Source organism: Kroppenstedtia sanguinis (genome assembly GCF_050433445.1).
In the GTDB taxonomy this organism is placed as follows: domain Bacteria; phylum Bacillota; class Bacilli; order Thermoactinomycetales; family DSM-45169; genus Kroppenstedtia; species Kroppenstedtia sanguinis.
Map to the genome: position 1 here is coordinate 1 of NZ_JBNPXF010000029.1, position 40,512 is coordinate 40,512.

General features: G+C 51.0%; 36 protein-coding genes and 3 pseudogenes. 8 read left to right on the forward strand and 31 right to left on the reverse strand.

The window, feature by feature from the left end:
• Positions 1 to 56: 56 nt before the first annotated feature.
• The gene (locus JOD24_RS14445) at positions 57 to 851 is read right to left on the reverse strand and encodes a hypothetical protein (protein ID WP_380167560.1); all 795 of its coding nucleotides are present in this window, start codon (positions 849 to 851) and stop codon (positions 57 to 59) included.
• Positions 852 to 856: 5 nt separating this feature from the next.
• Positions 857 to 3,172: a PrsW family intramembrane metalloprotease gene (locus JOD24_RS14450; RefSeq protein WP_429247171.1), complete on the reverse strand. Its 2,316-nt coding sequence runs from the start codon at positions 3,170 to 3,172 to the stop codon at positions 857 to 859.
• Positions 3,173 to 3,324: 152 nt separating this feature from the next.
• Here JOD24_RS14450 and JOD24_RS14455 point away from each other — a divergent pair, with 152 nt between their 5' ends.
• Together JOD24_RS14455 and JOD24_RS14460 are read left to right on the forward strand one after the other, a co-directional pair.
• Complete coding sequence (locus JOD24_RS14455; protein ID WP_429247172.1) at positions 3,325 to 4,899, forward strand: S9 family peptidase; 1,575 nt, start codon at positions 3,325 to 3,327, stop codon at positions 4,897 to 4,899.
• Positions 4,887 to 5,120, forward strand: a complete 234-nt coding sequence (locus tag JOD24_RS14460) for an alpha/beta hydrolase family protein (protein WP_429247188.1) — start codon at positions 4,887 to 4,889, stop codon at positions 5,118 to 5,120. The genes JOD24_RS14455 and JOD24_RS14460 overlap by 13 nt, the downstream gene beginning before the upstream one ends.
• Positions 5,121 to 5,221: 101 nt before the next feature.
• Here the strand turns inward: JOD24_RS14460 and JOD24_RS14465 are convergent, their stop codons facing one another.
• From JOD24_RS14465 to JOD24_RS14515, 11 genes and pseudogenes are all read right to left on the reverse strand, one after another.
• Positions 5,222 to 9,637 (reverse strand): coiled-coil domain-containing protein, encoded by a 4,416-nt coding sequence (locus JOD24_RS14465; protein WP_429247173.1) that lies wholly within the window; start codon positions 9,635 to 9,637, stop codon positions 5,222 to 5,224.
• Positions 9,637 to 10,380 (reverse strand): DUF6063 family protein, encoded by a 744-nt coding sequence (locus JOD24_RS14470; protein ID WP_429247174.1) that lies wholly within the window; start codon positions 10,378 to 10,380, stop codon positions 9,637 to 9,639. Before JOD24_RS14470 ends, JOD24_RS14465 begins: the two co-directional genes overlap by 1 nt.
• Positions 10,361 to 11,920, reverse strand: coding sequence for a hypothetical protein (locus JOD24_RS14475; protein WP_429247175.1), 1,560 nt, complete (start codon positions 11,918 to 11,920; stop codon positions 10,361 to 10,363). Before JOD24_RS14475 ends, JOD24_RS14470 begins: the two co-directional genes overlap by 20 nt.
• Positions 11,917 to 12,990, reverse strand: a complete 1,074-nt coding sequence (locus tag JOD24_RS14480; protein WP_429247176.1) for a Wadjet anti-phage system protein JetD domain-containing protein — start codon at positions 12,988 to 12,990, stop codon at positions 11,917 to 11,919. The genes JOD24_RS14475 and JOD24_RS14480 overlap by 4 nt, the downstream gene beginning before the upstream one ends.
• A gap of 835 nt (positions 12,991 to 13,825) precedes the next feature.
• Positions 13,826 to 14,134: a hypothetical protein gene (locus tag JOD24_RS14485; protein WP_380167240.1), complete on the reverse strand. Its 309-nt coding sequence runs from the start codon at positions 14,132 to 14,134 to the stop codon at positions 13,826 to 13,828.
• A 432-nt stretch (positions 14,135 to 14,566) separates the two neighbouring features.
• Positions 14,567 to 15,530 (reverse strand): annotated as a pseudogene (locus JOD24_RS14490) (DMT family transporter).
• Positions 15,531 to 15,842: 312 nt separating this feature from the next.
• A complete protein-coding gene (locus JOD24_RS14495; RefSeq protein ID WP_380167236.1) occupies positions 15,843 to 16,541 on the reverse strand; it encodes a hypothetical protein in 699 nt (232 codons plus the stop codon).
• 33 nt (positions 16,542 to 16,574) lie between these two features.
• A pseudogene (locus JOD24_RS14500) lies at positions 16,575 to 17,585 on the reverse strand (DEAD/DEAH box helicase family protein).
• A gap of 64 nt (positions 17,586 to 17,649) precedes the next feature.
• Complete coding sequence (locus tag JOD24_RS14505) at positions 17,650 to 17,868, reverse strand: hypothetical protein (protein ID WP_380167234.1); 219 nt, start codon at positions 17,866 to 17,868, stop codon at positions 17,650 to 17,652.
• A gap of 280 nt (positions 17,869 to 18,148) precedes the next feature.
• Positions 18,149 to 20,299 (reverse strand): 3'-5' exonuclease, encoded by a 2,151-nt coding sequence (locus JOD24_RS14510; RefSeq protein WP_380167232.1) that lies wholly within the window; start codon positions 20,297 to 20,299, stop codon positions 18,149 to 18,151.
• Between the two features lie 575 nt (positions 20,300 to 20,874).
• The gene (locus JOD24_RS14515) at positions 20,875 to 21,183 is read right to left on the reverse strand and encodes a hypothetical protein (protein WP_380167230.1); all 309 of its coding nucleotides are present in this window, start codon (positions 21,181 to 21,183) and stop codon (positions 20,875 to 20,877) included.
• Positions 21,184 to 22,069: 886 nt separating this feature from the next.
• Here JOD24_RS14515 and JOD24_RS14520 point away from each other — a divergent pair.
• Positions 22,070 to 23,245 carry a S8 family peptidase gene (locus JOD24_RS14520; RefSeq protein ID WP_380167228.1) on the forward strand — a complete coding sequence of 392 codons (1,176 nt, stop codon included), beginning with the start codon at positions 22,070 to 22,072 and terminating at the stop codon, positions 23,243 to 23,245.
• A 25-nt stretch (positions 23,246 to 23,270) separates the two neighbouring features.
• On the opposite strand, the gene JOD24_RS14525 is transcribed toward JOD24_RS14520, so the two are convergent.
• The 5 genes from JOD24_RS14525 to JOD24_RS14545 form a co-directional block, all read right to left on the reverse strand.
• Positions 23,271 to 23,420 carry a hypothetical protein gene (locus tag JOD24_RS14525; RefSeq protein WP_380167226.1) on the reverse strand — a complete coding sequence of 50 codons (150 nt, stop codon included), beginning with the start codon at positions 23,418 to 23,420 and terminating at the stop codon, positions 23,271 to 23,273.
• Between the two features lie 239 nt (positions 23,421 to 23,659).
• Positions 23,660 to 24,301 carry a DUF3179 domain-containing (seleno)protein gene (locus JOD24_RS14530; protein WP_380167250.1) on the reverse strand — a complete coding sequence of 214 codons (642 nt, stop codon included), beginning with the start codon at positions 24,299 to 24,301 and terminating at the stop codon, positions 23,660 to 23,662.
• A gap of 3 nt (positions 24,302 to 24,304) precedes the next feature.
• Complete coding sequence (locus JOD24_RS14535) at positions 24,305 to 24,535, reverse strand: hypothetical protein (protein ID WP_380167224.1); 231 nt, start codon at positions 24,533 to 24,535, stop codon at positions 24,305 to 24,307.
• Between the two features lie 181 nt (positions 24,536 to 24,716).
• Positions 24,717 to 25,319: a GNAT family N-acetyltransferase gene (locus JOD24_RS14540; protein ID WP_429247177.1), complete on the reverse strand. Its 603-nt coding sequence runs from the start codon at positions 25,317 to 25,319 to the stop codon at positions 24,717 to 24,719.
• The gene (locus JOD24_RS14545; protein ID WP_380167220.1) at positions 25,294 to 26,160 is read right to left on the reverse strand and encodes an inositol monophosphatase family protein; all 867 of its coding nucleotides are present in this window, start codon (positions 26,158 to 26,160) and stop codon (positions 25,294 to 25,296) included. The genes JOD24_RS14540 and JOD24_RS14545 overlap by 26 nt, the downstream gene beginning before the upstream one ends.
• A gap of 148 nt (positions 26,161 to 26,308) precedes the next feature.
• Here JOD24_RS14545 and JOD24_RS14550 point away from each other — a divergent pair, with 148 nt between their 5' ends.
• A complete protein-coding gene (locus JOD24_RS14550; protein WP_380167218.1) occupies positions 26,309 to 26,908 on the forward strand; it encodes a nitroreductase family protein in 600 nt (199 codons plus the stop codon).
• Positions 26,909 to 26,965: 57 nt separating this feature from the next.
• On the opposite strand, the gene JOD24_RS14555 is transcribed toward JOD24_RS14550, so the two are convergent.
• From JOD24_RS14555 to JOD24_RS14575, 5 genes are all read right to left on the reverse strand, one after another.
• Complete coding sequence (locus JOD24_RS14555; protein ID WP_380167216.1) at positions 26,966 to 27,436, reverse strand: TspO/MBR family protein; 471 nt, start codon at positions 27,434 to 27,436, stop codon at positions 26,966 to 26,968.
• Between the two features lie 169 nt (positions 27,437 to 27,605).
• On the reverse strand, positions 27,606 to 27,998 hold the full coding sequence (locus JOD24_RS14560; protein WP_429247178.1) for a VOC family protein: 393 nt from the start codon (positions 27,996 to 27,998) through the stop codon (positions 27,606 to 27,608).
• Positions 27,995 to 28,669 (reverse strand): HAD family hydrolase, encoded by a 675-nt coding sequence (locus JOD24_RS14565; protein ID WP_429247179.1) that lies wholly within the window; start codon positions 28,667 to 28,669, stop codon positions 27,995 to 27,997. The genes JOD24_RS14560 and JOD24_RS14565 overlap by 4 nt, the downstream gene beginning before the upstream one ends.
• Positions 28,670 to 28,832: 163 nt before the next feature.
• Entirely contained in the window at positions 28,833 to 29,666 is an 834-nt protein-coding gene (gene erm / locus JOD24_RS14570) for a 23S ribosomal RNA methyltransferase Erm (RefSeq protein WP_429247180.1), read from the reverse strand.
• A gap of 405 nt (positions 29,667 to 30,071) precedes the next feature.
• Entirely contained in the window at positions 30,072 to 30,764 is a 693-nt protein-coding gene (locus JOD24_RS14575; protein ID WP_380167208.1) for a DUF3891 family protein, read from the reverse strand.
• 226 nt (positions 30,765 to 30,990) lie between these two features.
• Here JOD24_RS14575 and JOD24_RS14580 point away from each other — a divergent pair, with 226 nt between their 5' ends.
• Positions 30,991 to 31,431 carry a hypothetical protein gene (locus JOD24_RS14580; RefSeq protein WP_380167206.1) on the forward strand — a complete coding sequence of 147 codons (441 nt, stop codon included), beginning with the start codon at positions 30,991 to 30,993 and terminating at the stop codon, positions 31,429 to 31,431.
• Positions 31,432 to 31,508: 77 nt separating this feature from the next.
• Here JOD24_RS14580 and JOD24_RS14585 read toward each other — a convergent pair whose 3' ends face one another.
• The 3 genes from JOD24_RS14585 to hmpA all read right to left on the reverse strand — a co-directional run bounded on the left by JOD24_RS14585 (position 31,509) and on the right by hmpA (position 34,527).
• Positions 31,509 to 32,111 (reverse strand): pyridoxamine 5'-phosphate oxidase family protein, encoded by a 603-nt coding sequence (locus tag JOD24_RS14585; protein ID WP_429247181.1) that lies wholly within the window; start codon positions 32,109 to 32,111, stop codon positions 31,509 to 31,511.
• A 345-nt stretch (positions 32,112 to 32,456) separates the two neighbouring features.
• Positions 32,457 to 33,149, reverse strand: coding sequence for a DUF421 domain-containing protein (locus tag JOD24_RS14590; protein ID WP_429247182.1), 693 nt, complete (start codon positions 33,147 to 33,149; stop codon positions 32,457 to 32,459).
• A gap of 127 nt (positions 33,150 to 33,276) precedes the next feature.
• Positions 33,277 to 34,527, reverse strand: a complete 1,251-nt coding sequence (hmpA, locus tag JOD24_RS14595; RefSeq protein ID WP_429247183.1) for an NO-inducible flavohemoprotein — start codon at positions 34,525 to 34,527, stop codon at positions 33,277 to 33,279.
• A gap of 118 nt (positions 34,528 to 34,645) precedes the next feature.
• Here hmpA and JOD24_RS14600 point away from each other — a divergent pair, with 118 nt between their 5' ends.
• Positions 34,646 to 35,146 carry a Crp/Fnr family transcriptional regulator gene (locus JOD24_RS14600; protein ID WP_380167198.1) on the forward strand — a complete coding sequence of 167 codons (501 nt, stop codon included), beginning with the start codon at positions 34,646 to 34,648 and terminating at the stop codon, positions 35,144 to 35,146.
• Between the two features lie 38 nt (positions 35,147 to 35,184).
• Here JOD24_RS14600 and JOD24_RS14605 read toward each other — a convergent pair whose 3' ends face one another.
• From JOD24_RS14605 to JOD24_RS14625, 5 genes are all read right to left on the reverse strand, one after another.
• Positions 35,185 to 36,177: a DinB family protein gene (locus JOD24_RS14605; RefSeq protein ID WP_429247184.1), complete on the reverse strand. Its 993-nt coding sequence runs from the start codon at positions 36,175 to 36,177 to the stop codon at positions 35,185 to 35,187.
• A 404-nt stretch (positions 36,178 to 36,581) separates the two neighbouring features.
• Entirely contained in the window at positions 36,582 to 36,998 is a 417-nt protein-coding gene (locus JOD24_RS14610; RefSeq protein WP_380167194.1) for a disulfide oxidoreductase, read from the reverse strand.
• A gap of 30 nt (positions 36,999 to 37,028) precedes the next feature.
• A complete protein-coding gene (locus tag JOD24_RS14615) occupies positions 37,029 to 37,742 on the reverse strand; it encodes a DsbA family protein (RefSeq protein ID WP_429247185.1) in 714 nt (237 codons plus the stop codon).
• 210 nt (positions 37,743 to 37,952) lie between these two features.
• Positions 37,953 to 39,134 carry an MFS transporter gene (locus tag JOD24_RS14620; RefSeq protein WP_429247186.1) on the reverse strand — a complete coding sequence of 394 codons (1,182 nt, stop codon included), beginning with the start codon at positions 39,132 to 39,134 and terminating at the stop codon, positions 37,953 to 37,955.
• A 13-nt stretch (positions 39,135 to 39,147) separates the two neighbouring features.
• Entirely contained in the window at positions 39,148 to 39,621 is a 474-nt protein-coding gene (locus JOD24_RS14625; protein WP_429247187.1) for a MarR family transcriptional regulator, read from the reverse strand.
• A gap of 207 nt (positions 39,622 to 39,828) precedes the next feature.
• Here JOD24_RS14625 and JOD24_RS14630 point away from each other — a divergent pair, with 207 nt between their 5' ends.
• Positions 39,829 to 40,257 (forward strand): MarR family winged helix-turn-helix transcriptional regulator, encoded by a 429-nt coding sequence (locus JOD24_RS14630; protein WP_380167186.1) that lies wholly within the window; start codon positions 39,829 to 39,831, stop codon positions 40,255 to 40,257.
• 11 nt (positions 40,258 to 40,268) lie between these two features.
• Positions 40,269 to 40,421: pseudogene (locus JOD24_RS14635) on the forward strand (MFS transporter); the annotation flags it as partial.
• Between the last annotated feature and the right edge of the window lie 91 nt (positions 40,422 to 40,512).

Here is a 40,512-nt window from a genome sequence, read left to right on the forward strand (position 1 = left end):
AGTCCTGCAAAAAAGGACGAACAGGAACCAACTGATTCCCCATTCGTCCCAAACTGTTATGACGCCTCACCCTTATACAACGTCACCCCTTTTTCCTGACAAAACCGATCCACATCTTTCTCAAAGGTGCACAGAAATTCCCGAGTGTTCACTTTGCTTCGAGTCAGTTCCCGGTCATAGAAGCGAACCCGGACCTTGCCATCCGCCATCTCCTGTACCGCATCCGCTCCTAGGCGATCCTGCAAATAATCGATCACCCATTCCGTCGGTACATGGGCTTCAAACTCCTCCACCAACCGGGCCACTTCGTCTTTGGTCTTCAGTGTATAAAGCGAATCCTCCACCCGTTCATACAGCGGACGGGGACGATACAGATAGGCGGGATGACCCATGAAGGCAGTTAAATTGCGATCCGGCATCCACAATTCTTCTATGGCGGGCAGACCAGCCACATCGGTGAATACTTCCATCAGCTCCTGGGTTCTCCGTTCATTTAGAACGGGATCGTTGGTTTGAAAATATTTCAAGTCATCGTATTCTTCGACTCTTAACATTCCATCATTAACATCCAAACGATTGACATAGATTTCTTCTGTCACATTAGGATTAAAGAACGTAACATCGAATAATTCGTAGCGCTCCCGATCACTTAAAACTTCTTTTCGAACGGTATCGAAGGAATCGACATCTTTCAACCCTTCATCATAGCTAAATAAAGCTCCCCTTAGCCATTCCACCTGACCCCAATGCTTCATCAGGATTTCTGTTACATTTAATCCTATATGCATATAATCTTGCTTCAGATAGGAACCCCAGTAGGAAAACATCAGCCACCTTTGGATCTCTTCCATAATCCTTACCCTCCCCAGTCGATTCGGCGATATTTCACTGTGATACGGAGCTGCTCTTCAAAAGCTTTCTTCATTTTCTCCAATGCTTCTTCAGATGCCCACTTCGGCACTTTCAGCATATACTCCACCTTCGCATCAGAATGAGTGATGCCCAACTCCTTGGCAGAGGAAATCTTGTCCAGATTGTCGAGGAGATAATTTATCGATGCCTGATGCTTCTTAAATTGAATATAGCGTATCTGCCTTGCATCAGTATTTGCCGGAATACCTTCTCTTGTGAATTTTTTTGGATTCTCCTTCGCCATTTCTGCTAATCGCTCAAAATCCTTTTTTGAATACATTTTCGCTTCTTCCACGATGGTAATCTTTCCATCTTTGACCACTATATCATCTGGAATCCCGAAGGTGGTTTTTCGTCCGGGATCCTCTTTATAAGCCTGATCCAAAACGCTTTTAAACAAACTCTTGGTTTTGCTTGTCCCTAAGCTTCCTGGCAGGGGATCTTCTTCTTCAAAACGTTCCCAGCCCGTCTTCTTTTTCTCGGGCTCTTTTCCTTCTCCTCCCGGTCCGTTGGAAGCTCCGCTCCCGCGGGCTTGCCTCACATCGGGCTCGTTCCAATCTACTCTCGCGCCGGTGCCCGCCTCTTGCATGGAGTGCCCTGGCATCCATCTCCGTGCCCAGCGCTGGAGGGTGGTTTTTCCTCGGTGGATCAGCTCATCCACCACCCGGAGGACTGGAACGCGACGGGCGAGTTGATCCGCTGCCACAGCCAACATGAGGACTCCGGCTTCCTGGGGTGGGCGCCGGAGCAGCTCCTTTCCCCACTGTTTCAAGGTTCCCACCGGATCTTTCAGGAAAGCCTTTGTCGGCTCCGGGTTTTGCAGGATGTCGTTGGCGGTGAGTGCGGCACCGAGAGCGGTGAATCCTCCGGCGAGGAAACCGCCTCCCGTCGCTACCGTCAGGATCCCGCCCAGTACGGTGACGGTGGTGATGACTCCTGCCTTTTCCCAACCCTTCAGCCCTTGCCACCAGTCTGCCAAGCGATCCAGCAATCCTGTGAAATAGGCTTCCGGGCCATCGGACAAGATCCACACATCGGCGGAGAGCCCGAGGAACAGGAGCCCCACCGCCAAGGCACTCCCCAGAATCAAGAAACGCCGGTGTAGGGTCTGATGCAGGGTTTCCTGTTCCATCCCTCGATGCGCCTCAGGGGGGGCCAGCAACGTGAAGCCGAGGCGCCTTCGTTCCCGGGTGAATAAGAGCATGTGGCCCCATACCTGGCGCCCCCGAGGAATCGTCTGCAAAATCGTCAACAGCTCGGTCAAGGGTTCCAAGCGGTGTTCACCAGGGAGGCGAGGAAGCCTTTCTCTCACCCGGTTCAACCTGCGGTAGTCCAGCCCGATGGCCAACAGAAAAGCCGCCACGAAGACCCATTTCAAGAAGTGCCCCTGTCCGGTCAGTCCATACAGCAACTCCGCCAGTAAAGGCATCCCGTCACTGTGAGCATTCCAAGCCCCATGGTCAAATACCGCCCAAGAAAAGATCGCCAAGGGGAGGAGGAAGGCCTTCTTTCCCCACCGCTTCTGCAAATGAATCCCCAGTCCGATCGCCAAGGTGACAAACCCGCTCCAGATCCCATGTCCGGAAGAGAAAGCGTGACTGCTTTCAAAGGAGCCGGGAAACAGGGTGAAGATTTCCCAATTTTGCTCGGTGTCGGACAATAACTCCGACAGAAAGCCCCAGAATCCGCTTCCGGAATCTGCCGTCACCCAACGCCGTAGCATCTCTTCCATAAAGTCGAACCCGACCCCAACCGCCGCGCCGGCCAGCAGATAGTCGGTGAGACTGAAGTGTTGCGTACGCCGGGTCCACAGGAAGAGGAGAAAGAAGGGGATCAGCTTCACCGTCTCCTCGATGAAGGGCCCCAACACTTCACTGCTCCAGTCCGCCCCCACGGAAAGAGCTCCCTGAGCGAACAGGCCGTGAATAAAGTAGAGGATCAAGGCTGATAAAGGGGCGGTCAGCCAAGCCCCCACCGCAAAAAAACGGGCGGTCCCCGTCCAGGTCATCGTCTTGCTGCGGGCGAGGAACCAAAATTGCCACAACAGGTAATAGCTCCATAAAAACTGAACCAAGGCCTGCCTCGCTTGCGGGATGAAGATCCAGGCGAGGAGGGCGAGGGGAATCAGGATCCAAGCCAACAGGATGTAGGCTTTTCTTCCCCAGTGAAGCAGTTGGTGATGGTCTTTTCTCCAGCGTTGCCAACGTTGCTCCCCATATTGCAGGCAAGTGGTTCCCCACTGCCGCATCGTTTCAAGCAAGTACACCCCTCCTGTTCTGAAATTGATTCTATCGGAAATGGGGGAATTTTTCTACAAAAAATGCCCTCCGGTTCGGGGTTGAGAAAAGACTGAAAGGAAGGTACGATTTTCTGGAAAGAGACTTGACGACTCCGCAGGAGGGGAAAGATTCAGTGACATCTGTTAAGAAATCGATCGACATCCGTAGGTATATGGAGATCCGTTCCGCTTTCAGTCCTTCTTTTGCCCCTGATGACCAGGGGATGTACTTTCTGTCCACGATGAGCGGCACTACCCAGGTATGGAAACAGGACGTGGAGCACCCGTGGCCAAGACAGATCACTTTTTTCCCAGATGGGGTGATGGGAGTCAGCACCTCTCCCCAGGAAGATCGCATCTTGGTCAGTGCAGACCAGGGCGGAAACGAGCGAGCCCAACTCTTTCTGATGGACGGGGACGGTTTGGAAATGAAGGATATATCCCAGGACCCGGACCACATCTATGCTTTTGGTGCCTGGTCTCCTGACGGAAACAGCCTCACATACGCTTCCAACCGGCGTAATGGAAAGAACTTCGACGTATACCTGTATGAGCTGAAGACAGACAGTCACCGGCTCCTACACCAGAGTGACCACACCAACTATGCTGGCCGCTTCAGTCCCGATGGGAAAAAAATTCTCTTTTCCCGGGTATACAACAATATGGACAACGACCTTTGTCTCCTGGACCTCGACACTGGAAACACCCGCTGGCTCACGCCTCACAAAGGGGAGGCTGTTTTTGCCGGAGCCCGTTTTTCCCCTGATGGGGATAGTCTGTTTCTCCTGTCCGACTGGGAGAGTGAATTTACGCGTGTGGTCCGAGTCGATCTGAACACTTTGGACTGGACCTGGTTGACAGAGGATCAATGGGATGCGGAAGGCCTCTCCCTGTCTCCCGACGGTGGCTTCCTCGCTTTCACTCAAAATGAAGGTGGTAACTCCCGTTTGAAGATCCTGGATCTGGACGCCTCTCGCTCTCTGAAGCTGCCGGAACTGCCCCAGGGGGTAATTCTGGGAACGACATGGAGCTGGCAGGGAAACCGGTTGGCCTTCACCTTGAACAGCCCCCGCCATGGAACGGAGATCTGGCAGATCCAGCTGGAGAAATCCAATCCCGAGCGAATCACTTATGCTTCCATCTCCGGGGTTCCCCAAAACACCTTGATCGCACCGCAGGAGATCACCTACCCCTCCTTTGACGGACTAAAGATTCCCGCCTTCTATTATCGCCCCCCGGATCAGAAGGGTCCCTATCCCGTCATCGTGTGGGTCCATGGGGGACCCGAGTCCCAGAGCCGAAACAACTTCAACCCATTGATCCAATTTTTCCTGCAACGGGGGATGGCCGTCTTGGTCCCCAATGTCCGGGGTAGCTCCGGATACGGCCGCACCTATGTCCATCTCGATGATGTTCGCAAGCGAATGGATTCCGTCACCGATCTGGCCCAGTGCGTCGATTGGCTGAAAAAACACGGCAATGCGCGGGAGGATGCCATCGCTGTCATGGGAGGAAGCTACGGCGGATTCATGGTGTTAGCGGCTTTGACCCATCATCCCGATCTGTGGGCCGCCGGGGTGGATATCGTGGGGATCGCCAACCTCCGCAAAACACCAGCCCCTACCGCCGCCACCTGCGAGAATCGGAGTACGGCACTATCGAGGATGACGGTGATTTCTTCGATCAGGTCTCCCCGATTCACCATGTAGACAACATCCGAGCCCCTCTCTTCGTCGTCCACGGCGCCAACGATCCCCGTGTCCCCATATCCGAAGCGGAACAGATCGTCGACGCCCTCAAAAAACGCAACCACCCGGTGGAGTACCTCCGCTACGAAGACGAAGGCCACGGCCTCGCCAAACTAGAAAACCGCGTCCACGCCTACAGCGCCATCGCGGAATCCTTGGAGAAGTGGTTGATGAAGAAGTGAATATAGAGTGATCAAAGGGCTGCCTAATTGGCAGCCCTTTGGCCAATCTCCACTTTAACCATTACCAACCCAGACGTTCAACCAAAAATAAGGGCTTCCTCTCATACTGAGGGATCCACATGATAAAACCCCTTCTCGATCTCCTCCGCCTTCATTACTTCTCTGCCAAAGGCCGGTTGTAATTGGAGGCTGTATATAATGGGAAAACGGGCCAGGATTTCTTCGTCTTTATGGGCGGTCAGACAGATGAGCTGGATCGCATTTTGTTCGGCAATCCGAAATACCGTCTCCAAAATGTGAGGAGATGAAGCTTTTCCAAAGGGATTATCAGCGATAATCGTTTTATGGGCGCGGGGATTTCCGGTGGTTTGCCGGCGAATATAACTGATCAACACCATAAACATGGTCATGTAAATGCTGTAGTTTTCTCCACCGGACCAGCGGGCCACTTCATCCCAGGGGGCGTATTCCGTTCGGGACCGACGGGCGATCGATTCTTTTCTCGGTTTATAAACGGTGACCTGGCAATTTTCCAAGGGTGTCAGCAGGTGAAGGAGGTTACGGGTCCGCAATTTTTCTTCCATCCGGAGGTTCAGTTGGTCATCCTCCATTCCCTCCGCACTCCATTGTTGCAGATCCTTCAATGCTTTTTCCAGGTAGAGGGACATCTTCTCCTGTCCTTCCTCTTCCTCCCAGGACGGCCAGTCAATCCGGATGACTTGCAAGGTCCGATCGTACATTTCCACCCGTGCACTTTTAGGTATTTCTAATATACTGTCATGGATAGTTTTGGCACGTTGTAGACAGAGCTGGACCAAATGGTGATGATTTTTCTCACTCTCTTCCAAAGTACGTTGAAATTCCTTTTCGTAATGATCCAAGGCCTCATAAATCCGCACAAAATGAGTCTCCACAAAATCAAAATCATAGAGTCGCCCATCCGCATGGATTTCGCGCATCACCCGGACAAACTGATGCAACTTGGGATTGTTCCGCTCCTGGAGCTGCTGAGTAAAGCGCTGAAATTCCTGTTCCAGAACACGCTTTTGCTCTTTTATTCTTTTTCCGTTCTCCTGCCACTCCTTCATTCCATTCTGCACTGATTCTCGTGGAGTCAGATGTAATGACTCCCATTCGGCATCCGTCAACGACAATATTTCTTCGCCTGTTTCATCTGCTGGCAGCTCTTCCAAGCGACTGGATCGTTGGTCACTGATGCGCTCCGCCAGTTCCCGATATTCGTTTTGCCGTCGCTGTTCCCCATCCAGAAGTTCCACCAGATCCGTCCGTTCCTTGTTCACATCTGTCAATTCTTTTTGGAAACCGCTGTATTGGTGATCATGACGTTCCGGTGAATAGTCCGGGAAAGGCTCCCGACCATGATCGTTCATGACGCGCTTCCGACACTCCTCACAGCCCCCGTGCCATCGGCTCACTCTCCTTTGCCATTGGTTCCAACGCTCAACGGCAACTTTCTCCGCTTCTTTAGCCTCGTGAACCCGTTGTTCCCCCTCTTCCAACTCATTCCGGGTGATTTCCCGCCGGTGTTCCCGCAACCATTCATCCGAGAAATGGAGCTGTTTGATTTTATAGAGTGCTTCCTCCCTCAGCTTTTCCTCTTTCTCGATCAGTCTCTTCAAAAAGGTGACATCGGTATCTTGTTTTTTGATTAAGGACTCTTCCGTTTCAACATCTGCTTTGCACTGGAAATACTCTTTATCTGTCGGCTCCGCTTCCACTTCATGCAAACGGAAACGCCGCTCCTCATCGACCAGTTTTCCAATCACTTCCACACAATCCCGCAGCCTCTGCCTGCCCTCCTCCTGCTGGTTCCGGATCTTCTCCAACTCGTTTTCCAATCGCTCCATCCTTTGATTCAATTCCTCTTTTTGTTTGAGAGCCTGGCTTTTCTCTTCTGTTTTGTCGGGGAGTAAATTCACCCATTTCAAAAATTCCTCCAGGCGACTCATTCTCTTTTCGCTGATCCGTTCTTCTTTTTCTTTCTGTTGCAACTGATGTCGGAGGTTTTCCCGCTGTGTGGACAACTCTTGTTTCAGCCGGTGGATCCGGCCCAGTTCTTCCTCCAGGTGATTCGATTCCTCAGCGATCTCCTTTTCCCTCCCGATCCACTCCTGAACCCGGTCCGCGCTGAATTCCAGGTAAAATTTCTTAATCAGATGTGTGCAGTCAAGAACTCTTTTCTCCTTTTCCGCCACCTCTTTCAAACGAGATGCCAACTCCTCCCGCTTGGAACCCAAACGTTGTTTGAAATCGGTAAAGGCCTCCGTTTCGGAATACAGCTTCACCAATGGGGGTTGATAAAGATACACTCCTCGTTCCACAGTGAATAAGTGAAGGTCCGGCAATTCCATCGATCCGCTTAGATTGGCTGTGCTTTTCACAAGGAAGAGAATGGGAAAATCCGCCGACCAGGACTGATTTTGCCGCATCACCCGCTTGACTTGGTTCAGCTGATTCTCTTCCACCAAAATCGAAAAGGGAAGCAGAGGCCGGGACCGCAGAATCTGTTCCTTTTCCTGCCTGGATAAAGGTTGTCGTGAGAGCCATTCCGCCCCCAATACAGCGGAAATTCCCCTGTGTTCCAACCGACGTTGGATCCGAACCAGTTCCCCATGGGGGACATAATAGTCAACTCCTTCAACCCACACCCACTTTTCATCCAACCGGGCCCTCTCCGCCTGCAAATCCGCCCGGTCGCTCTGCACCCTTTGCAAGTGTCGATCCGCTTGGCTGATGAGCTCTTCTTTATCAGCATAAAGATCCGGAATGTGACGCAGGCCGATGGTATGATTCCACTCTCTTTTCAGCTCCTCTGCACGTCGGGAATAAATGGACAGCTGCTGATCCAGGTTTTTCTTTTCCGAAATGATTTCCGTCTTCCTTGTCATCAACTGAATATTTTCCTGTTCCAATTGCTCCTTCTTTTCTTCCATCGATCCCAGCTTCAGCTCCAGTTGTTGTTTCTCGTCTCGGATTTCTTTGCGGGAAGCCTCCTCCTCGTCCAAGACCTTTTGGGGAGAATGGGCCGCATCTTCTCCCAACTCCCGCCTGACTTCGGCTGCTTTCTCCTCGTACTGGCGAAGCCACTCCTCCACTTTCCCCAGTTCCTTCATCAAACTTTCTTCACGTTGCCGGCTCTCTCTCAAGGTTTCTTCGATGTGTTTCCGTCGGGAAGCTAGCTCCCCGTTTTCTTGCTCGATTTTGAACTTGTGACCTTCCCGCTTCTCCTTCTCCCGTTGCCAACTAAAACGCAAGTGCCTCTTCAACTTCTCCAGTTCCCGATGACTGTCCGGGGTCTTCCGCTCCAACAACTCCAGCTCTCTGGAATACTTGTAGAGGTTCTGTTCCGCCTCCTCCGCATCGTTAAAAGCTTTTAACGTTTGCAGAGACGCCAAGTGAGATTTAGCTTCCCGCAGCAGTTCCGACATTCGATTCTTTTCTGTTTCCGACTCCCTACATGCCCTCTCTCCCTCTTCCAATTCCAGCAGTTGCGCGTAATAGCGGTGACTGTCGATTTTCCATATCAGATCCTTTCGGACATCCTCCAGCATCTTCCGTTTCTGTTCCAGACTCTCCGCCCTCTTTTTGGATTCCTTCTGAAGTCGGTCAAAGGTTTTCCCCAAACGTTCCAACCACCGGTGAGACGCAATCAGTTGTGAACCGGTCTGTTTTACTTTTTCCGCTTCTTTCAGCACCGTTTCTGCGTGGTCGCGGATCACCTGAAAATCGGAGATATTCTGCTTGATAACGGGGATTTTCAGTAACATCTTTCGGTGTTCCTGAAAAGCGTTCACCAATTCTTTTCTTCTGGATTCTGTCTGGTAGATCACTTCTTCGGCATGGGGAATCAATAGATGTTCCAACAATTGCTGTGCGGTTTTGCTCCGCTCGAAAAACTTTTCCACGCCACCTTCCGTCCCGTTGGTATCCCGAATGCTTTTCCATTCTTCGGGAAGCACTTGGAACTGGCGCAATCTCCGATGGTACTCCTTGATCGAATCAAACACTTGCACTCGCTGTCGTTCCCGCTCCCGCAACCAGTCCTTCATCTCCTGAAACTGGATCGGCCGTTTGGAGCCGGCTTCCTGCTCCGCAAAAAAGGGAAGAGATTCAATCCTCAGCGAAGGATCCTCCCCATAATCAAACAGATAGGTAAAATAGCGGACCGAATTCCGGTCATCCGGACGAGGATTGGTAAAACAGAAACCGGTACACAGATAACTGGGTTGATCCCCTCCGGAGTCCAGCACCCATTCCACTGCAACCTGTCCGGTGTACCGTTCGTGCAGCAACAAATCGGCGATCCGGCGGTCATTGATTTTCTCGTTAGGCAGGACGGTCTGCATGATCAGTTGCAGGAGCAAGGTTTTCCCGCCCCCATTTGCCAAAAGTACAATGGCATTTTTCCCGTGAAAATCAAAGGTGATATCCGGATATTGCTTTTTGCCTCCGTCATACCGGATATTGGAGACACGAACCCGATGGATTTTCGGCATCAGCGGGAATCCTCCTTTTTAAACGTCAAGGGCTGAGATAACAGTTGGAGAAGGTTCTCTTTTCGTTGGCGGTTGAAATAATAGTGGGTAATCAAATAGTGACACTTGGGAAGGAGCCGGATCTCCCGCTCTTCCAAAATATGAAGCAGCCCCTCTTTTTCCATGAAGCCGAGGACACGCAAAATAAAGCTGACCCGGTTGTTGCGTGCCTGTTTGAGATTTTTCACCCGGTCGTCAAAGGAAGGGATCTCCAGCCACAGCTCGGCGGCGGAACGGAGATGGATCCCTTCGCTTTCTTCGATGTGGGCCAGATCCTCTTCTTCCGCTTCACTGATCGTGGTGATGTGATCCGTCACCGTCTTTTCCAGCTCCTCGATCGGGACAAATTGACGGGAGGATCCTTGTTGATCCTCACTGTTATAAAACTTGGCAAAAAGGCACAGAAGGACAAAATAAGCCAGATACAACTCCTGATTGTTTTTCAGGTTTAACCGCTTGCGGAGATCCTCATTGGAATAACCAAAATATTGGTTGCTGATCCCCGGAGACAGATAGAGAGAGGATTCCGTGGAAAAAATCTTCACATATGCTTCCGGTTCAATCACATGTTCCAGCACGTCCCGGACTCCGGTCCGTTGATAAGCAAAATGATATTCCCGCTCATCCGCCGGGATTTCCCCCTCACGCAACAGTTTCAAAAAGATGCGGAAAGCCCATGTCACCTCATCCTGCTCCCAAGCCATTCGTCTTCCTCCTTCGGACTATAAATTCCGACATGACATATCCTTGGGGCAGACGGATGATTTCATCCTTTGCAACCAGTTCAACAGCCCCCAGTTTTTGAATTTCCGGATCATTCCGGACCACTTGGATCAGCATGCGGGGCAACACATCCATCGCCATCTTCTCCACTTCCCGATCAGCGTTCACATGAATGACCCCCATCTGGTGCAATTGAATCAAAAAATGATAAAATTGAAGATCGGAAGTCACTTCCAAAAATTTGTCCGGATTCTCCTGTTCCAGACGCTTTAAAACATCGTTCACTCCGATCTCATCCCGCCCCTTCAAACTGTTTAAAAGCAAGCGCCAATAACCTTCCAGCTTTCGTTCCTTTTCCTTCAACCGCTCCCGCTCCTTTGCCTCTTCGACTCGCAATTGCTCTTCCTCGATCTCCAAGCTGACCGCCTCCTCTCCTTGCTCATCCAGTCGGCGCACCGGCTGCCTCTCAAAGATTCGGCCGGGATGAAAAGCGGCCCGACGGCGAAGAGACAACAGCGGATCCAAAATCGCTTTCAGTTTGTCCAATCCCCAGTTTTTGTGAATCGCCGGGTACAAAAATTCGTTTTCAAAGTTGACCCGGGTACTGAACGTAGTCAGAATGGCCGACTCCACCGACCGGTTCATCAAGTGTTGCAGCCGGATTTTATCGGTAAAAAGCGACTCGTGTTCCCCCATCACCCGGTGCATCCGATGTTGCAACAACGTGATTTTTTCCACCGCCTGTGCTTCTTTTTCCGTCAATTTCCCGGAGTGGTACTCTTCCAAGGTGTCCCGGATCAATCCATCCAACTCGAAAAAAACTCTCTTCTCCTGGTCCAACCGTTCATTGATACTGGCGAGTCGTCGCTGCAATTCCTGTTCCTTCGCCACCTGCAATACATCACGAAGAATCCGTTCTTCCAGGGCGCGGATCTTTTCCTTTTCACTGTTCACAGCCAGCCGCAGATCCTCGACGGTCCCCAATGCGTCGTCAAAAACACCTTTCAGGATCTGTTGTCTTAAATAGAGCTGAGTGATCGATACTTGTAACTCATTGTACAATTCCTTTGTTTTGAACAGCAGCTCCAGTCCGACACTGGACAACTTCAGGCGGACGGTCTTATCCTGCACCTCATAATCCTCAAATTCAATCAGGTCAAACTTATATGTTTCCTCGGAACCCTTTTCAAAGTTCGGGTAGGTAAAGGCAAAAGGGCGGCCGCTGTTGCGAAGTCCTTCCCGTACCAGGGTATGGGTCAGATCCAAGGCTTCTTCATGGGTCAGGATCTCACCATACTGCCTTTCGATCAGGCTTTGCAAAAAGGTGGCGATCTTGTCATAAGTGCAATCCCGGTCAGCCCGCAGCATATCTTCCAAAATGAACAGCATCACCGCCAAGCCAAGGGGGGCCAAGGGATAGGGTTGCTTTTGTTTTTGGGACAAGGCGAAGAAAGGATAAAAGGCGGCGATATTCTGCATCCGCTCGGAAAACCCGGAAATCATGTCATCAAACCGGTTCAACTTCCCCCCTCCTCTCCGCGCTCCTTCAGCCATAAATAATGAAGGCCCTCCTGTGGCAAATACTTCTGCTTTAACAACTCCCGCATCTCAGTTGCGGTATCCCCGCGAAAAAAGTCCAGAAATCTCTGTTCCGCCTCGGGCCGACCACGCTGGGCCTTTGCTCTCACAGGAGCTTGCGGTCCACATCGTTGAAAAAGATGTTCATAGAAATAGCAGAAAGGAAGGATTCTCACCTCTTCCTGCTGTTGATTCAACTGATGCCAGATCTCAATTCCGACAGGATCCAGATCGCCAAAATAATAAAAGCACACCTCCCGCTCCTGCAATCCCTCCAACTCCCAGACAAAAGGAAAGCTCTTTGTGATCTTCCACCCTTCCCCGTAAATCAGGAGGGAGAAGGAAATCCCTCCCCAAGATTCAATTCCTTTTTGAAGCAGTTCTTTCAGCGAGTGAAAAGTATCTTTATTTTCAATGATCAGGGCATTTACGGTACCTGGTTCCGTAAGGGTGCGCCGAACGTAAAAGAAAGGCTCATGGGTGGCATAACAGCATAAATCATCCCATGTCAGACCGATGTTTCGCAAAAGGCTCCGGCCCTGTGGGGAATTAAGCCATTTTTCATCACGAAACAACTGAAAGGATCGTTCGTTAAGCGGAATTGGAACTTGTTGAAGGGGAACCGGGTCGGACAAAAAACGATCGATCGCGATAACATAGAGCGCATCCCTCTCCCACTCATTCGGGTGTTTAAGATAATAGGAGGTTTGAATGGAAGGATGAAACCGGGTCAAGAGCTCTCTTTTAGTTTCCTGGTCAAGGGTGCTTTCCCGGCGCAGTTTTTCATAGCGGTTATATAAAGGGGGAATCATCCCATTTTGTTTACTCGCTTGGATCGGACGAATCCACTTTTCCGCCTCCAATTCGGCGATCACTTCTACAAAGTTAGAGTAACCCCCCGCTTGCAGGTACTTCCTCTGTCCCATTTGATGGATCAAAGCATCCTCAAGCTCTCGGGTGGAAATTCGTTTTCTTTTCTCTTGTTTCAGATGTTGAAGCACCTCTCGTTTCAAGTTCGTACCTCCTCTCACTCCGATCTCCCTCAGTATAAACGAAGACCCTGGCCAAAAACGGCCAAGGTCTGTCCACTGTGTGATCCGCTATGATATCCAAGGTAAACAACAAAAAAGGTGAACTTCTTTAAGTGGATTGGCGGATTTAGTTTGAAAAGATTGAAACTCCCTGAATCGGGTATTATAATAAGAGCAAGGAAAGAAACATTTTGGAGGCCGAGTCCCACTTATCGGGCCGGTTGACTGCGTTAAATCGGCAACTTTAACGCAGTCATTTTATTTTGACCGGGGTTCCGGACAGCGGTGGTCAGTGCCCTTTCTTTCTGGACTGGAGACAGTCCAGAAAGAGGCGGGTAATCTGGACAAGTGCGACGAGGAACGCCCCCATTCCAGTCAGACCAAGAATATTCTATCATCTGGCTCGGGATTTTTCTACATAATATTGCAAATTGGTGCACAACGGGTGCCGATTTTCTCTTACGCCATGCCATAAAAGGTAGCCCGAAAATGGCCAGGGTCCGCCCACACTTTTCGAAATCCAGCTTCCCTTTTCAGCTCTCAACAGAGGTGAAACATCAGGGCTGTTGATTAACCAGGAAATGGGTGGTGGAAACGAAATTGACCTTTCGCTCTTCCTATTACCCCCATCGTAAAATATGGCTTGAGGGGACGGGGAGGGTGGGACGGCTACGATCTCTTGCAAAGAGCGCAAAGGCTCTCCACCGTCCTACCATCCCGACCTGATTTCCTGCCTAAAATATGGATAATCAACACGCCTGGTGAAACATATATAATACCCCCTCACCAAATAAAAACAGCCCCAAAAAGGGCCGTTTCAGCTGATCTGCACTGTTTTGCTATCATTTTTTACCGCATCGATCATGAGTAAAATCGCGGCGAGAATATGCAAGAACCAGCCCAGGATGGGAATCCAAGCGAGACAAGAGGTGATGATCCCCATAATGCTCCCGTACTTGTTCACTTGCGCCCGGATACTGATCACCAGGGTAATGATATGAAGCACCAACATGACAACCAATGGGGTATAGGAATTCGTCACGACGATCAGGCCACCCAGAACCGGGATCGCCAAGATTCCTTCCAACCCGCCACTGATCCACTTTAAGATCCGAGCCGTCGACAATGGGTCTCCTCCTCATCCTTAGCCATATTTGGCTTCTCTTTATAAATGAATTTATACTCATTCTCAGGTGTGTTGATTAGCCATATTTTGGGTGGGGAGATCGTGTTCTACCACGCTCGGTTGCCATCCGGCAAGGAAGTAAAAACTGGCCGCTCCAAATCTTCCGATCGGGCAGGAGCAAAGCCTTACGGAAGCAACACAGGGAAGAATGTTGCCCCTTAACGCCCTCTCTCCAGATTCTCCGCTGGGCAGGATGGCTACCTTCATCTAGAGCTTCAGCTCCTTTGGATTGTAGTGCCCATGGTACAAAGGTCGTCGCTTTGGTAGCACACGACTCCCTTCCTCCGCCCATTTTCTGGTTAATCAACAGCCCTGACTCAATCTATACTCTATCATGATTAGTACATAAAAACGAGCGGCCTGATTTTGTAATCAAACCGCCGCTTTTTGCACAGCTTTTCCCTTGTGGGAGAACCGGCTGTGACAGATGATTCCCACTACGATCAGTCCCATTCCCACCGAGGCTAGAGGGGAGGGAAGGGCAGAGGGGAAAAGGATCAGCTCACCGAGAGCGGCAAAGATCACTTCTCCGGACTGAGTCGCTTCCACTGCGGACAGTTTCCTCTGGTCCCCACGGACAAGATCTGTTGCCCGGAAGAACAGGACCGTGGCGATCACGCCGGAGCTGAGAGCCACGATGAACGTCTGCACAACCTGGCTTTCTTCAGGCGGTCCAGACAGGACCCAACTGAAACAGGAAAGGAGGATCCACAAAGGGAGGCTAGCCAAGGTCATACCTAATACACGTTGAAAGGTGTCCAGTCTTCCTTCACAGACTTCCATCATCTTGTGCGATTACCCAGAGGATAGGCAAACGCCGCCAACAGGACGGGAGTGCACCGAGGAGCACTTCAGTGATTTGAAAGTTCCGAGCGTGATCTGATTGCATCACGACAATCCCGAGCAGGTTGATCGATGAAAGGGCTAGCCCCCGGACGGGAATCCGTTCCCGAATCCTTCTATCCTCGCCCCCGATCCGAACCTTCCGATAAAAGAGAGGCGCCATCAAGGTACCGGCCACAATCGTCACCTGGAAAGCACCAGCAACCAACCATCCGGGTCCATAGGCAGCAGCAAAGCACAAAGGAGCATAAAACAGACCGAAACCGACCCCACTCCATCTCAGCCAAGCCACAGGATGCCACCTCATCTCCGCCCACAACCTGGCAAGCTTCCCCCGAATCCCGACGATCAGCATCAGAAAAGGAATCATGAATAAAAACCGTAGGGATGCACTCCACATCCAGTTTCCTCCGGAAATCTCCATGGACCGATTCAGGACAAACGTAACTGCAAAGAACAGTGAAGCCGCCACCCCATAGATCATCGCGCGCACCGGATACACCCCACTCACGATAGGCTAGAAAGCGCTCCCTGACTTAAAAAGATATACCACGTTGTTCTATCTATATGGACTGTTTTCCTTTCAATTTTGTATCCAGGATCCCAAACATGGATCCTGGATTCCCATTCCCTCTTTCAAAATAGGCATGTAACCGGTATTCACAGATGTCCGTGATGAATTTATGTAGTTCCTCCGAATGCATCGACGGATACCCTTCCACATAAAAAATATCTTCTTCCCTGACAAAGATTCCTTTAGAGGATTTTGCCCATTTGTCCATAGGCATGGTTTGGATCAGTTGGGTCACTGCTTTTTCTCTGTATCCCCCTTCAACGTTTGGGTGGTCAGGTCCTTCTGTTTGCGGTAGGGTGCATCGGATAGATATTGATAAAAATAGGGCGCTACTTCCCTGGCTGTGATCGGATCAGCCCACTGCTCTGGCCCTCGTTGCAACATACATCTCAGCAACACCATCTTGTAGCTACGAGACATGGACGTTCTTTCCACATCCCGGATCAAGTCTTTGTATGTCATTACGATACTTCTTTCCTGGTCAGAGAGCTCTTCTTCTACATCCAGCAAAAATTCCGGATAGGAGCCCCACTCCTGCTTATATCCCCGAACATTTTCCCATCCATGAAGATGAAGCTCCAGATACTCGGGTCTGTGGCCCAATTTTCGCTTCACACCATGATAATTGTTCATCAACCGGCGCTTGCGAAGTGGCATCTGTTCGTGATATCTGGCGATAAAATCGATCGCCTGAGTGTCCAACTCAAATTCACAGATGTCCGGTAAAGCGGTTGGAGTAAATTCGGTTTTTCCCTTCTTTTTGTTCAGCTCCCCGAATAGCTTCAATTTCACTTCTAAGTTTCGATAGTTTCCGATCAGGTCTATCACCTGACAGTAGGATTTCCCCTCCGCCAGACGCAAGCCACGACCCAGTTGTTGGATAAAGACAGAGACGGATTCTGTCGGGCGGACAAACAACAACGTATCCACCGGTGGAATATCCACGCCTTCATTGAAACAGATCTACAGTGAAAATGGCTTCAATCCTGCCTTCCCGCAATGCCTGGGTCGCCTCGGTGCGGTTCGATCCGGAGTGGCGGTCATCCCGAGCAGGAGGAATTGGGGGTGAAAGTGCTCGATCACACGTCGATAAGACTTGGCCGCCGCATGGTGAAATTCGTCCACAATGATCAGATCAAATTCATCCGGTCAAAATGAGCGAAGATGATGGAGCATGGACAATGTATGGATCGAAGCAAAGAGAACCTCCACATCCCGCTCCTTGCGGGAGCCATTGAAAAATCCCGTTCTCCAAGAGGCGCTCACTCCCAGGAAGGTGGCTTCCGCCTGCCGCAAAATCTCTTCCCGGTGAGCGAATTTCAATTGATTTGCGAAAAAAGCGCTCATATAAGTTTTGCCCAAGCCCGTGGCCATCACGACCATGGCCCGATCATAGCCTTCTTCCATCGTTGCAACCAAAGACTGCAACGCCTCCCGTTGAATTTCGTGAGGGGTGATTGTGGCTTCCACCGACGTCACATCGGATGTAGAAAACTCTAATTCCTCCTCTGGCATCTCTGAATAGGTCCGCTGATACGCCTTATATTCCTGACGATATTCCTTGATCATCTCCAGGTGGACTTCCACGGTTTTTTCATGGTGAAACACCTTCATATATTCTTCTAATGCCTGTTCAAACACCCATGGATCCACATCTTTATTTACAGACAGATTCCACTCCACACCGGATTTCGGAGCACTTTCGGAAAGGTTGGCAGAACCGATCATCATCAATCCTTCGTCTTCATCCCGAAACAGATATGCTTTAGGATGAAAACTCCGGCTACCTGTACGGTATAAACGAAGATCCACACCACCGACGGAGCTAAGCAATTCCAGTGCATCTGGGGAGGTGAAGTAAAGATAATCCCCTGTACAAATCTTGATATCAGCTCCCCTTTCCACCGCTTTCTCGAGTGGATCCGCCAGTAATGCCGCCCCGGACTTCTGGATAAAGGAAGTAAGAAAATAGATAGATGAGACTTATTCGATCGCTTGCAGGAAGTGTGGGTAGATGTTTTTCGTGGTGAGCCTCAAATTATCCATCGATCACTTCCTCCAGCAAAATCTTTCGTCTAAAGCCACCCCTCTCTGCCACTTTGGCGGCACGTATTCTCTCCAAATCCGCAGGCGTCGATCCATGAATACCAGCAAGCGTATAGATCAATTCCAACAGATCGGCCAGTTCTTCCAAAGCGGATGAATCATCCTGCGTGGCTTCGTACTCCGCCAATTCTTCATGAAGCTTTTTTCTCACTTCCTTTTGCTATTCGTCATCTTCCATCCCCCGCCAAATTGCCTTTTTCCCCGAAGCAGCTATGATAACGGGAATGCGGTCACGAACCAACTTTCCATAGGCCGGCATGATCTCTCCCCCAGTTCAGGTTGTATTTTATTTTAGTTGATAGAGAACTCTATTATAACGAAATAATTTCACTCCATCAGGACGATAGATCCATCGGGTATACCGATTTTTCATCATCCTCCCTACCCAAAAAGGGTGTCCATTTTTGGACACCCTTTGGGGATGGTGGGGTTTAGGAGAGGTGGCTGGAAATTTCTTTGACTGGCCACAGTGGGCTGGGGACGCCGTGGGAGGTGACGAAGAGTTGGTCTCGCGCACGAGTTCCGGCGACATAGAGGAGAGAGCGTTCCTGCTTTTCTACTTCGGTCCGCTCCTCGTTATCGAAACAACCCTCTAGGCGGGAGAGGGGTGGGACGATGCCCTGGTTGACTCCTATTAGGAACACAGCGCGGAACTCCAGCCCTTTACTCCGGTGCATCGTGCCACAGGAGACCCCGGCTTCTGGTTTTTGATAACGGGAGGTCATAATGACGACAGGAATACCCGCTTCCTCCAGAGACTGGCGGACTTCTTCCACCAGCTTGTTTTTGCGAGCGAGAACGGCGATATCATCGGTCGGAATTCCCTGTTTCTGCAGTTCCCGGATTTGATTCACCAGATACTCCGTTTCTTCTTCTTCTGTTTGGAAATGGTGCCGTTCCGGCAGATTCCCATGGAGCAGGGAAATCTCCTTCCCTTCATCTTTCCCGCCGTCCAGATCATCGTACTGAACACCTTGCAGAGTGCGTATCGTCTCGGAACGGATCTCTTCGGTGGTCCGATAGTTGATCCGCAACCGTTTGGATCGCTTTCCCCGGACGTCGATCCCACATTGGCTGAGCGTAACATAGCGGGAATAGATGCGTTGATGGGCGTCACCGCAGAGAAGAAGATCATTCTCTCTTTGCGGGACGAGGGCGCGAAGTAGCTTCAGCCCCTCAGGATGGAAATCCTGCACCTCATCTACTACTGCTGAACGATACGACTCTTTCCTAGGATGGGACTCCACCCATTTCCTGGCCATGCGGAGGACGTCGGTAAATTCATACCAACCCAACTTCCTCATCCGATTCCGATAATACTGGGTGGCACTCCACATTCGTTCCCGAGCCGCATAAGTGATGCGAACTCCCCGGCCGCTCCGGGGCAGATCTCGGTACTCCGGCCACGATTCCACGCCGTGATACTGAATCACTTGTTCATATTCCTCCAGGGCAAAGGGCAATTTGTCCTCAGTCCATCCCGCCTCATCCAGGGCCTCCCGCCAGATGCTCTCAAACTGGCTCCGGTCCATTACCACCGCTTCAATGTTGGCGACTTGCCAACGATCCACGATCTGCCTGGCGAGGCGGTCAATGGCGACCACCTCAATCCGTTCCAGCTCGCTCTCGGTGCACATCGTCCCCAATGTTTGTCTGATGGAATCCGCCAAATTGAGATTGAAAGTCGTAAACAGCACTTTCTCCCCCGGTTGAAGCACTTCCCGGGCCAACCGGCGAGCCCGGTGCATCGCAACGACGGTCTTTCCGGTTCCTGCTCCTCCCAGCAGACGAAGGGGTCCCCGGTAGTTCCCCTCGACGATTGATCGCTGGCTGGGATGGAGAAAAGTGCGCCACTTCTCCATGGGCTTGTCCAAAATTTCATTCAGCTGTTCATCTGAGGAGATCACCACAATACTGCGACTTGAGGCGGGGCTGTGAATGACCCGCTCCAAAGCTTCCGCCTCATTCTCCTCCGGTTCCGTCTGATTCTGTTCCACACGCCATTCCAGGACAAACTGGTACACCGCATCGAAGGGTTCTCCTTCGGCCAACAGTTTCAAAGCTTCCAGGGTCTCTTCCGGAATCTCTTCCTTCGGGTGGTTCAGCTCACCGGGTTCCCGGATTTCCCGGATGAAAGGGAGTAACTGCTTCGGCACCCCGACATCTAATAGCTGGCGGTCCGTATATATAGAGAAGAGACCGTATTGAGTAGATGGGGAATCCAAAGGAAAACCAGTCATCCCTCCTTCCTCCGCCATGGACCACATGCGTAGGGTGTTGTTTTGCAGATTGACAGTAAACCGTTTCTGCTTTGCCCAGCGATAAGCTTCATCATGATGATCTACCCAGAGAAGGAGTAGGGTTTTTCCTTTGTCCGGCCACAGCCCGATCGTACGGTAAGACTGACTGGCCCGGATTGAATAGACATGTGGATCCACAGCCTCATGGTATCGTTCCACATTGAGACTGGATGTTCGGGAGTTTGTCCGGAGCTTTCGGATCATCTCCGTGGTTTTTTTTCGCTCGGTTTGTGGCAAACGAGAGTATGCTTCCAGGAAGGTAACATGCATAGCCACTTCCACTTGCGACTACCTCCTCCAATATTTTTGCCTCAAATACAAAAGGATGAAGACAGGTATACTTTTCTCCATTCTATCTGAAACATAGGAAATATTCGATCCCATTTAAAACATCTAATATTCTGTGTGGACTTTCAGACGGACGGATCTAATGCCTCCTCAGCGAACATTGTGTGGAAAATCACAGAAAGGTAAGGATGGTGGGATTTGATTCGTCTTTGCGCTCTTTGCAAGAGATCGGAGCCGCTCCACCATCCTGCCTCCGCCTTGAAAAACAAGATCAAAGTTGCCTGAAGGGGCACTAGACAACAAAAAAACGGGGGCCTCTCCCCGTTCAGCTCACCATGATTTTGTGAATCAACTACCGTGTCCATCTTCCGTAACCTCGTCAGACCCATTCTCCTCTTCTTCAAAATGCACTTGATCCAGCCGATTGCTCTCCAAAATATGAATCAGGGCTTCAACTTCTCCAATCATGCCGATCCCTCCGATTTCCAGAACATACGTTCCCTAATTGATCATATCACGAACCCATGTTCCTGTAAATCCGCAAAAAACGGGCTGTGGACAGCCCGTTCTCAGCTTGCTTTTGCTTGGCCTGCATCGTTTTTGGATGCGTCCCAAATCAGGGCGATGGCGGTAACTGCATGCAAAATCCAGCCCAGGATGGGAATCCAACCGAGGCAGGAGGTGATGATTCCCAGAACACTACCATATTTTTTCACCCGGTTTCGGGAACTGATGACCATGGTGATGATGTGCAAGATCAACATCAACCCCAAGGGAGCATATCCATTCCCCAGGATGACTAGACCACCCAACATTGGGATGGCTAGGACGGCTTCCAAGATCCCAGTAATCCATTTAAATATCCGTGCAGCGGACACCGAGGCATCCCTCCCATTAATCAATGATTGGAGTCTCGATAAGGAGCATCGATTTTCCCTCTAATATGTTATGCTCATTTCTCCATCTTTGCACCCGCCCTTCACCCAAAAAGGGCGGCAGGCTCCCCCCTCTGGGGATTCCCACAGAATGGTACAAGAACGTCCCCCCCACAGAGACAAGTCATTCCCAAAAAAGCGCATCACTCCTCGATTCCGCAATGTGCTTATTGCAAGAGATCCTCCCCAGCCACGGATAAATCACACCTTTTCAGGCGTGTGGATTATCCCTATTTAGGTAGCAAATCAGGTCGGGATGGTGGGAAAAGCCTTTGCGCTCTTTGCAAGAGATCGTATCCGTCCACCATCCCCGTCCCCTCAAGCCATATTTTACGATGAGGGCAATGGGAAGAGGGAAAGGGTCGTTTCCTTCCCATCATCCGCTTTATGGTTATCAACAGCCTGACACCTTTTATATATAGGAAATGATTTTATTCTTTACGAGAATACGATTCGGCTCAAGCACTTTTTTTGTAAATAAAATTATAGTATCGAATCGGAATAAACCCGTTTTCAAGGGCAAAATAAAATTCCGCTATTATTAATCAATTAAATATATACAATAGTCAGTCGAATATGATATAGTACTAAACGAGGATCCTCTGACTCTTTTTTTTAGAAGGAGGGGAATTTGAAAGAGGGTGGATGAATCCATCTGAATCTTTTCTGAAAAATGGGAAGTCGGCCGATGATAGACAGGAGAGGGGGCTTGTCCATTCTAGGTGGATGGACAAGCATGAATCGCTTGGACCGGTTTGGGACATTTGGAGTTCAATCCTGATTTCAGAATGGTCAGAATCATAAACTTACAAACACTGGAGGGAGTTAAATGAAACGCTTTCTAGTTTCAGCGGCCATCCTGTCTCTTGCTGCGGGAATGTTCATCTCCCCTGGCATGGATGTGAACGCCGCCAGCAAAGAAAAAGCCGCCCCCTATGTGGATGGACAAGTCATCGTCAAGTTCAAGGATAAAGGTGTAACCACCGCCGCTGAAACCAAAGCCCACAAACAGCTGAACGCTAAGGTAATCCAACGGAACGACCACCAAAAGACCGGCTATGAGCTGGTTAAGGTGAAAGGTTCCGTGGAAAAAGCCGTCAAAGACTACGAAAAAAATCCCCAAGTGGAGTATGCGGAACCCAACTACATCGTGAAAACCCAATGGACTCCCAATGACCCCTCTTTTAGTTCCCGACAGTATGGACCGCAGATTATGAAGGCGGAATCTGCTTGGGACGTCACCCGCGGCTCCAGCAGTGTAAAGATTGCCATCGTGGACACCGGGGTTCAGGCCAACCACCCCGACCTCTCCGGCAAAGTGATCAACGGATATGACTTTGTGGATGGGGATCGGAATCCCAATGATGCCAACGGCCACGGCACCCACTGCGCTGGGATCGCCGCCGCCTCCACCAACAACGGGATCGGAATCGCCGGGACGGCTCCCAATGCCTCCATCTACGCCGTTCGCGTATTGGATGCCTCCGGAAGCGGATCCCTGAATGATGTAGCTGATGGTGTCGTCCACGCTGCCGACAATGGCGCTAAGGTAATCAGCCTTAGCTTGGGAAGCACCGGTGCCAGTAGTACTCTGGAAGATGCTGTAAATTACGCCTGGGACAAAGGATCCGTGGTGGTCGCTGCTGCCGGTAACGCCGGCAACACCGTCAAAAACTACCCTGCCGCCTATTCCAACGCCATCGCCGTGGCCTCCACGGATCGCAACGACCGCAAATCTTCCTTCTCTACCTATGGCTCCTGGGTGGATGTAGCCGCTCCCGGATCGGACATCTATTCCACCTATCCGACCAACACCTACTCCTCCCTAAGTGGAACCTCGATGGCCACACCTCATGTCGCTGGAGTGGCAGGTTTGCTGGCTTCCCAGGGGAAGAGCAACAGCAGCATCCGGTCAGCCATCCAGGATTCCGCTGACAAAATCAGCGGAACAGGCAACTACTGGATTCACGGGCGGGTCAACGCCAACAATGCGGTTCGCAACTGATCACTAAAGGAAAAAGGAGGATCCCTTACCTGGGATCCTCTTTTTCCTCTTTATTCTTTTCATCACAAAGAAAACAACGCAGCCGGCCATCCTGGAGAATCACTCCGTTTAAAAATCCATCCAGACAATCCACCGGTCGGCCGCAATCGGTACAATTGCCAACTCGCTCCTGCATCCCGACCCCTCCCATCCCTTTTGGTTTATCCGTTTCGCCAATCGCTCCCGGGATTCCTCCCGAAGCAAGCCTTCATTGAAATGGCATTATCCCGGGGGAGCCGTCGGTTTCCTGGGAATCGGTGGATTCGGGGATTCGCTCACCCATCTTTCTGAATCGGCGACAGGCCTCATCCGTCTGTGCCGACCTGTCCCCTTCCAAAGAGACCGACCGCTCCTCATGGAGGAGCGGTCGGTTCATTATGATGGTGCTCTGGATGATAGGTCTTCACCGTAAATTCCGCAGCCCGGATAGGTAAGTGCAAAACCGTACCACCGGGTGAATAAGTGCTGGGGAACATCCTGCGGAGCTTCCGTGTCTTCATAATCGACTTCCAGGAATCCGTCCTCATCGACTGAAATCAGCACTGGGCGACCTTCCAAGGTATCCCGAAGCTCGCCTCCCGCCTGTTCAATAACGTCGATCGGATAGAAACGTTTCACCTGGGGAGTCATGATCCCCACTCCGCTTGTCATATCCGGCAAGCGGCGATCCCGTTGGATCATCGTCCCCTTGAATCCCGGCGGGTAAATCCCGAACCGGCCGAAAAAGTTCATCAGGGGCTGGAGTACGAACCGGCGGAACGGGGGTTGCTTTGACAGAGCCAGTTGCAGATCGGGCCATCGATCCAAGGCTTGTCTTGCAGTCATCTGCCCCAGGAGGAGCATCTCCATCTTCTCCCCCTGCAACGGGCCATGGACACATTCCCCAGTGATATGATCCCAATAGGAGCCGGTCTCCCGATCCATCAAAACTGCCAGACCGTTGTAAACACCGACACAGAAAAAATGATGCTCCTTGCCATCCATGAGAGGAACCATACTGGTTCCGGTGTGACAGATCGCTCAATAGTTGACAATGTAGGGCTTACCGGCCAGCTTTCCCTGAGCCACATGATGGTAAGTCATCTGGTACATCCAGAAGGAGATGCGTTCACCGCCCCGATTCACCACCAGCACCGTGTCCTCTTTTTTGATCTGCCCCCGGCCGACAGCATTTTTCAACGGTTCGGTGCCCTCGACCGGAAACGGCTGAAATTGTTGTTTCATAAGACGGGAGATATCAAAATCCCGCATCTCAAACCCTCCTTTCTCCCCTTGATGCAATCCCAATGTAGCACAAGACAGGCTCCTTGTAGAGACCAAACAGCACGACTTTTGAAAATAATCTCGTTTTATAAACCGATACCTTTCTTTTTTGAATAAAATGAAGAGGCCCACCATTACAGGGGAAGTTCAGGGGATCCGCTCCACTGAATCAGGCGGGGGGAAATCCGCCCAGGTCAAAGGTTCCAATCGAATTATCAGTTCCTCTCCTCTTCTTCCACTCCGAAGCCAGAATCCCGTAGATCCATGTATCGTCATAGGTGCTGTCTGCTAGGCGCTCCTCTTCCCTGAGGGTCCCTTCCTCGCGCATGCCGAGGTGTTCCATCACCCGACGGCTGCGGTCATTGCTTGCCGCACAGCGGGCTTCGATCCGGTGAAGCCCTCTCTCTTCCACCAGATAACCCAGCAGAACTCCGGCAGAAGCGGTTATAATCCCTTTCCCCTCAAAGTCTTGTCCCAACCAGTACCCGATCTCGGCGTGGCGGTTGAGCCGATCGATAGTATGGGCCCCCGTCACCCCGGCGATCTGTCCATCCACCCAGATCCCGAAATGGGCCTCCCGCCCCTCGGCCATCCCGCGAAGGGCCTCACGGATAAACTTCTTTGTATCCTCCGGCTCCCGCGTAGAATCCATCCAGGGAAACCAGGGACGGAGATATTCCCGGCTAGCGTCGATCAGACGAAACAGCGCTTCACCATGGTGCAGCCCCAACCAGCGGAGACTCACCTCATCCCTCACCCTCTGTGCAAACATCTTCTGCATCCCCCTCTCTACCCTCACTGACTAGGGCGAGAAACTCTTCCATATGATCTGGATGACAGGCAATCAAATAGGGTTCCGGATTCATCACGGTGAAGGGGTTTCCCTGGTAATCGACCACGGCGGCTCCCGCTTCTTTGGCCATCAGGAGACCCGCGTAGAGATCCTCCCCTTCGGAGTTGTACAGGATGATCCCGTCCAAATCCTCCCGGGCCAACATGCACCACAGAAGAGAAGGAGCCCACAGCCGCAGGACCCGTTTAAATTTTCGATCCATCAGTTGTCTCAAGATCTCGGCGGCGGGATCATTCCCCACTTGGTATCCCTGGATCCAGCCCACCGTCATCTTGGAAGAGGGAAGTCCCCCCTTCACATGAAGAGAAATGCCCTCGCATTGGGCTCTTTTTCCTTTTTCTGCTATGTACAATCGGTCCAGCTGAGAATCATGGATAACACCCAGCACAGGTTGGCGTCGGTATAGCAATGTGATACTCACCCCGTAGACGGGGAGCCCCATGGCATAGTTATTGGTCCCGTCCAGTGGATCCACATACCAGAGCCAATCGCTTTCACCACCAGTGATTCCCTGCTCCTCGCTCCTCACTTGATGATCCGGAAAATGTTGCCGGATCCGGTCCACGATAAGATGATCTGCTTCCAGATCCACATCCGTCACCCAATCCCCTCGGTCCCCCTTTTCTCGTCGGATCCATCCGCCGAAAAACCGTTCCCTGGCGAGGCTTCCCGCCGCCGCTGCTGCCTCCGCCGCAACTCTGCGGGCCATCCGAAGTGTATCCTGCAACGTCTCTCCCTCCCGTTCAAGAATGGTCTTCATTTTATCTTACCCCCTGTGGACGGACAACGATAAGAACTGAAAGTGTTGGATCCAGTTCGTTTTTGGCAAAACGAATTAAGATGGAAAACCCTTTGATATATAATGATCACAGAAAACCATCTTTTTTTTGTAAAAGGAGGAGTCTCTGATGACATCCGTTTCAGAAGCGATGAAAAATCGACACAGTATCCGCCATTATGTTCAGGAGCCCATTCCGCGGGCTGACCTGGAAGAGATCCTCCGCCTGACGAGTCTGGCTCCCAGCGCCTGGAACGTTCAGCCCTGGCGCTTTACCGTGGTGACCGACCCAGTTAAGAAAGCGCAGCTCCAAGCAGCAGCCAACAACCAAAAACAGGTGGGCCATGCCCCGGCAGTAATTGTGGTGGCCAGTGATATGGAGGACGTGCTTGCCAACCCCCGGGAGTTTGCACATCCTGAAATGACTGAGGAGCAAAAGGATCATCTGGTTCAAACCATCCAAAGCACCTTCGGTCCACAAAGCGTGGAGCAACGGGGACAATGGGCCTTGGCGCAGACCTACATCAGTTTGGGCTTCCTACTGCTCGCCGCTCAGGAAAAAGGGATCGACAGCTCGCCTATGCTGGGCTTTGATCCCGAGAAAGTAAAGGCTCTCTTCCATCTTCCAGACCATGTTCAAATTGCAGCACTGGTGGCCTTGGGCAAAGGGGCGGAACCCGGACGTCCCCACCACCGACATTCTCTGGATCGGATCGCTACTTTTGTCTGATATGAGTAAAGAGGCGACGGAAAAAAAGTCCGTCGCCTCTTTTTACACTAAAGTGGATCAATTGCGCCACCAGATGCCCAGATTTAACAAGGCGACGAAGGTAATCCAGAACCAATAAGGGAGAAACAGGACAACAGCGACCCGGTCAACTTTCCAAGCGGCGATCACAAAGGCACCAATGAAAAACCAAAGCCCCAGGCTTTCCAACAACGCCCCCCCGATCCAATGGTGGGAGAAAAAAAGCCACACCCACAACAGGAGAAGAGCCAACTGGATCGTCCAAAACAGCAGAGCATACCTTCGTTCCGCTGTATCCCGTCGGAGAATGATCCGCCACCCGGAGACCGCCATCAGGAAGTGAAGGAGGATCCAGACTGGATTGAAGACCCCCTTCGGCGGGTGAAACCATGGTTTTTGCAACTGATCGTACCAAGTTCCCGGCCCCACATCCGTGATCCACGCTCCCAGCCCGGCCACCCCGAAACTGATCATGAAGAAAACGATTAGAGAAACCCCATTCCGCCGCAAGGAACTCTCCTCCTTTCTTCTCCAGATGGATGAAAAGACGATCGACCCATAAATGCTGCTCCCAAGTCCGATTTTAACAGCCCCGGTTCCGCCTATCCTATTCCCGGACACTTACATGCTTTCCCCTTCCCGCCCCTCAGACCATCCAGCCGATCCCATTTTCGCGAGACTACACCCAATTCTTCATCCGCCCCGCCAAGCTTCCCGTGTACAGCTCCAGCTGGGTTCCGTCCGGGTCGAGGAAGTTGAGCACCCGTCCCCCGCCCCGTTCCATCGGACCCCGGATGATCCTCACCTGGTGGTCCCTCAGTCGCTCCACCGCTTCATCGAAGTCCTCATCGACGATGGTGAAGGCGACATGATCCACCCCCGGCCCCGCCGAGGCGTCCATCCTTTCTCCTTCCCTCTCCATCAGACAGATCCAGGCGGTTCCCCCTTCCAGATAGACATCCCGACGTCCCTGATGAAGCAACTCCATCCCAAGAATCCCCTGGTAAAATTTCCGGGACCGTTGCAGGTCAGAGACGCGAATGGTCACATGATTAAATCCCGTGACTTTCATCGTTGCACTTCTCCAACCTGGCAAGTTTCCGCCCATTTCCCCAGCTGAAGTTCTTCCAGGGAGGAGAGTCGCAGATCCACCTTGCCAAAGGAAAGATCTCGAGTAACCCGGTTAGGGACGATGATACATCTCATGCCGGCCCGTTTGGCGGCCAAAGCGCCGTTGGGGGAATCCTCCAGCGCTACCGCTTCCGCCGGATCCACCCCGAGGCATTTGGCTGCCTGCAGATACAAAGCCGGGTCGGGCTTGGTCCGCTCCACATCCTCCCGGTTGCAGAGGCACGAAAAATAATGCCGCAGACCCAGTTTCTCCAAGTGTCCCTCTACCCATGACCGCTCGGAACTGGAAGCCAATCCGATTTTCCAGCCCAGATTTTTAGCCTGCTCCAACACCGTCCGCACCCCGGGCAGCGCTTTTTCCCGAGCAATGAGGGAGCGTTTTTTCTCCCAGCGTTCCCTCTCCAGAGTTTCCCTGTCCAGGGATTGGCCTGTAGTAGCTTCCAAATGGTCATAAATCTCATCATGATGATCCGAACTACCGATCACCCTGGACCACAAATCCATAGGCAATTGGGTACCATGTGCCTCAAACATCTCCACAAAGGTCCGGTAACCGGCTGTCTCCGTATCCAGAATCAAACCGTCAAAGTCAAAGATCACCGCTCGCAACATCTGGTTTCCCTCTCCCTTGTGCTATTTTGGACACCACGGACCCCGTTACTGGGGATCCCGTCCCCCGATTCCCCGAAGGACCGGACAGATTTGTTCGCACCCCTATTATATCAGACGAAAGAAAACCCCCGCCTATCAGGAGAGAGGAAAGGGAATGCCTCCCTCACCTGGGCCAACGATAGGGTGGAACCACCTGCATCATCGTTTGGAACACCCACGCCCACTGCTCTTCCCTCAAGTAACAGATTGGAGCCTCCCGCTCCATCTTCAATTGCCTCAGCAACTGTTTCAATTGAGGGGGGGTAAATATCCCCTTCAAAGCCAGAGAAACCGGCAGTTGTGGAGACTTCAGTCCCCATGTTGCCAACGCCATGAACCGAGAATGATGGCGTGGGGCAACTCGTGGTTGGTCCCGTCGCCACAGCGTCAGAATGGCAGAATCGACACGGGGCGGTGGCGAGAAATAGTGCGGTGGAATCGTCCTTCCCATTTTCACCTTAAACCAGATTCTCCATTTCAAGATCCGTGGGTTGGTGATCGGATAGGCGGTGAAGCGCTTGGCCGCTCCCTTCTCCATAACAAGAACCCCTCGTTGAATCGGAACCGTTGGTCGATCGAAAAGCTTTCCCAGGATCGGGGTAGTGATGGAGTAAGGGATATTGGCGACGACACTGAAGGGAACCCGCGGGAGATGGATCTGTAAAAAATCCTGTTGAATCACTTGGATGTTGGAAACCGATTGGATTTTTCGTTGCAACCGTTCTGCAAAGACAGGATCGTTCTCCACTGCCAAAACCTTCATCGATTTTTCCGCCAGAGGCAACGTCAAATTGCCAGTTCCCGCACCGATCTCCAGGACGAGATCCTGCCGGTTTACCTTGGATCTTTTGACCAACTCTTGAATCAAACCTTTGTTGTGCATCAAGTGCTGACCTGGAAAGTTGCTACCCTTTTTCTTTTTTTGCACCTGTTGCTGTCGTCCAGTCTGTTTCTGCATTTTATCCTCCGTTCTACTTAAAAAAACACAGGCAAGCTGCCTGTGTTTGGAGTAACGGAAGAAGAGTTTGCAAAAAAACCAACAGAACACCTGTTTTGCTCTTTCGCAAAACAAGCCGTTCCTCTTGGTAAAAAGAACTTCCCGATCCAGGTAAACACAAAAAAAGGGAGAGCAGATAGGCCCTCCCTTTTAACGATTCAAGTTATAAAGGTTTCCCTGAAAATGGGCAGACCGATCCCGTTTACTCTGCACACAGGCAGAGCCTTTGAGCTATTCAGTTAGCGCTCAAAGAAAAAACGGAGTCTGATAGATGCCATCACAGGGAAATCCCTCCTGTCGTAAATTTACAGCCGTTTCCAAAATAACATACTTACCAAGGGACGTCAACAGGGGAAACCAGCTCCCTCATCCCCGATGAATAATGTGAATCCGGTAGCTTCCCTGCTCCAGAGGCTGACGATCTCGGCTCACCACCTGGTATGGGATCGTCACTTCAAAGGAGCCCCTAAAGGGACTGGGATCGATCCGCAATCGATCCTTTGTTTCCCAGACCGATTGCAGAAGCTCATCTCCCCAGCGAAATCCGTTTCGGTACCAAGGATGATCCTTTTGGCCCGGCTCGTTCAGACACAGGAAAAGAGAGAAATCATCGCACAGTTTCAACAGCCGCAGACTTTCCTTCAGCTTAGCTTGCTCTTCGTTCCCCATGGCGGCAATCAGCCGCTGTTGCCTGGCCTGCTCCCATTCTACAAAACGAATCTCTTCCGGTTCCTTTGTATCGATGAAAAAGGAGACAAAGTGCATGCTACAGATACAGCCGGCAAAGGGATCCATCGCCTGTACCCGGTCGACCCCCGCAGTGTAAGAAGGGAGTTTACCCTCCAGAGGATAATCTTCAAAAGAATAGGGCTTTCCTGTCTCCGGATTCCATCGCACCTCTCCATCCAATGCTTGCCAGCCCACATCGTGATACCGGATCCCGATCCCTGTGGATCTGTCGATCGGTTCCCTCCAATGATCGGCAAAATCTCCTGCGATTTTCCCATGATCATGCTGGCGAATCAGAATGAAGTGATCTTCCCGTTCCCGAAAGATCATCCTCCTACACCCCTTCCCTCGCGAATCTGTGACAACTGAAGTCCACTACTTCCCCCCGCCGACAGCTCACTCCCAAGGCGGAACCATCCCGTTCCATCACTGAGGGGGAGACATGAGCCCTTTCTCTCAGTAAAAAACTTCACCGACTTCCAGTGGGACAAACAAGAACCGGTTGTTCTCACATACATTTCTACTGTACACCTTTTGTGCAAAGGAGGAGAAACGCATGGCGGACCAGGAGAGAAAAGAAAGAGAGCATCAGGCCCAGAACCCCGCCGGGGAAAAAGTGTCATTGGAAAACGGGTGGGATCCCTATGGCAGCGGGGCGCCCGATGCCTCAGTCAATCAGTATGGATATGACCCGGGATACTGGCAGCAACCGGGAGCCGTCCCCCAACCGGCACCCTACGGCGGCTGGCAAACTTCCGCCTACCCGTCTCCCTGCTCTGAAGCCCAGACCGCCTCATCCCCCGGATTTGCGTACGGCACCCCTCCCCAACAACACGCTCCAGCCCCTTACCCGTCATACCCCCATTACCCCTCTTACTATTTTCCCTACCATTATAATCCGTATCACCACTACCACCCATACCCTCATTACCCCCCGCACTATCCACACTACTATCCCTCCCCCTATCCGGGATCCCGCCGGTCTACCGAGGATTGATCATCGCAGATAGTGAAGGTTCCTCCGAAGCAATTTCGGAGGTTTTTTTAATAGGGATGTCAGGTAGTACTTTATCACTATCTTCCCACCTTCTCCTGAGAGACAAGGGGCAGTTTCATATGGTCGACCGCCATCTGGACCGGCGAAGGCAAATCGGCAGGATTTGGCCAGGTATCGGGCTGCCAGAGGTGAGAGCGTTTGAATGCTTTGGGACAGTGGATATAGCACTCCTCCACTTCCATCCCGATCCCCACCTTTGGAATTTTCCCCTTGACTTCCATCTCGTAGAGTAACTCCGAGTCCTGGAAGATGCAGGCGCGGCCGTTGATCCGTAGCGTCTCCTCCATCCCCGGGATTAAAAAGATCAGCCCCGCACGGGGATTAGACAATATATTGCGGAGGGAATCCAGCCGACGGTTGCCGGGGCGATCCGGCACCACTAGATGATGATCATCCACAATGTGCACAAAACCGGGGTCATCCCCCCGAGGAGAAACATCACAGGCACCTGTGTTATCAGCAGTAGCCAATAGCAGAAAGGGAGAACGACCGATAAACTCCCGGCAATGGGGATCCAGATGATCGATCACCTTTTTCACCACTGGCTCACCAGGAAACCCCATTAGATCACGAAGTTCCTGTTCCGTCGTGATCCGTTCCCGAAAGGGAGAAACAGACATGTGAGATCCTCCTTTGGAATCAAGCGTTCAGTTCTATAATGATGAAAAATACCTATCCCACCCTATGATTGTTCGTGACCTCGCGAGGCTTTTCCTCTTTCCCTTCCGGATCCCGAAACACGGGCAAAGCCATCCTGCACATAGAGACGATGGCGATCAGGATTCCCGCAATGGTCAGGACCGGGCGGATCTCCCACAGGCCAGCTAAAATCCTCCCCAGACGGGCCGAGCGGAGAAAAGTCAGGTGATGAGTGTACCATGATTTTGAAACCCAGGCACCTCTTTTTCGGAAAAAATTGAACCAGCCCGTTTTTTCAACAGCGAGCTGGTTTCGGGGTGAATCGGTTATGGGGTTGACCTGGTCGGATCCTGTCGTTTGTCGATGAAGAGGGTTCCGTCGCTTTGGATCTGGGCGTAGAACACCTGATCCAGGGAGGTGCCAGCCTGCTTCAGCTGCGTTTCCAGCCAAGCAGGAGACAGGTTGAGCTCCTGCAGATTTCGTTGGAGGATTTGCCCATCCAGCGCCAAGTCCGTGGGAATATACTTGGGTTGCATGAGAGCCACCCCCAGATCTTCCTTGGTTGCTCCATGCTTGCCCGGCTTTTTGATCACGGAGAGCTTTCCATTGGGCTCAAACACCGCCGCATCCACATCGGCAACGGAAAAGATGTCTTTCTCCCGCAACATCATGCCCAGGTCTTCCATTTTGAGGCGCAAAGATTTCAGATTTTCCTCCAAGATTTTCCCTTCTTTAATGATCAGGGTGGGACCTCCATCCAAGATCCCCCGGGCCTGACGGGAATTGAGGGTGAGCCAGGAGGCCAAAATCGTTAACAACACCCAGCTGACCAGTCCCGTCAGGCTGTGCCAAAAGGGAATATCTTGGTCGATCGTCATCGAAGCGGAAATCGTGCCGATGGTGATTCCGGTGACATAGTTGAAAAAGGTCAACTGACTCATCTGCTTTTTCCCCATCAGCCGGGTCAACAAAAGCAGCACCGGGAACGTGATCAGCGCCCGGAGCGCAATCTCCAGCATCCAACTCACACCTTTGGCAGGGAGGTTTGTATTATCATGGCGCCAAATTCCCATCCTCATCCCCGTCTGAACCCACTGAAAAACCCCGGCAGCGGCCGGGGTGGAAAATTTACATTCCAAAGATCGTTCAGATCGCCGCCACTGGGGTCACTTGTTGCGATTCATCCAGGTGACGGGTGGGGCCGAAGACTTCATAGTGAATCCGGTCCTCCTCCACGTCCCACTCTTTCAATAGCCGATACATCGCTTTCATGAAGGGAAGAGGTCCGCAGAGGTAGAAATCTCCTCGATGGTCAGGCAGAATGCTTTGCAGCCAGGGGCCGTCGATCCAACCTTCCTTGTCAAAGCGACCTTCCAACCGGTCCTGTTCTGTCGGCTGTTCATAGCAGACAAAGGAACGGAATCGAGGATGGTCTTTCACCAATGTGTCTACGTAATCCCTCATGGCATGGACATCCCCGTTGAGTGCCGCATGGATATAGGTCACATCGCGTTCCACCTGTTGCTCCGCCAACGTGGTCAGCATACTGATCATCGGCGTCAACCCCACACCCCCGCTCAGGAGAATGATCGGTTCCGTACCTTCCTTTTTGAGGGTGAAGTCTCCTGCCGGTGCTGTCAATTCCACCTGATCTCCTACCTGGATATTCCGGTGCAGATAGGTGGAGACCGTACCCGCCGGTTTTCCATCTCCACCATCCTCCCGCTTCACGCTGATCCGGAAGGTATCCTTGCCCGGAGAGTCGGAAAGAGTGTAATGGCGGAGGGAGATATACTCATCTCCTGGGATTCGGACCCGAACTGTAATATACTGTCCAGGTTGGAAAAGTGGTAGCGGCCCGCCATCTTGGGGTTTGAGATAGAAGGAGGTGATCACTTCACTTTCCTTCACCTTGCGATCCACCGTGAATTCCCGGAACCCGTCCCAGCCGCCGAGCTGTTTGCGGGCGGTATCATACATCCCCTTTTCCACTTGGATGAAAACATCGGCGATGGCATCGTAGGCCTGTTCCCAGGCAGCGATCACCTCATCCGTAGCCGCTTCTCCCAGCACATTCCGGATGGCCCACAGCAGATTCTCACCTACGATGGGGTAATGTTCCGGGCGGACTCCCAAGGCCCGGTGTTTATGGGCAATCCGTTCCACCACCGGCAGGATCTCTTCCAGGCGGTCGATGTGGGCAGCCGCCGCATACACTGTATCCGCCAGTGCCTGGGGTTGTTTCCCTTCCCGCTGGTTAGAGCGATTGAAAATATTGTACAATTCGGGGTGGCGGGAAAACATTCGTTGATAAAATTGCTGGGTAATCTTAGCACCCTGTTCTTTCAAAACCGGAGCGGTACTCTTGATGATCTCCATGGTTTTAGGATCCAACATGATCTGCGCCCCCTCATGGTTTGATTAAAATCATCCCTTTCATCTTCAACCATAACCGAGGAGGCGATTTCCAGCTGTGATTTGAAGCACACCAACTATGACAATGAGGTGAAACCATTTGCAACTGCATCGGGGAGAAATCTTATTCCGCCAGGGAGAGATGGGTCCCCTATACCAATTGGAAAGCGGACTGCTCAAAGTCCTCCGCATCCGACCCGATGGTTCTTCCCTCCTGTTCAATCTGCTCGTTCCGGGAGAGATGTTCCCTCATCACTCCCTGATCAGCCCACAACCCTACTTCGCCACTTGTATCGCCGTCACCGATAGCCGCGTGAAGCTTATCCCCGCCGAATCCTGGTACGAAAATCTAAAGCGGGATCCGATCCAATACCGGGACGTAGCCCTCTCCCTTCAGAACACGCTTCGGCTGATTCAACAACGGATGGCCTTTGCCACCGCCCCCACTTCCTCCCGGATCCCCCTGTTTCGCGAATGGTTGTCCCAACACTTCCAGGAACAACCGGTGGAACAACTCCTGACCCAGGAAGAGATCGGTCAGCTGGTGGGGATGAGCCGGGAAACGGTTAACCGACAACTACGGAAAGAGAATCAAAAATGAACCCCGGTCCAGGAACGACCGGGGTTTCTATCCATATCTTATTTTCCATATTGGTGGCGCGTGTTCAGGATCGTCTGGATCTGCTCCCGGGAAGTTTCCGCCACCACCTGGAGCATGGTACGAACCTCCACACTTCCCTGTTCAGAAACCAAGTGATGATTCATCGCTTCAGGAACTGCTTCTAACTGGTGCAGGATATGTTCCCGCAACAGGCGGAACATTTGCACCTCCACATGAACAGGCCGGTTGCTGTAGCTCAGACTCTCGGCCCACTCGTCAGGGTCATAGAGAGGAATGGTGTAGGCTCGTCCGTTTTCCGCCATCGCCCATTTGATCCGTTGCATCATCTCCAAATCAAAGTCAACAATTTGCAGGATCAGCTGCCGCAGGGACTCTCCCTCCGGTGTGGTCAAATCCAGGTCCTCCTCCAACCCCATGACCGCCACTTCCAGTAAATCGGGCCCTTTGTTATAGAGATCGATCACCTCTTCATCGGTCAGGCGCAGACTCTCATGAAGGGACACCTCATACCTGTCAGGGTCATGCATTTTCAGCACTTGTTCCACCCCAGGTGTCTCCTCCAGGAGCAGGTCAGGGATTCCAAAAGCGGCTAACCGCTCTTGGGAAACCAACAAATCCTCGCCAGGGAAATGAAGTCCCTCCCCCTGCTCCACCTCCCGGATCTCGTAAGATGGAGAGGTCTCCGTCTCAGATCCTCGGGTCTCCATCAGATCGGCGGGTTCCTCCTCTATCCCCGATGGAACCCCTTCCGTCTCTATATCTTCTGCAGGTAGCAGAGACGCAGCCGTCTCCTCGGACCCGCCGTCTCCCTCCTGTTCCAGCAGTGCGGCCACATCCAGCTCCGGATCCGTGGTCAAAAACAGGATGCCTCCATCTGGAGTGAACAGCCGAGCTGTCCCTTGTTCAGGATCATATGAGAAGGGGTTAAACCTCAGCATATCCCGATAAAAGATCAAACTTCTGTCCAAATCGATCACACGTAAAACATACAGTAGTATTGCATCGCTCACTGCGACCTCTCCTTTATACTCAGATTTCCTTTCCAGGATTTTATACAATGGATTTCCCGGTTTTGTAAAATCAATGTAACAGAAGTACTCTCCACGGTTCAACGATTTCCAATAACTTGGTAACACATGAACTGGATAAACAATCAGGTCTGTTGATAACCCCATGGCTGTTGATTGCCTAAAGTGAGTGATAGGAACAAAACGATCTTTTCGCTCTTCCCATGCCCCTATCGTAAAATATCGCTTGAGGGGACGGGGATGGGGGGACGGCTACGATCTCTTGCAAAGAACGCAAAGGCTCTTCACCGTCTCCCCATCCCGACCTTAGTTCCTACCTAAAATACGGTTAATCAACACACCTGTTCAAAAATAAAGAGTGCCCCAAAAAGAGGCACCCGGTCACCTTAATCCGCTTCTCTCCGACCAATCCACAACAAAGAAAAAATCAGGATAAACGCCGTCAATGCCAAAAACGGGATCGTGATGAAACCGAGCCAGTTGATATACTCTCCGCTGCAGGGGATCCCTTGGGTACACCCTGCCACTTCGGCCAGCCCCGGAACTTTCTGTTGGGCATAATGAAAGAGTGAAACACCGGCACCGATGATGCAGAAGGGCAAAGCGTAAGCTGTGATGAATCGATCCCCGCGATAGCTGGCAATCCCCAGAAGCAACGCGAGGGGATACATCAGGATTCGCTGATACCAACACAACTCACAGGGAATAAATCCTGCCACCTCGCTGAACCAAAGGCTACCACCTACGGCAATTAATGACACCAACCATGCCAGGTAGAGGCTATAGTTTTTGACCCAAGACACAGCTCTCTTCTCCCTTTCTCCCTTGAAAGGTTATTTCGCTTTTTTTAATTCTTCTTCAATCATCTGTTTGATCCCTTCATAATCCAGGCTGTCAGGTACTGGCTTCCCATTGATAAACAGGGCGGGCACCGATTGAACACCGGACTGGATCCCAATCTCCTTGTCTTTTTCCACTTGTGACTTGAAAGATTCTTTGTCAATCGCTTTCGCCAGCTCACCGTGGTCGATCCCTGGTGCCGCTTGCTTGGCCAATTTCACCAGAAACTCCGGAGTCGCCCAGGTTTCTCTCTCATCACCCTGGTGCTCGTAAATCGTTTCATGAAACTTCCAGAAGGCTGCCGGATCTTGCTCATAGACGGCTTCTCCCGCGATTCCCGCCGTGATCGAGTCTTCACCGAGAAATTGATTATTAATAAAGTAGAAACCGGCTTTGTCGTTGTCCAAGTAGTCCTTTTTCAGCTGGGGATAGATCTCATCCGCAAACCTTTTACAGGTGGGACATTTATAATCGCCAAACTCCACGATCCGGACTGGTGCATCCTCATTCCCCAATACAGGCTGTTTGTCATAGGCAAACACCTTCTCATCCATCGTCGCCTCCTGACTTAGCCCCTCCTCCTTTTCATTCCCGCTGATCAGGTTGTTCACCAAGGCATACACACCTAATCCGAGAAAGAGAACGATCACCGTCACCAAGGTCAGAGTCTGCATCCGGTTGGATTGGGTCTGCTTTTTCTTTCCCATCCGGTTTTCCTCCTTCGTTCTGCTATCGAAAACCCAGGTTCATTCCTTTCCCATCATACCGTTGATGTCAAGCCATTTCAATAAATGAGATCACGCCGTCATAGAGTCCTCAAACCCGAACAACCACCCGAACTGCCGGGGTGGTTTCGGCCATTCACTTGCAGGGGATTCTCCCCTGCTAAATCACTGTGACAGGATGACGGTGATATTTCAACATCTATTCTTTTTCATGAACCAATACTGGAATACCGCAATCAAACCCAATAAAGCGGCTAATAGGATGAACAGTGCAGATACTGGAACAACTTTATACAAACCGGCGACCATCGCACCGAGAGCCATGCCAAAATAACGTACGAAATTAAATAGTCCCAACGCAGTTCCCCGATGCTCCTCATATTCATTGCTGATGAGGGTGGCTAATAAAGGAGGAGAGAAACCGACGGTCAGTCCGTAGACAAACAATACGATACCCAATCCGATGATCGTTTGCTCATGCAAGATGCCAAACAACATGACTTGCGCAGGCATACATATTAAAACAGCGATAAACAACAACTGCAGTGACATCTTTTTCTGCATTCTTTTAAACAACAAGCTCCCCATAATCATGCTGAGAGTTAATGGTAAGTACAACATGCCGATAACCTGCAAAGAGACCCGATAATGATCACTTAAAAGTACGGGCAAATACACGAGAATCGCAAAATAGATCAGGAATATGAAAAAACCTAGTATCATGGTTCCCGTACCTGTAGGGTTCGAAAAAACGGAAACATACTTTTCCCTAATATGATAGGACTTCGCTGAGCTGTTCTTTGTTTGCTCCTCTGAAAGGAAGTAACCCAACAGAATAAGTAACATAATTGAGAGGAAGAAAAGAAACAGGAAAATCCCCGTGTATCCATAATACTGACCAAGCACGCCGCCTAAGATCGGCGCAACCGCCGGAGCGAGAGTGAGGAGGATCTGGTAAGTCCCCATCGCATTGCCTCGCTCTTCCCCTTCAAATAATTGTGCAATCATATTCACCGCTACCAAAGGGATCATGGCTGTTCCAATGGCCTGAGCCATCCTGAAGATCATAAATACCAAGAACTGTGTGGAGAATGCACAAACCAATGTGGAAATATTCGTTATAATCAAGCTACTCATCAACAGTCTCTTTTGATTTTTAGAATCAATGAATGTTCCTAGAATAATCTGCATCACAGCTGTAATGAAGATGAAGCTACTGACGGTGAAATTCACCCAGTTTAATGAAACCCCGAAAGTATCCCGAATCAAGGGAATTATAGGTGAGTAGATGTTTTGATTTAAGGAAGCGAAAAACGTACCGATGCTTAATAAATATAAGACAAGTACTTTATTTTGGATTCCTTTCCCTTTCATCCTTTCCACCTCTCTATATCCCATTACTTTCTATTTCGTCGGTAACGCCATTTAAAAAAGTGGTGATCGTTTCCAAATCAGGGTCATCAAACCTTTCTAAAATACGGAGATATCGGTTTCTCGCTTGTTCGTGTAACCGCTCATGAATCATCGCCAACTCCTCACCGTTTTCGGTCAGCTTATAGTAGATTTCTTTTCTGTTCCCTGCTCGTTGAGTTTTTTGAATCACATCGTGATCTAATAATTTTTTTGCCGCTTTGGTGATGGCTGGCATCGATACATTTAGTCGGCCGGATAAGAAAGTGTTGTTCGCCATCCCTTGTTCTTTAATTGCAGCAATCAAGTGTAATTGAGTAAGTGTCCATTCGAAAACCCGAGCTTCATCTTCATCTCTTACGCTGACCTTCTTAGCCCTTTTCCTTTGTGCTTCTTCTCGTACGGTGATCAATCTTTGCAATGCTTCCAAAACCCGTTCTTTTTCATCCATGGGTATCCCTCCTTCGTGTATCGTTATTGTTAACTGATTAATAATAACGATACAGTACTGTACATCCATTGTCAAAGGGAATGTGAAATCCCACCCCCATCGACACAGACAGCACTCATTCACAATGCTTCTAGACATTCCCGCAAATAGCTGTTACTATAAGAAGGTTACCTAAGCTAATTGTTACCTAAGATAACTATTTAAGAGGTGATTTTCATCCATACTTCGGTCAGGCTCTTTCATCAACTGATCACGTTATATCGCCCCTTTGAAAAACAGCTGAATATACAGCTGAACAAACACCATCTGCATCGGGCACAATGGACCACTTTATATTATTTATATAATTTTGGGCCCTCAACCAATGGTGAGATCTCCTACTATCAAGGTGTGGAAAAACCCACTATCACCAGAACCCTTGCTAGCTTGGAAGAACTGGGGTATGTGGTTCAGACAGTAGGTAAAGACAAACGCGAAAAACGAATGCAGATCACCAAGCTTGGCCAGGAGGTCTATGAGCATGTCCGTGTCCCCGTAGACGAATTGGAAAAGGAGATTTTATCCGGTATATCTGAAGAAGAACAGCTGGAGATCATTCGGATAATGGAGATCATGCGCAACAATATTCGAAAGTGAGGAGACCCTTCGTGGAAGGAAAAGCAAAATTATGGACAAAGGATTTTGTCATCATATCAGCGACAAATTTTTTCTTGTATTTAGTGTTTTATTTATTGTTGGTGACCATGGCGGTCTTCGCGGTGGAGAAGTATCATGCCTCAGAAAGTGAGGCCGGACTGGTTGGTCTTGACCCCGTCAAGTAGACAATGAAAAAAGAACGGTTATGCGGCGACTTTTTCCCGATGCTCAACAGGGGAAAAGTCGCCCAATTTT

Bases quoted from the DNA above. Each gene is read 5' to 3' on its own strand.
- JOD24_RS14620 (WP_429247186.1), bottom strand. From the start codon at position 39,134: ATGAAAGGGAAAGGAATCCAAAATAAAGTACTTGTCTTATATTTATTA.
- JOD24_RS14465 (WP_429247173.1), bottom strand. From the start codon at position 9,637: ATGCCGAAAATCCATCGGGTTCGTGTCTCCAATATCCGGTATGACGGA.
- JOD24_RS14625 (WP_429247187.1), bottom strand. From the start codon at position 39,621: ATGGATGAAAAAGAACGGGTTTTGGAAGCATTGCAAAGATTGATCACC.
- JOD24_RS14535 (WP_380167224.1), bottom strand. From the start codon at position 24,535: ATGCGGGATTTTGATATCTCCCGTCTTATGAAACAACAATTTCAGCCG.
- JOD24_RS14470 (WP_429247174.1), bottom strand. From the start codon at position 10,380: ATGGCTTGGGAGCAGGATGAGGTGACATGGGCTTTCCGCATCTTTTTG.
- JOD24_RS14565 (WP_429247179.1), bottom strand. From the start codon at position 28,669: ATGTTGCGAGCGGTGATCTTTGACTTTGACGGTTTGATTCTGGATACG.
- JOD24_RS14575 (WP_380167208.1), bottom strand. From the start codon at position 30,764: ATGATCTTTCGGGAACGGGAAGATCACTTCATTCTGATTCGCCAGCAT.
- JOD24_RS14540 (WP_429247177.1), bottom strand. From the start codon at position 25,319: ATGTTTGCACAGAGGGTGAGGGATGAGGTGAGTCTCCGCTGGTTGGGG.
- hmpA (WP_429247183.1), bottom strand. From the start codon at position 34,527: ATGTTGGATCCTAAAACCATGGAGATCATCAAGAGTACCGCTCCGGTT.
- JOD24_RS14520 (WP_380167228.1), top strand. From the start codon at position 22,070: ATGAAACGCTTTCTAGTTTCAGCGGCCATCCTGTCTCTTGCTGCGGGA.
- JOD24_RS14615 (WP_429247185.1), bottom strand. From the start codon at position 37,742: ATGGGAAAGAAAAAGCAGACCCAATCCAACCGGATGCAGACTCTGACC.
- JOD24_RS14580 (WP_380167206.1), top strand. From the start codon at position 30,991: ATGGCGGACCAGGAGAGAAAAGAAAGAGAGCATCAGGCCCAGAACCCC.
- JOD24_RS14585 (WP_429247181.1), bottom strand. From the start codon at position 32,111: ATGTCTGTTTCTCCCTTTCGGGAACGGATCACGACGGAACAGGAACTT.
- JOD24_RS14560 (WP_429247178.1), bottom strand. From the start codon at position 27,998: ATGAAAGTCACGGGATTTAATCATGTGACCATTCGCGTCTCTGACCTG.
- JOD24_RS14590 (WP_429247182.1), bottom strand. From the start codon at position 33,149: ATGCTGGAGATTGCGCTCCGGGCGCTGATCACGTTCCCGGTGCTGCTT.
- erm (WP_429247180.1), bottom strand. From the start codon at position 29,666: ATGCAGAAACAGACTGGACGACAGCAACAGGTGCAAAAAAAGAAAAAG.
- JOD24_RS14550 (WP_380167218.1), top strand. From the start codon at position 26,309: ATGACATCCGTTTCAGAAGCGATGAAAAATCGACACAGTATCCGCCAT.
- JOD24_RS14445 (WP_380167560.1), bottom strand. From the start codon at position 851: ATGGAAGAGATCCAAAGGTGGCTGATGTTTTCCTACTGGGGTTCCTAT.
- JOD24_RS14525 (WP_380167226.1), bottom strand. From the start codon at position 23,420: ATGCAGGAGCGAGTTGGCAATTGTACCGATTGCGGCCGACCGGTGGAT.
- JOD24_RS14545 (WP_380167220.1), bottom strand. From the start codon at position 26,160: ATGAAGACCATTCTTGAACGGGAGGGAGAGACGTTGCAGGATACACTT.